We start from the raw sequence: 57,671 nt of genomic DNA on the forward strand, positions 1-57,671 counted from the left end.
ACTGGCGCACATTATATAGTGCCTATTCTGATTGCGCAAGCCGAAGCTTGCTTTATTTGGTGCCGAGAGCGGGACTTGAACCCGCACGTCCGAAGACACTACCCCCTCAAGATAGCGTGTCTACCAATTTCACCACCTCGGCTTGTAAAGCTTAGTTTCCTACCGGGATGTCGTTTACGTCATCTTGCTTGGCAGGTGCCTGTTCATTAAGGGCTGGAACAGTTTGGAAGAAATCAACACCGTCATCTGGCTTGCTTTGTTTTGCCGTTAAGTTACCCAATACGATACTTAATACGAAAAACAACACCGCAAGTACAGTAGTGCTTTTTGTTAAAAAGTTACCTGTACCACTGGAACCAAAAACTGTACCTGATGCACCGGCACCAAAGGCTGCGCCCATGCTGGCACCTTTACCGTGTTGAATAAGCACTAAACCTATCAGCGCTAAGGCAACCAGTAAGTAACAAACTACAAAAATCTCGTACATAATTATTCCTTTGCGTTTGCCTTGATACTTAGGCAAATTTGAGCAAATTCTTCAGGCTTTAAGCTAGCACCGCCAACTAAAGCCCCATCTATGTCTGGCTGTGTAAATAATGCAGCGCAATTCTCTGCATTTACACTACCACCATATAAAATTCTTACCTGCTGAGCTGCATCTTTATCGTAAGATGCCAGCGTGTTCCGGATAAAAGCATGCGTTTGCTGTGCCTGTTCCGGTGTCGCTGACTCGCCCGTACCTATTGCCCAAATGGGCTCATAAGCAATTACCGATTTCAGCAGCAATTTGGGGTGCGAAGCATACACCGCAGCCAATTGTTTCGCAATAACCTGTTGCGTTTTTTCTTGCTGCCGCTCAGTTAAACTTTCACCAATGCACAACACAGGTGTTAATCCCGCAGCAATGGCAGCCTTTACTTTAGCGGCAATCAATTCATCACTTTCAAATTGATACTGCCTACGCTCAGAGTGTCCTACCAGAGCGTAACTTGCGCCCGCTTCTTTTAACAAAGCGGCGCTTAATTGCCCGGTGTAAGCTCCAGATACTTCAGCACTAATGTCCTGAGCTCCCAACGCCAGCGTTGCTGTTTGCGGAAATAGCGGCAATAAGGTCGCAGGCGGACAAATTAATACTTCGGCATCAACCTGTATTTTTGCCAACGCACCACTAACAGAGTCAATCAACGCCTTAGCGCCATTCATTTTCCAATTAGCGGCAATCAGGGCTTTACGTGACATTAGGCTTTATCCTTTGCTAAAACGTGGTGATAGTACCCAAGCTTGTTGCTTAGAACAAGCTTTTCGGGCGCTATCTGAGTTAGTTGCACATTTTTTAGCTTACCTTAGCTGGCAATTTTCACTGCAGCTGCGATTTTCTCAGCATAAGCACGTACCAAGGCTTCATCTTCACCTTCAACCATCACCCGAATTAAAGGTTCGGTACCGGATTTGCGAATTAGCACCCGCCCTGTGCCAGCCAACGCTTGCTCAACTTCAGCAATGCTTTGCTTAACGTTCTGCTTTTCTAACGGCGCAGTACCTTTAGCAAACTTCACATTAACCAACACCTGCGGTAACTTGCGCATGTCGGCACACAGCTCTGCCAGACTTTTACTACTCGACAGCATCGCATTGAGCACTTGTAATGAGGCAATAATACCATCACCAGTACAGGTATAATCTAAGTTAAGCACATGCCCTGAATTCTCACCGCCAATCCGCCAGTTATTTTCACGTAGTAATTCCATCACATAGCGATCACCCACTGCACTGCGGGCAAAAGGTATATCTAACCGTACCAGTGCCAGCTCTAACCCCATATTGCTCATCAGGGTTCCTACTACGCCGCCTTGCAAAGTGCCCGCCTCTTTCGCTGCACGGGCAATGATGTAAACAATTTCATCACCATCTAACACCCGACCTTGCTGGTCAACCATCATTACGCGATCGCCATCACCGTCGTACGCAATACCTAAATCAGCCCCTTGAGCGATCACAGTTTGCTGCAATAAATCGGTGTGAGTAGCACCACATTGATCATTGATGTTTAAGCCGTCTGGTTCGCAACCAATGGCGATAACCTTGGCACCTAATTCTTTAAAAACTGCTGGCGCAATATGGTAGGTGGCGCCATGGGCACAATCTATGACAATTTTTAACCCATTTAACGATAAATGGTTCTTTAAATGACTTTTGCAAAATTCGATATAACGTCCGGCTGCATCGTTAATGCGTACCGCTTTACCTAAGTTTTCTGATGACTCACAAATCATCGGCTGCTCTAGCTCGTGCTCGATGGCCAGCTCGATATCATCCGGTAATTTGGTGCCGTCAGCCGAGAAAAACTTAATGCCGTTATCATAATAAGGATTATGTGATGCACTAATTACAATACCGGCTTCAGCCCGAAAAGTACGGGTTAAATAGGCCACAGCAGGGGTAGGCATAGGCCCAAGCAAGCGCACATCGATACCAGCAGCGATAAGCCCTGCCTCTAACGCTGTTTCTAACAAGTAACCTGAAATACGGGTATCTTTACCAATAAGCACTTTACGTGTGCCCCGCTGCGACAATACCCGCCCGGCAGCCCAACCTAGCTTCATGGCAAACTCAGGTGTTATCGGAAAATCACCAACACGACCACGTACACCATCTGTACCAAAATACTTTCTACTCATTTACTACACTCCAAAACGGGCGGCAGCGGCAACACGTACCGCCTGTACTGTTTCTTTTACATCATGTACCCGGATAATTTGAGCGCCAGCATAAGCTGCCAGCGTAGCACAGGCAAGACTGCCAGATAGCCGCTCTGTTACCGGAACATCTAATAATTGACCTATCATCGATTTACGTGACATCCCTGCTAACACCGGATAACCGCTGGCTACAAACTGCGTTAAGGCCGCTAATAGTTGGTAATTGTGCGCTAAGGTTTTACCAAAACCAAATCCTGGGTCTAAAATAATTTGTGATGCAGCAATACCTGCTTGCTGACATTGCTTTGCTTTATCCAACAAAAATTGGTAAACCTCTTGCACTACATCGTTGTATTGTGGCGCATGCTGCATAGTGCGAGGCGCGCCCTGCATATGCATAATACATACTGGCACCCCAAGGCCGGCAGCAACAGTAAGCGCATCAGGTTCCTGCAAGGCTCTAACATCATTAATAATATCGGCACCCGCCTGAACCGCGGCTGACATAACAGCCGCTTTGCTGGTATCAATAGAAATAACGCAATCAAAACGCTGGCGAATAGCGGTAATGAGCGGCACTACCCGTTGTAGTTCTTCGCTCAAACTTACTGCCGCCGCGCCAGGACGAGTCGACTCACCACCAATATCAATTATAGTAGCGCCATCTTGCAGCATTTGCTCTGCACTATATAACGCCTGATCTAAAAGGTGATGCTTGCCACCATCGGAAAATGAATCCGGTGTTACATTTAAAATGCCCATCACCTGAGGGCGGCGTAAATCTAGCAGGCGCTGCCGGGGTAACTGTAATTGCATAGGGTTTCCTATTGACTATACTCTACTTGGTCATTTTGCAGCGGTATTAACTGCAAAGACAATTGCTCCTGGCTAAAATAGTAAAACCCCGGACTGGCCGGGGTTTTGATTATATCAGCTAATAAGCGCTTAGTTTAAACTGCATTACCTTCAGAAGGTTTATCCGTTGCCGTAGTGGCTGGCTTTTCAGCTTTAGTCGTATCGTCACCATCGTCTTTTGAACCCTTGTCACGAGGCTCCCAGTTTTCTGGCTGACTAACCGGCTTACGCTCCATTAACTCTTTGATCTGACGTGAATCAATGGTTTCATACAGCATCAACGCATCTTTCATCGCATGCAGAATGTCCATGTTGTCAGTAAGCATCTGCTGCGCACGAGCATAGTTACGATCGATGATGGCTTTAATTTCACTATCAATAATCGCCGCTGTCTCATCAGACATATTCTTGGCCTTACCCATACTACGGCCTAAAAATACTTCGCCCTCTTCCTCTGCATAAAGCAGTGGACCTAATTTGTCTGAGAAGCCCCACTGCGTCACCATATTGCGGGCAATAGAGGTAGCATACTTAATATCTTGTGAGGCACCTGTTGATACCGCTTCAGTGCCGTAAATCATTTCTTCCGCTAAACGACCACCATAAGCTACTGAGATTTTACTCTCTAACTTACGGCGACTAACACTTATCGCGTCTTGTTCCGGTAAGAAGAACGTAACACCTAAAGCGCGACCTCGCGGAATAATAGTAACCTTGTGCACAGGATCATGCTCTGGTACTAAGCAGCCAACGATGGCATGGCCTGCTTCATGATACGCCGTCATCTCTTTTTCAGCGTCGGTCATTACCATAGAGCGGCGCTCAGCACCCATCATAATTTTGTCTTTAGCACGCTCAAATTCTTCCATGCTAACCACACGACGGTTACCACGGGCAGCAAATAACGCGGCTTCGTTTACCAGGTTAGCTAAGTCGGCACCTGAGAAACCTGGGGTACCACGAGCAATAACACTGGCTTTAACATCATCCGCCATCGGTACTTTGCGCATATGTACTTTTAAAATCTGCTCACGGCCACGCACATCAGGCAAACCAACAACGACCTGACGGTCAAAACGACCTGGGCGTAGCAAGGCAGCATCCAATACATCTGGGCGGTTAGTGGCAGCAATAATGATGATACCTTCGTTACCATCAAAACCGTCCATTTCAACCAGCATTTGGTTTAAGGTTTGCTCACGCTCATCATGACCACCACCTAAACCGGCACCACGCTGCCGGCCGACCGCATCAATTTCATCGATAAAGATGATACAAGGCGCCGCCTTTTTCGCCTGTTCGAACATGTCACGCACCCGTGAGGCACCGACACCAACAAACATTTCGACAAAATCTGAACCAGAAATCGTGAAGAATGGCACCTTAGCTTCACCCGCTATGGCTTTTGCCAGCAAGGTTTTACCCGTACCCGGTGGGCCAACCATTAAGATACCTTTGGGGATCTTACCGCCCAATTTTTGAAAGCGTGCAGGTTCTTTCAGGTAATCCACCAGCTCAGACACTTCTTCTTTAGCTTCGTCACAACCGGCAACATCGGCAAAAGTGGTTTTAATTTGATCTTCGCCCATCAAACGGGCTTTGCTCTTACCAAAAGACATGGCACCTTTACCGCCACCGCCTTGCATCTGGCGCATAAAGAAAATCCAGACGCCAATCAATAACAGCATAGGGAACCAAGAAATAAAGATGGTGGCTAACCAGCTAGTTTCTTCTGGTTTAGCACCCAGTACGCGAACGTCGTTGTGATACAGATCTTTCAATAAGTCAGGATCATTTACCGGCAACACGGTTTCAAAACGCTCACCGCTGCGCTTCACACCGGTAATAACGCCGCTGCGCTCAATCTTAACTTCGCGGATCAGCCCCTGGTTTATCTCTTTGACAAACTGGGTGTAGCTGGTCTGGCGATCGGTGTTTTCACTGGGGCCAAAGCTGTTAAATACCGACATCAGTACTACTGCGATGACTAACCAGACAATCAGATTTTTTGCCATGTCGCTCAAGGTGATAACCTCATCTTTACTCTAGAAATCATTAATTACGGCTTACTGTACTAAAATTTGAAGCCGGTAGCCACGATATATGTCTCGCGCGAACGGGCGCGTGACGAATCTGGCTTGCGAATTTTAACCGTGTTAAACGCGGTCCTAACCTCTTTCAGGTACTGCTCAAAGCCATCGCCCTGAAATACTTTGACCACAAAACTGCCATTTTGCTTCAACACTTTGTGGCACATTTCTAAAGCCAGTTCCACCAGATACATAGAACGTGCCTGATCGGTGGTATCATTGCCACTCATGTTGGGCGCCATATCCGATAATACCACATCTACGTTCTTACCGCCGATCCGGCTCAGTAATGCCTCTAAAACGGCATCTTCCCGAAAGTCGCCCTGTAAAAAGGCCACGCCAGCCAGCGGGTCCATAGGTAATATATCACAAGCAACCACAGTCCCCTGCTGACCAACCACACCAGCAACATATTGCGACCAACTGCCGGGGGCAGAGCCTAAGTCTACGACATTCATACCCGGCTTCAGCAACTTATCCTGTTGCTGAATTTCCTCTAATTTAAAAGAGGCTCTGGAGCGTAGCCCTAATTTTTGGGCCTTCTGTACAAATTGATCATCAAAATGCTCTTTTAACCAACGGGTTGAGCTGGCCGAGCGTTTTTTCTTCGTCATGTTACTACTCTTAAATAGTCTTATGCCTTAGATGGCGCTACAATAGGCATAATTCAAGCTTTTATCGGACATTTTAACCTTATGAGTTTAACCAATAAACAAAAACAATTCTTAAAAAGCAAAGCCCATGATTTAAAACCTGTTATTTTATTGGGTGGCAATGGCCTAACTGAAGGCGTAGTGGCGGAAATTGAGAACGCGCTAAACCATCATGAATTAATTAAAATTAAAGTACCAGGTGAAGATCGCGAGCAAAAAGTGCTGATTATGGATGCCATTATTCGTGAAACTAAAGCGGAGAAGGTTCAGGTAATTGGGAAAATTTTAGTGTTATTTCGCCAAACCCAAGACAAAAAAATTCAGTTACCGCGCGGCTAAGACGCTACAAAAAAACCTGCATCCGCTAGTGCCTGCTTGGCACTTTGCTCATCAGCGGCCAGCTGGCTAACTAAATACGCTGGTTTATCAGCCAGCGTAGCCTTTGCAAATTGCCACATTACCAGCGCATTGTCGGCACATATTGTTTCTACATGGCGTAAATTATGCTGATAACACCAGGTAGTATTATCAACTAACAGGTCAAACACCTCGGCCGGGCTCACTTGCCAGGCTCTAACATCCAACACTACTGCCCAAGGCTGTGCCACTATAGGTGTGACTAACGCGCGAAACTCTTTAACGTACGCCTGTGCTGTCGCAAGTGTCCAAAAACCATCTGCCACTACCCACAAAACCTTATCCTGAAGATTAAGCTGAAATGCCTTTTTTGCTTTCATTAATTTCCCCTTCAGTTGTTATACCTTTACCGGCAAGGCTATAAAGCATGGCCAACTTTGTGATAGTCTCTGCCCGACTTATACCACTACCGCTTCTTATGCAATTACGAGATTATCAACAACAGGCTGTTGACGCTACTATCCAATTTTTTCAAAAAAATACCGCAACCGCTGTTGTGGTGTTACCCACTGGTGCCGGTAAAAGCCTGGTGATTGCCGAATTAGCCCGCCAGGCTCGCGGCCGTGTTTTAGTATTAACCCATGTAAAAGAATTAGTTGCGCAAAATGCTGAAAAAGTGGCGGCGCTGACTGATAGAGCAAGTATTTTTGCTGCAGGTTTGCAGCAAAAAGACAGCAGCGCTAAAACCGTCGTTGCCAGTGTGCAATCAGCAGCAAACAATTTAACGGCTTTCACAGCCCCCTTTTCGTTACTGATTATCGACGAATGCCACCGAGTCAGTAACGATGCCAACAGCCAATATCAGCAATTATTCCAGCACTTACGCCAACTTAACCCCAGCCTAAAAGTGCTTGGGCTTACCGCCACGCCCTATCGGCTGGGTAGCGGCTGGATTTATCGTCAGCACTATCATGGCCGGATAGGGAATACCAATAACCCGGTTTTTGAGCACTGTATCTTTGAATTGCCGCTACGGCCACTCATTAAAAAAGGTTATCTTACCCCACCCAGGCTGTATGACGGCTTAACCGCACAGTACGATTTTAGCCAGCTTAGCCCAACCACAAATGGCGACTACGCGGAAAAAGAGGTTAATAGCTTACTTGGTAAAATGGGCCGCGCTACCCGCTTAATCATCCAGCAATTAATCGGCTTAGCGCAACAACGCAAGGGCATTATTATTTTCGCTGCCACGGTAAAGCACGCCGAGGAAGTAATGCAGTTATTGAGCTCTGAGTCGGCCGCACTGCTTACAGCCAATACGCCGGATCAAGAACGTGATGAACTTATCAGGCGTTTTAAAGCACAACAGCTGAAATTTTTGGTGAATGTTTCGGTGCTGACCACAGGCTTTGACGCTCCACATGTTGATTTAATTGCTATTTTACGCCCTACCGCCTCGGTGAGTTTGTTTCAGCAAATGGTGGGGCGCGGTTTACGCTTAGCGCCGGGTAAAACAGAATGCCTGATTATTGATTACGCCGCCAATGGTTACGATTTATACTTCCCAGAAATAGGCCAGCCTAAACCAAACAGCAAAGCCGTACCGGTACAGGTACCCTGCCCGCTCTGTGGCTTTGCTAATATTTTTTGGGGATTAACGGACAGCGATGGCGACATCATCGAACATTACGGCCGGCGCTGTCAGGGTTTACAGGCTGATCAGCACAGCCAATGCGACTTTCGTTTTCGTAGCCGCAGTTGCCCAGATTGCGGCGCAGAAAACGATATTGCCGCACGCAGCTGCCATAATTGCCAATCGGTATTGGTTGATCCAGACAAGCGCTTACGCGAAGTACTAAACCAGCAACATCATCATTTATTTCGCTGCCAGAGCATGCAACTGAGCGATGACAATGGCGACGTGAAAGTCAGCTATTACGATATTGACGGCAACCCCTTTTATCGCTGGTTTAAAGTGCAAACCCCGCAACAGTGCCGTGCTTTGTATGCGGCTTTTATTAAACCCCATAGCAAAGCCCCAGGCATACCGATACCGCCATTTAATAACGCCAGCGAGCTGGTAGCCTTAGCCGCATATTTTCGCCCGCCAGAGCTCATTTTGTTAAAAAAGCAAAAGCAGGGCTGGCAACACCTAGAAAGCTTTTTTGATTACCAGGGCCGTTACCAACATTTTACCGGCTAAGTACCTGCCTCCTTATCTGCCAGTCTACCCCGTTGTAGCCGAAGGAGAGCGACGCTGCAAGCGCTGAAACATAGCGCTTAATAACACTAGACTTAACCCAAGGCCAATAAAGGATGCCGCACGCAATAGCCCTTGCAGCTCATTTAAATCAAATACAAAGACCTTAACCACCACCAGGCTTAACAGCACAAAACCGCTTTTACGCAGCACCTGCCAATGCCTAAGCTCCGCAACCACGATAAGCAATACAGCCAGCAATAACAGCACCAGGGAGTAGCTATAATGCTCTGCATTGCTGGTTGCCAGGCTTAAACTAATTTGCCCTCCTTGCCAAAAGTGCCGCACGCTACTCAGTAAATACAAGCAGGCAAAACCTGCAGCAATATAGTAAGCCAATGGCCGATAGGAATTCGGCTGAGGCAACCTGGCCAAAGCAAAGCAACAAAGTGCAGGTATTGCCCAAAGTAATAGCAGCCAGTTTAATAACGGCCAGCTTCCCAGCAGCTGAGCGGAGAAATACGGATTGTAATAAAGATTTAGCACCAGCTGCGCCAGAGCTGCCAGTAATATTAAGCTTAATGCCCCGGCCCGATACAGCTGCTGCAGCGAGCCTGCTAAATAACTACGCCACTGATAAACCCAGGCTAATAGCAACCAATTGGCACTATGCAGAACCAAGCTGTAAAAATCTAGCTGGCCAAAGTTTAACGTTCTGTCGTTCAACCAGTACTGGCTTTGTACCGTAATAAACACGGCCAGTAGTTGCAAGCAGGCACCTTCTAACCACTTTTGCAGATCAGTGCCGCGCCACAGCCAGGTTGCGCCCATAAAACAGCCCAACACCAACGGATACACCAGCAAAGACCAATGCATGCCCAGCAGCGTAATGCCTTCATAACTCCCCAATAATGGTGCTGTCGTCAGTCGTAATAACACCAGAGCCACCAGCGCCTTAATAAACCAATGCGGTAGTGGAAAGCGTTGCTTTATACTGAGCAGTGTTAGCATAACCAGCTGCAGCGCAAATGCCACCGTTAACGCCGCTGCCGACAGGTATAAGGTAAAGCACCAGCTCAATGCCAGGTTAGCGCCAGCAGAGTGAATAAAGGCCTGGGTAGCTAATGCCGCACGTTTTGCCAACAATGCCTGAATAATCACCAACACAGCGGCGTAAAACATCCAGGCTTTTTGCAGCAGTATGTGTTGTGCTGTGGGTACAAGCTGATAAGTCAGTGCCAATAACAGTAAAGGGGCAATCGCTAAAAAAGCGGCCCAATGCACCCGCTGCGGCAACGTAAATACCACAAAAATAGCGGGCACAGTTAATAACAACCAGAGCATTTGCCACTGCAAGGCCACGCCACCAAATAAGCGAGTTGCGTCTGGCACAGTCGAGGTATTGATAGCTGCCCAGGCTAGTACCATGGCAGCGGCAGTCCACAGCCAACCTTCTGAGCGACCATCCGTTAAGGCCGCCACATATAATAGTGTGAGCAGGGCTAAGCAGGCATAAAAATGAACCGGACTGGCAAACTGTAACTGTATAAGCAAAGCCAAACACAGTAACCCCAAACCCAAAAGATGTTCACGCAGCGGTGGCCACCATAAACGCATGGGTACAGCCGTAAGCTGCCAGCGTAACCGATAATTCAGGCGAGGTAACCAGACCAAAGCAACGAAGCTTGCTAATACGGCCAACCACAGCAAAAGGGCGTCTGTTGCTCGCATATTGACGATAACCAACAATAACCAACCGCAATGCGCTACAACCGGTAAAAACCATAACCAATAACGCTGTACCCGCCGCTCTACCAGCACCGATGATGTGGTAATAAGCGCTAAATAGAGCAATAAGGCCCACAGATTATTACTGTCTGTATTCACTAACAGCGGCACAGCATAGGCGCCAATAATACCAATAACGGCCAAAATAGGCCCCTGACGCAAGGAGAACCAGGACGCTGTTACCGCCACCAGCGCTAACAAGCTAAAGGTGAGCGGCGCACTAATTAACTGATACATTTGCTGCGCCATCAACAGCGCGGCATAGAGGGTAATAAAACCCGCACTGGCCAGAGCCGCCGGAATGTAGTTTTCCAACTGCTGACCCAATAGTTTTTTCTGATGCAACCACTCGCTGGCAGCCAAAAGGCCCAGCCCTAATAGTACGCCGCTGGCAATTCTAAGTACCGGCGAAAACCAACCCGCGTCTAACGAGTGTTTCACCAAAAAGATACCACCAAACGCCAGCGCTAATGCCCCCAACCACACCATGCCGCGATCGATCAATTGCCGTTCCAGCCAGCTTAACCAGCCCAGTTGCTCACTAGCGCGTGCCGTGTTGTTATGCTTAGCATTAGCCGAGGTAACCTTATGCTCAGCGCTACTCTGGTTTGCTATCGCCGCTGCAATGGCTGCAGCTCTGGCCTCTTTAGGCGCCTGCAAAATGCTGTATTCTGCAGGCGATAACACCGTTGTAGCAGTAAGGTTATTCGTAGTAGCAAGGGCTACTGACTCAGCATCTGATAATGTACTCGGGGTATGACTAGAGTCACTTTTAAAGGTAGCGGCAAGATCTGCCGCAGCAGAGGTGATTGTATTTTTATCACTAGTGGTTGCCAAACCCTGTAATTGTTTAAGTTGTTGTTGCAACTGCAGTAATTGTGCTCGCAAGCCGCTGATTTGTGAAATAGCGATCAAGCCACAAAGCGCTCCAACTAACACAGCCAACAGCAATAACACTGCTAAAAACTCAAACATGGCGATCCTTCCCAAGGTTTTTATCGCAGCATAAAGCAGTTTTATAGAATTGCAAACAGAGGTTACTTCGACATTTAGATTAATTATGCAAGCAAATAGACTGTTATTGTAAACAAGATGGCAAGACAGCCGTAAAGAATCTTACAGTCCCAAACAATACGTTATCTCTATTTTCTTTTAAATTTTAGGTGAGGGTCACTTGCAGCTTTTTGCCGTTTCCTTTAATGTAGCCACGCTAATCAGGCGGGTGTAGTTCAGTGGTAGAATGCCAGCTTCCCAAGCTCGAGATACGGGTTCGATTCCCGTCACCCGCTCCAATCTATGTAGTTTCCCCCGCTATTTTACGCTTAACTTTTGCTCAAAATTTGTTACACTGTTTGCACTATTTACTATTTATCAACATTTACTATGCAAACCTTGTTTGAGTTTTATCACGACCAAGTGTTTTATCAGCTCAAAGCCAATAACTTGGGTAAAGAAATGTTATTTCGCAACGGCGAATTGGTGTCGCAAGGGCGGGCGTTTTTTAGCACCAGCAATGATCACCGTTTTTTATGCCCTAAGCATGGGCCTATGCGGCTGTACTTTAAAGTCTCGTTAAAAAATGCCGATGTCAGTTACCGGTTGGAAGCAGGAAGTACGCTGCTTTGTGAAGGAATAACGGCAGCTAAACCACCAAAATGGCTAAGCAAGTTAGAGCAAAAGCTATCGCCTGAGGCAGAGCCTGTCCAAACCGCGTCCCCTGCACAGCAGGATACCGAAATGCTAAATCAGCCGCAGCTTTCACAGCAAGCACCCTATACGGCGGCCGCTTCGGCCCCCTCCCCGTTAAAACAATGGTTTAAACCTTTATTGGTACTGGGTGTGATCGCCTTAAAACTGTCGAAAAGCGCTGGTGCCATTAAAGCCGCGCTGGCAGGCACCGCCTTGGCAGGTTGGGCCTGGTTATTTAACCTGGAGTTTGCTATCAGCTTAATTGCCGCCATTCTGATCCACGAATATGGCCATGTCTATGCCATGAAACGCGCTGGCCTTAAAGTGAAAGGCGTTTACTTATTGCCTTTTATTGGCGGCGTCGCAGTCAGTGAGTGCGCTACCAGCCGCTGGCAGGATTTTAAAATAGCCATAGCTGGCCCAGCCTTTGGTACTTTAGGGGCTATTATTGCCTATCTACTGTGGTTGGAAACCCAGCATTCCGCACTGGCGCTATTTGCCGCCATAAGCTTGCTACTAAACCTGTTTAATTTACTGCCGATGGTGCCACTAGACGGTGGCAGGGTAATGCAAGCAGCGGCTTTTAGCCGCAAAGGCAAAGCGGCTAAAACGGCATTGTTGTTGGTAACGGGTAGCCTGACTTTTGCCGCCTGGTATTTTGGTTTTTATCTGTTAATGCTGTTTGGCATTTTAGGCACTTTTGATCTGCTCTCTGACAGTGAAGAGCGGGATAAAGATATCGCCCCAATGACCGATACCGGTATATTAGTTACCCTGTTAAGCTACATTGGTTTAATGGCCATTTTGCTTTGGTTGTCAGTCATTATGGCCGACAGCGGTATTCCCGGTACTAACCTGCCACTTATTTTTATCTCCAGTTAAAGCCCCACCTAGGCGCGCTGCTAAAGTCCTCGAATTCGAGGGCTTTAGCCTGCAAAACGCGGCAAGCTTAACCCCATCGAATTCGATGGGGTTAAAAGTAATATACTGTTTCTATTGGCAATACTTAAGAAGTCACGTCAAGTACTTTCACTTGCAAAACGTTGTTACTTTAATCCCGTTGAAATCGACGGGATTAACAGGAATACGCATTTATTAACTGCGATTTCTTAGACACCATTTTATTTTCAAAAAAATGAGAATTTTTGTCACACTAAGGCCAGCTGCGGCGACTTGGTAAGGTAACCCATACTTAACTAAGGATATCGCCATGCAAAACACCACTCAACACACCCATAATACCCAAGTAAACAATCAACCCGCTAAAGCAAAACCAGGGTTTTGGACCTATTTCGCCATTATTATGACTATTATCGGCGGCGTCATAGTTCCCCAATTGAAAGCCGCTGAAGTGGCAGCGGTGCCCAGTTTTCAGGTAACGGTAATTGGCGAGGGTAAACCGGTATTACTTATTCCAGGCTTAATGTCGGATAGCCGCATTTGGCAAGACACCGTAAAAAGCTTAAAAAGTGATTACCAATTACACCTGATTAGCCTGGCAGGCTTTGCCGGCACGCCAGCTATAGCAGGCGAGTTCTTACCCCAAGTACAGCACGATTTATTAGCCTATATCGAACAGCAGCAACTGGTTAAACCGGCAGTAATAGGCCATAGCCTGGGCGCCTTTTTGGCCTTTGCGCTAGCAAGTAGCGCACCGGAACAAATTGGCACCGTGGTAGCAGTAGATGGCTTACCCTATATTGCGCCTATTTTTAGCCGCAACCCCGCTACTCAGGTTACCGATATGCAAGCACAAGCCTCGCAAATTAAAGGCTACTATCAAAATATGACTGTCGAACAGTTAACTGCCGGCGCAAAGCAGGGCTTGTTTATTCAGGCTCGGTCAGCAGCACATCAACAGCTGGTGTTAGAGATGGCCAGCACGTCCGACAGCCGCACTGTTGGTCAGGCCATGTATGAGTTACTTACCACCGATTTACGGCCAAAAGTAAGTGCTATCCAAAGTAAAGTATGGCTGCTGGGTGCCAGTGGTGCGCTACCAGAAGCACAACAAGCACAGGCCACCGCTATTTATCAGCAGCAACTTGCCACTATTGCTAACGCGACTTTACTGATGAATACTAACAGTCGCCATTTTATGATGCTGGATGAGCCTGAGTGGTTTATTGCCCAGCTCCGTTTGGCCTTACAGGAGTAAACTCAGCATGCCAAACGCCAACCTTAGCGCACCACTTACTATGCCACTGCCCCTAGAACAGCAATTGCAGCCCGACGTTACCGCGGCTATTGCTGGCGATATGCAAGCCTTTGGCCGCTTGATCCGCCGCTGCCAAAATAGTGTTAGCAGCATTGCGCTGGCCATTGTGAAAGACTTAGATGCCAGCGAAGAGGTTTGCCAGCAGGTCTTTATTGCCGCCTGGCAGCAACTTAGTAGCCTGCAAAACCCGGCCAGCTTTCTGCCCTGGGTACGACAAATTACCCGTTATCGCGCCTATAGCTATCTGCGTGAACAACGGGATGCAAAAACCGAGCGCGGTGCTGACGCTGAAGCCTTGCTGGAGACTTTTGCCAGCGACAGCAACCCGCCCGACGAATTACTGCGCAGCGAGCAGGCTACGCTGATCCGTAACCTGTTGGATGAGCTGCCGCCGGAGAGCCGGGAAATCGTCCTGCTGTTTTACCGTGAAGAACAAAACAGTAATCAGGTCGCTAGTTTATTAGGGTTGACTGAAGCGAATGTACGGAAAAAACTGCAGCGGGTCAGGGAATTGCTCAAAGAACAGCTATTAGCCAGATACGGCAAGCTGATTTTAAGTACTGCGCCGGGTGTGGGCCTTAGCAGTGCAGTGCTTAGCGCCTTACTGATCGGTAGCCCATCCGCCGCTGCCGCGACTGCCAGTGCCATGGCAGCACATAGCAGCGGACTGGCAAAATTCGGCTGGTTATTGAGTGGGGCGCTACTTGGCGCGCTCGGCGGCATGCTCGGTGTAGTGCTGGGGATGCGCGGCCCGCTGAAAAATGCGACCAGTGATAACGAGCGCAGTCGCTTATTGCGTTATCGCAATCAGGCTTTGGTTTGGGTTGGCCTCTCAGGCTTACTACTCGCTGCAGCATACGAATTTACCGCAGGTGCGATAGCTCCACTAATGGCCTTTGGCCTTTTTATGGCGGGCGTGACTTATCTGCAAGTTAGGGTATGGCAAACGATCAAACCGCGCTTGTTGGCAAAAGCCGCACAGAGTGCAGAAACAAAACGGCAGTATCGAAATAATCTGTTCTGGTGTTGGTTTGGTATGCTCGGTGGTGCGACTGCCGGCTTTGCCGGCTTGATTGCTGGCCTGATCAAAAATGGCCGCTGGTTTTTGGGCTAGTGTTCCCTCCTGGCTATATACAGCCTGGTGTTTTTCGGTCTGCTACACACTTCTATAGTTTGCTACTAACCACGTGCGCTCTCTACTAAAGCTTGGTTTATTGAAATTGTTAAACCAAGCTGTTCATTTGCGCCCAAAATAGATGATTTAATTTCATCGTTTCATGAAAAAACATCATTTTTACTCATCGAAAATTCGGCGTATAACTACATCACAACCCAAATAGACGTCTAGATGTTTATTTTTTCTTGCGCAGTAGCCATCTTGACAAGTAATGGTTTGCCCCTTCGCACAAAGTCAAACCTGATTATTGCGACTGCAACATGGCAATCAAATAACAATTGGAAATCTCGATGATGAAAAACAATGACTTCACTTTTACCGTTAAACGTATTCGCTTTGATGAACACTACCAACCCGCGGACAGCACCCGCCTGACCACTAATTTCGCGAACCTGGCACGCGGTGAGCGGCGCCAGCAGAATTTGCACAATGCCTTAACCATGATTAACAACCGATTTAATGCCTTAGCTAATTGGGATAATCCTAAAGGTGATCGCTATAGCCTTGAGCTGGACATTATCTCGGTGGATGTTGATGTTGCTGGCAATGGTGCAAGCTTCCCCTCTATTGAAGTGTTACAAACGCATATTGTTGATAACGCTACTGGGCAACGCTTTGAGGGTATTGTTGGTAATAACTTTTCGTCCTACGTGCGGGACTATGATTTTAGCGTCTTACTGCCCGAACATAACAAACAGCAAGCAGGATTCAGTATTCCAGATAATTTTGGCGAGCTGCACGGCAAATTGTTTCAGTCCTTTGTGAGCTCAGCTACCTACAAAGCGCACTTTAAAAAACCACCGGTAATTTGTTTAAGTGTGTCTGATAACAAAATCTATTACCGCACCGAAAACCGCCATCCGGTGCTAGGGGTGGAATACCAACCGAATGAAGCTTCGCTAACCGAGCAATATTTTAAAAAGATGGGCCTGGCGGTGCGCTATTTTATGCCGGCCAACAGTACCGCCCCTTTGGCATTTTACTTTTTTGGTGATCTGCTAAACGACTATAACAATCTGGAGCTGATTAGCACCATCAGCACCATGGAGACCTTTCAGAAGATTTACCGGCCAGAGATCTACAATGCCAATGTGGTTGCCGGTCACTGCTATCAGCCGAATTTACACAATACCGATCATTCCGTGACGCAAATTGTCTATGACCGGGAAGAGCGCAGCAGGCTGGCCAAAGCCCAGGGTAAATTTGCAGAAGAGCATTTTATTAAGCCCTATCAAGCCGTGTTAGCACAGTGGTCGGCTAAGGTTACACAGTCAGCCTAAGTGTTTAATTTTTTCTAATAACCCGGATAACTGAATTTATGAAACAGACTTTATTACCAACCTCAACCGCTGGCAGCTTACCCAAACCAAGCTGGCTAGCTGAGCCAGAGACCCTGTGGTCAGCCTGGAAGCTACAAGACGAGGAACTCAAAAGCGGCAAGCAGGACGCGCTGCGGCTGGCACTACAAGAACAACAGCACTGCGGTATTGATATTGTGAGCGATGGCGAGCAAAGCCGCCAACACTTTGTCACCACCTTTATTGAGCATTTAAATGGCGTCGATTTTATCCATCGTAAAACGGTGAGAATTCGTGATCGTTATGATGCCAGTGTACCGACGGTGGTTGGCCCAGTCTCGCGGCAAAAACCGGTATTTGTTGATGACGCGAAATTTTTGCGTAAGCAGACCAAGCAGCCAATAAAATGGGCCTTGCCAGGGCCAATGACCATGATCGATACGCTGTATGATGATTACTATAAAAGCCGAGAACAACTGGCCTGGGAATTTGCCATTATCCTAAACCAGGAAGCGAAAGAGTTAGAGGCTGCAGGTGTGAATATTATTCAATTTGATGAGCCGGCTTTTAATGTGTTCTTTGATGAGGTTAACGACTGGGGTATTAAGTGCTTAGAGCGCGCCATCGAAGGGCTGAAATGCGAAACCGCTGTGCATATTTGTTATGGCTATGGTATTAAAGCCAATACCGAGTGGAAAAAAACCTTAGGTAGCGAGTGGCGGCAATACGAAGCAATCTTCCCCAAATTACAACAGTCTAATATCGATATTATTTCCTTAGAGTGCCATAACTCACGAGTGCCCATTGAACTACTTGGACTATTGCGCGGTAAAAAAGTGATGGTCGGAGCTATTGATGTAGCAACCGATACCATTGAGACGCCAGAAGAAGTAGCAGCTACGCTTAGAGAAGCGCTGCAATATGTGGATGCCGATAAGCTTTATCCCTGCACTAATTGTGGTATGGCACCGTTATCCCGTAAGGTTGCTACTGGTAAGCTTAATGCCTTGGCAGCAGGTGCAGCTATTGTGCGCAGTGAATTACAGGGCAAAAACTAAAGCCATTGCCTTTCAACATACAGAGTGGCGGGCTGCGTCCCTGCTTATCGAAAGCCATTAGGTATAAACTTGCCGCAAGATTAAAAAAGGTTGCTTGGACATAAAAAAACGCCGACGAGCTGTCGGCGTTTTTAGGTAACTGCAACAACGTTCAGTTACTTATACTGCACTGCCGTGATCTCAAACTCTACCACGCCTTTTGGTGTAGTAATGTTGACAACGTCATCGGCTTCTTTACCAATTAAGCCACGCGCTATCGGTGAGTTAACCGAAATCAGGTTATTTTTAATATCGGCTTCATCGTCACCCACAATACGGTAAGTCACTTCTTCTTCTGTATCCAGATTAAGAATGGTTACCGTAGCACCAAAAATCACTTTACCGTTATTCGGCAGTTTAGTGATATCGATGATCTGGGCATTGGATAATTTGCCTTCAATATCCTGAATACGCCCTTCAATAAACCCCTGCTGCTCGCGAGCGGCATGGTATTCGGCGTTTTCTTTTAAGTCACCATGCGCACGCGCTTCAGCGATGGCTTGGATCACCGCTGGGCGTTTCACACTTTTTAACTCATTCAATTCAAGGCGCAGCGCTTCTGCGCCCTGAACGGTCATTGGGATTAAACTCATCCGTTAACTCTCTTATGCAATTCCTGTACTGAATTCACGTTAACAAAAGCACTGGCTGCATTGGCTTTTACCGTAGCAAAAGCGGCATTTAAGGTAGTGGTATAATTGACCTTATGTTGCAAGGCACTGCGGCGCAACATTTTAGAGTCTTCAATGGCTTGCCGCCCTTCGGTGGTGTTTACAATATAACTGTATTCACCATTTTTGATGCGGTCTAGCATATTAGGACGGCCTTCAAATACTTTGTTCACCACCCGGCATTCAATACCGGCGGCTTTTAAGGCTGCTGCGGTACCGCCACTGGCGTCTAACTCAAAACCTGTTTCCACCATGCGTTTCGCTAACTCAACAACGCGCACTTTATCGCTGTCACGTACAGAAAGCAAGGCACGGCCACCGGTAGGAATTAAAATGCCACAACCCAGTTCTGCTTTAGCAAAGGCTTCTTCAAAGGTATCACCCACGCCCATCACTTCACCGGTTGAACGCATTTCTGGGCCGAGGATCGGATCCACGCCAGGGAACTTGTTAAACGGGATCACCACTTCTTTTACTGAGAAGTACGGCGGGATAATTTCTTTGGTAATACCCTGGTCCGCTAGCGAGCGACCCGCCATACAGCGCGCGCCCACTTTCGCTACAGCAACACCGGTGGCTTTTGATACAAAAGGCACGGTACGGGCAGCGCGCGGGTTCACTTCAATCAGGTACACTTCGCCATCTTTTACCGCAAACTGGGTATTCATTAAGCCAACAACGCCCAGCTCTAGTGCCAGTTTTTTCACCTGATCGCGCATTACATCTTGGATCTGCTGCGACAAGCTATGCGGTGGCAAGGTACAGGCAGAATCACCCGAGTGGACACCCGCCTGCTCAATGTGTTCCATAATGCCGCCGATCACGACTTCTTTGCCATCACAGATCGCATCGATATCGACTTCAATAGCGTCATCTAAGAAGTTGTCCAGCAATACTGGTGAATCGTTTGACACACTTACCGCTTCGTTCATATAACGACGTAAATCTTGCTCGTCGTAAACGATTTCCATGGCCCGGCCACCCAATACATAAGACGGGCGTACCACCATCGGGTAACCAATTTCTGGCGCTTTGGCAATGGCTTCATCAAAGCTGGTTACGGTAACGTTTTTCGGCTGCTTTAAGCCTAAACGGGTAACTGCTTGTTGGAAACGCTCACGATCTTCAGCGCGGTCAATGGCATCTGGCGAGGTACCAATAATTGGCACGCCGTTCGCTTCTAAGGCACGGGCTAATTTTAATGGCGTTTGACCACCGTATTGTACGATAACGCCTTTTGGCTGCTCTTTACGTACAATTTCCAGCACGTCTTCTAGCGTAATCGGCTCGAAATACAAACGGTCGGAGGTGTCGTAATCAGTTGAAACGGTCTCTGGGTTACAATTAACCATAATGGTTTCATAACCATCTTCTCGCAGAGCTAAAGCCGCATGCACACAACAATAGTCGAACTCGATACCCTGACCAATGCGGTTCGGGCCGCCACCGATAATCATAATCTTATCGCGGTTAGTCGGTGCCGCTTCGCATTCTTCATCGTAGGTGCTGTACATATAGGCGGTGTTGGAAGCAAACTCAGCAGCACAGGTATCTACCCGCTTATATACCGGGTGAATATTGTAGCTGTAGCGCTTTTTACGTACTTCAGTTTCACTTACACCCAGTACATCGGCGATACGGGCATCGGCAAAACCTTTACGCTTTAAGCGGGCAATGCGTGCTTCATCCAGTGCAGCAAAGCCATCAACGCTTAATGCTTGTTCTTCTTTGACCAGATCTTCAATTTGCACCAGGAACCAAGGATCAACCTTAGTCAGCTTGAAAATATCGTCCATGCTCATGCCAAAGCGGAAGGCATCGGCGATATACCAAATACGGTGTGCGCCTGGCTCGCGCAGCTCACGAATCAGCTTTTCTTTGGTTTCTGGCGCTTTGATGTCAAGGATAGGGTCTAAACCCGATACGCCAATTTCTAAACCACGTAAGGCCTTTTGCAAAGATTCTTGCTGGTTACGACCAATGGCCATCACCTCACCCACCGATTTCATCTGGGTGGTTAAGCGATCATTAGCACCAGCAAATTTTTCAAAGTTAAAGCGTGGCACCTTGGTAACCACGTAATCGATGCTTGGCTCGAATGACGCAGGCGTCACACCGCCCGTAATATCGTTGGCTAACTCGTCAAGCGTGTAACCTACGGCCAATTTGGCAGCGACCTTGGCAATCGGGAAACCCGTTGCTTTCGAGGCCAGCGCGGATGAGCGTGATACCCGCGGGTTCATCTCGATAATGACCATACGGCCATCTTCTGGGTTAATACCAAACTGCACGTTTGAACCACCCGTCTCAACCCCAATTTCGCGCAGTACGGCCAAAGAGGCGTTACGCATAATCTGGTATTCTTTGTCGGTCAGGGTTTGCGCCGGTGCTACGGTGATTGAGTCGCCGGTATGTACGCCCATAGGATCAAAGTTTTCAATGGCACAGACGATAATACAGTTATCGTTTTTGTCGCGTACCACTTCCATTTCATACTCTTTCCAACCAATTAACGATTCGTCAATTAATAGCTCTTTGGTTGGCGACAGATCTAAACCACGGGTACAGATCTCTTCAAATTCTTCGCGGTTATACGCAATACCACCGCCCGAGCCACCCATAGTAAACGACGGACGAATAATACAAGGGAAGCCAATGCTTTCTAAAACCTGATAGGCTTCTTCCATCGAGTGGGCTAAGCCCGCGCGTGGACAGGCTAAACCAATGGAACGCATGGCTTTATCAAAGCGGCTGCGATCTTCAGCTTTATCAATGGCATCGGCGGTCGCACCAATCATTTCTACATTGTACTTTGCCAAGACACCATGGCGTTCCAGCTCTAGCGCACAGTTCAGTGCTGTCTGGCCACCCATAGTCGGTAGCACAGCGCACGGGCGCTCTTTTTCAATAATCTTTTCTACGACCTGCCAGTGAATTGGCTCGATATAGGTAGCATCGGCCATTTCTGGATCGGTCATAATGGTCGCTGGATTAGAGTTCACCAGAATAACCCGGTAGCCTTCTTCTTTTAAGGCTTTACAGGCTTGGGCGCCTGAGTAGTCAAATTCACAGGCTTGGCCGATAACGATGGGGCCAGCGCCCAGGATCAGAATACTTTTTAGGTCGGTACGTTTTGGCATTGCAGTAAATCTCCGTAATTCAGTCTTTGCGTCCGCTTAAGCTCAGGCTTTGGCTTGTTGCATTAATCCGATAAAGTGGTCAAACAGCTCAGAGGCTTCGTGCGGGCCAGGGCTCGCTTCCGGGTGGCCTTGAAAACTGAATGCCGGTTTATCAGTACGGTGGATCCCTTGCAGGGTGCCGTCGAATAACGATTTATGAGTTGCACGTAAATTAGCCGGTAAGCTCGCTTCTTCTACCGCAAAACCATGGTTTTGCGCAGTGATAAGTACGCGTTTGGTATCAAGGTTTTGCACCGGGTGGTTACCACCGTGATGGCCTAACGCCATTTTTACGGTTTTAGCGCCACTGGCTAGCGCCAATAATTGGTGACCTAAACAAATACCGAAGATAGGAATATCGGTTTCTAAAAAGGCTTTAATGGCTTCGATAGCATAGGTACAAGGAGCTGGATCGCCAGGGCCATTGGATAAGAAAATACCATCTGGATTTAGCGCTAATACTTCGGCAGCCGACGTTTGCGCGGGCACTACCGTGAGTTTGCAGCCGCGGTCGGCTAACATGCGTAAGATATTACGCTTTACACCGAAATCGTAAGCAACAACGTGAAACTGCGCTGCAGGCGCGGCTTTATGTCCTTCGCCTAACTGCCAGCTACCTTCTGTCCACTGATAGGCTTCAGTTACCGTGACTTCCTTGGCTAAATCCATACCTGACAGTCCTGGGAAGCCTTTGGCTAATTCTAGCGCTTTTGCTTCGTCCAGGTTGTCACCCGCTATTAGGCAGCCATTTTGGGCGCCTTTTTCACGAAGAATACGGGTTAATTTGCGGGTATCGATATCGGCGATGCCGAGAATATTGTTGTTTTTTAAATATTGACTAAGGGAGAGTTGATTACGGAAATTGCTGGCTAATAGCGGGAGGTCACGGATAATTAGGCCTTTCGCCCAAATCTTGCCGGATTCCTCATCTTCCTCATTGGTCCCGGTGTTACCAATATGAGGATAGGTAAGTGTTACAATTTGTTCTGCATAAGAGGGATCAGTTAATATTTCCTGATACCCGGTCATTGAGGTATTAAATACTACCTCACCTACAGAAACTCCCTCGGCGCCAATGGCTGTACCGCGAAATACGGTGCCGTCTTCCAGTACGAGCAGGGCGGACTTAGTCAAAATAACCTCCAAACAGCAAAAAACGGGTGAAAACCTGACGCGTTTTACGACCCGTTTTGACCTAAAATTCTGATACCCGTATTTACCGCGCACCTGCAGTTCCCGAGTTTTCAAGCAAAAACTCAGGAAATTTACAGCGTACGGGCAAACCTGCTTATTTTAGGTGAAAAGCGTAATTTTGGCTATGACTTTTTTCTTATTTTATAAAAATAGCGGCTTTAGCACGTTTTTATGCTAAGTGCCGCAAAAGTTTAATCTAACTTTGGCAAACCCAGCACTTGTTGCATGGTATAAAGTCCTGGTTGTTTATTTTGCAACCATAAAGCAGCGCGCAGAGCGCCTTGGGCAAAGGTATTACGGCTTGAAGCTTTATGGCTAATTTCCAACCTTTCGCCTATATCAGCAAAGAGTGCAGTATGATCGCCAATAATGTCGCCACCACGCACTGTAGCAAAACCAATGGTTTGCTGCGGCCGCTCGCCAATCATGCCCTCACGACCATACACAGCAACTTCAGTTAAGTCACGGTTTAAGCTACGGGCAATGCTGGCACCTATTGCCATCGCGGTGCCAGAGGGTGAATCTTTTTTAAAGCGGTGATGTGCTTCAATGATTTCAATATCGGCGGTATTGCCCATCACTTTGGCGGCGGTTTGCGCCAGGTGCAGCATAAGGTTAACCCCTACACTCATATTCGGTGCCCAAACAATGGGGATCACTTTACTCGCTGCCTGGATTTCAGCGTACTGCGCGTCGGTTAAGCCGGTTACGCCGATAATCATCGCCTTGCGCTCGGCAACACAGAGCTTTAGATGCGCCAGCATCGGTTCCGGCATAGTAAAGTCAATCCAAACATCGGCCTGTTGCACCGCCTTAGCGCAGGTCGCGGCTAAGGCAAGTCCGATCTTGCCACAGCCAGCCAGCTCACCGGCATCGATGCCTATTAAGTCAGAGCCACTACGCACCGTTGCGGCAGCTAGACTTAACTGCTGCTCTTTTGCCACCGTGATTAAGGCGCGACCCATCCGACCGTTAGCACCGAAGATCCCAATACTCGTCATAATTTACTCTGCTAAATTTAATTTGCGTTATTAAAACAAAAGCTCGGCGGATAAAAAAGCAAAACAGCCGTAATTTCACCAAACAACATCAAGTTGCAGACTTAACTGCAGCTCGATGTTATTTGGATAAAAGCTAAACGGCTGATTTAATGGTGTTATGGCATTATTGCCAGAGACGAAAATAATCTCTGGCTTTGTTGCTGTAGGCTTTTCTGCTGCTTGCGCCTTAGTATGTAAAGAGCAGTTATAACGCCTGTTGCAGAATACTGCGGCTAACCTCTGGCGTAATATCACCATGCTCACCCAGCTTCACCATCTTATGCTGCACCAGTTTTTCAACCAGTTTATCCACCACCTCAGCGTTAAGGCCATAATCGGTTAGGCGGGTCGGTACCCCCATCCGCTCAAAGAAATGGCGGGTATGGCTAATGGCTTCGTCAATTAAGCGCTCTTCATCCTGATGCTGTAATTGCCACACGCGCTGACCATACTGTAACAGCTTGGCACGCTTTTGCTGGCGTTGCTGCTGCATTAGTGCCGGTAACACGATAGCTAGCGTTTGTGCATGATCTAAGCCATATAAAGCGGTGATCTCATGCCCTATCATATGGGTAGCCCAATCTTGCGGTACGCCCTGACCAATTAAGCCATTTAGCGCCATGGTGGCAGCCCACATCACATTAGCACGCACCTCGTAGTTTTCCGGATCGGCGATAACTTTCGGGCCTTCCTCAATCAAGGTCAGTAGTAAGCCCTCAGCAAAGCGATCCTGCACCGGTGCATTAACCGGATAAGTCAGGTATTGCTCCATCACATGCACAAAGGCATCCACCACACCATTGGCCGCTTGCTTGGGGGGTAAACTGTAGGTAACTGTAGGATCAAGAATAGCAAATTGCGGGTAGACTAAAGGGCTAGAGAAAGCCAGCTTTTCCTGAGTTTCATAACGCGTCACCACGGAGTTACCATTACTCTCTGTGCCTGTGGCGGGCAGGGTTAACACACAGCCCAGCGGCACCGCTTCAGTAATTTTGGCACCCTTGGCTAAGATATCCCAGGCATCACCATTAAATAACGCTGCGGCAGCGACAAACTTGGCGCCATCGATCACACTGCCGCCACCAACCGCTAGAATAAAGTCAATTTTTTCGCGCCGCACTATATCGGCAGCACGCATCAGGGTTTCAAAACTAGGATTTGGCTCTACACCCGAGAATTCAATAAAACTGCTCTCGGTTAGCGCAGCAGTGACTTGCTGGTAAACGCCGTTATTTTTTATCGAGCCACCGCCATAAATCAGCAACACTTTTTGAAAAGGCTTTACTAAGTTGCTGAGCTGCGTCATTTGCTCACGGCCAAAAATAATACGGGTAGGATTATGAAAAGAAAAATTAAACATGAAGTGGTTCCACCTTCTGATAGTGCTTAAACCCAGATACCCTTCACCCTTAAAGTTGTCTCAGTATTTGCGAGGTTCTTGCACTAAAACGCCAGCCCAGCAAAATGCTATTAGCCAGCAGGCTAATAGCAAGGACTATCATTTTCGTACTTGCCGCTTGCCTGCAACCTTAATTGTTTTGGGTACAAATGCAAAAAAGGGTTTCAACGCATTTGGACTTAAGCGTTTAAGTACGCCTTGCACATCTATGGGGCCAACCACAGTTTGGATCAAGCTTTAGCCCAGAGGCGCTTACTAAAAAGCGACCTCTGGCCATTTTTTAGCGATGATCACCCCGCAGTTGTCGCACTTGCTGCTCTAACCTAGCAGCACTCACCTCTGTTGGCGCCACGGCGGTGGTCGCCGTTAAGGTCACCTTTGACCAAAAGCGGCCTTTAAATTTGAACGCGCCCTTGCCATGGTGGCTAAAAAACGAGCCCCACAAACCTTGCAACGCCATAGGGACTACCGGCACGCTACTTTCACTAATAATACGCTCGATACCTGGCCGAAAACTGTCTATCTCGCCATCTTTGGTTAAACGCCCCTCCGGGAAAATACAAATTAAATTACCCTCTTCCAGCTCGCGTTTTATTGCAGCGAAGGCCGCTTCATAAATCGCTTCATCTTGTTGCTTACTACAGATGGGAATGGTTCTGGCGGCGCGAAATAGCCAATTAGCCACCGGTAAATCATAGATACCTTTATACATCACAAAGCGTACTGGCCTTCTCACCGCGCCGGCAATGAGTAAGGCGTCGACATAACTCACGTGATTCGCCACCAACACCGCCGCACCCTCGTCCGGGATATTGTCCAATCCTTCAGCCTTCACCCGATACATGGTATGGCTTAGCAGGTAAATGACAAAACGCAGCACAAACTCCGGCACCCGCGTATAGACGTAGATAGCCACTACCGCATTCATTAACGCCAATATTAAAAAGTACTGTGGTATGGTTAGCTTAAATACGGCTAAAAATAAAATGCCCGCGGCGGCACTCACCACCATAAATAAGGCATTAAAAATATTGTTGGCCGCGATCATCCTTGCCCGCTGCTCGGGCTGCGCCCGTTGTTGCAGCATGGCATATAAAGGCACAATAAAAAGCCCGCCAAACACCCCTATTAGCGTCAGGTCCAGTAATACCCACCAGCCAAAAGCCGAACTTAAAAACGTCCCTAACGAGACCAATTCCGTTACCGCCAGCTCGGGAGTACTAAAATACAGGCTGATGCCGCAAATCGTTAAGCCTGCCGAGCCAATAGGGACTATACCCAGCTCAACTTTTTCTCCCGACAAGCGCTCACAGAGCATAGAGCCCAACCCCACCCCAACAGAAAAAGCAACCAGCAAGGCAGTAACCACGGTGTTGTCACCACCCAATACCGTTTTGGCAAAGTTTGGAAACTGCGTTAAATAACTGGCGCCTAAAAACCAAAACCAGCTAATGGCCATAATAGCTAGGTACAGCGTGCGGTTTTGATAACTAATTTTTACGGTTTCGACGCTTTGTTGCCAGGGGGCAAAGCGAAACTTAGGGCCACCAGCCACGACACCTACGGCCGGGATCATTAAACTCACTAAGTAACCCATGATCGCAAAGACAATAACCATAACGCCTATCCATAACAGCGCATTGGCAAAACCGACTAATAAACCACCAACAATGGTACCAAGCAAAATAGCGACAAAGGTGCCCATCTCTACCCAGGCATTGCCTGCCAAGAGTTGGCGGTCGGTTAACAGTTGCGGCAAGATGGCATATTTCACCGGCCCAAAAAATGCCGACTGAGCTCCCATTAAAAATAACAGTGCCAGCAACGCCAGATATTGTTCAAACATAAAGGCAGCAGCGGCCAATAACATCAAACCAATTTCCAGCAGCTTTAACCGCTGAATCAACCTGGTTTTGCAGACGCTATCCGCTAGGGTGCCGGCAGTGGCCGAGAATAATAAGAAAGGCAAAATAAACAAACCCGCTGCCAGATTCATACTAACATCGACACTCCAGGGCATTGCACTGGCGGCAGTAAACGTAAGCAACAGCATCAGTGAGTTTTTAAACACATTGTCGTTAAACGCCCCCAGGGCCTGGGTTAGAAAAAACGGAATAAAACGTTTCGACGACAATCTTGTTGATTTAGCCATACCTATTCCTTGTAATGCAGCATGATATGTTATGGGCTTTTGATTTTCTGGTTCTAAGTAAGAACGCAATATCATTTGTGTTTTAACACGATATTACACTAACGTAGCCTAAGTCACCTTTTCAGCATTAAATTTTCCTGGCATAGGCAGCGCCTTTTTTACACGCTGGTATGCCTGGTAAATTAGCTGAAAGTGTCATGCTCCAAAATTTGACAAGACGTCTGGACATCTATATATTGCGCTGCCATTTTATGAGGTTGCTAACGTGAATACTGCTATCCCAGTTGGAGCAAAACGCTCGCTCTTCCCTTTGCTGTTTTTTGTCCTGCTATTTTTAGGTAGCGGCCTGTATTTTCAGAGCCAGAATGTGGACTATGCTTTTTATCAGTTACCCGGTCATGTCGCGATTTTACCAGCCTTGATGTTAGCAGTATGGCTGCATCGTGCGCCCTTAACCCAGTCTATTGAGGTGATTGTTAAAGGCGCTGGTAATAGCAATATTATTACTATGTGTCTGATTTACCTGCTGGCCGGTGCCTTTGCCAGTGTGGCCACCGCAACCGGCGGTGTCGATGCAGTGGTCAATGCCGGTTTAAGCATTATCCCAGCTCAGTTTATCTTACCCGGCTTATTTGTTATTGCGGCCCTGGTATCGACCGCCATGGGCACCTCTATGGGGACTATTGGCGCACTGGCCCCTATTGCGGTAGGTTTGGCTAATCAAGCCGACTTAAACCCGGCAGTAGTGGCCGGTGTGCTATTAAGCGGCGCTATGTTTGGGGATAACTTATCTATTATTTCCGATACCACCATTGCCGCCACCCGCACCCAGGGTGCCAATATGGCCGATAAATTTAAAGAGAATATTAAAATTGCCTTGCCAGCGGCAGTGTTAACCTTACTGGCATATGGCCTGCTGACTACCAATGCCAGCCCAGTTGTTACTGATGCGTTTAATTGGACGGGTGTACTGCCTTATGCCGCTATTTTAATTTTGGCTGTGCTGGGCCTGAACGTTTTTGTGGTTTTACTGCTGGGCATTTTGCTGGCGGCTTTACAAGGCAGTCTCTTTGCAGACTATGCGATTCAGAACCTGGGCCAGGATATCGCAACCGGCTTTGCCAATGTACAAGAGATCTTTTTATTAGCCATGCTAGTAAGTGCGTTAAGCGAATTTATTAAGCAGCAAGGTGGCCTGCAATGGATCTCAAAGCAAATTCAGAGCTTTACTAATAAACTGCAATTGGCTGGCAATAAAGCACAGCAACTGGCAATCGCCGCGCTGGCGTTTGTCAGTAACCTTTGTATTGCTAACAATACCGTAGCTATAGTACTGACCGGTGAAGTGAGCCGTAACTTAGCCACTGAGCATCAGATCAGCCCAAAGCGCAGTGCCAGCTTACTGGATATTTTTGCCTGTATTAGTCAGGGTTTAGTGCCTTATGGCGCTCAGGCGTTGTTGCTTGGCGCCAGCTTTGGTTTGTCTCCCTGGCAAGTCATTACCCACAATTATTATTGCCTGATTTTACTGGCCGTGGCCTTAGCAGTGGTATTGCTAAGAAGCACCAACACTAAGCTTGCTAGCGACGTTTAACCGCCCTCCTCAAGCCCCTAAAAAGAATAATGCCAGCTTTCGCTGGCATTATTCTTTGTATCCGAGCTGCTATCTTAGGGCTTTCTACAATTAGGTAAGGCACCCTGCGCCCGCCGCTGAGTATATTGGCTGCTGGCCTCTGGCATATTTTGTTGTAAGGTACGGATACGGGTATCCGGCACTGGGTGGCTGGACAAAAACTGTGGGCCACTGCCGCCACTTGCTGCGGCCATATTGCGCCACAGCGCTACCGCGTCTTCCGGATTAAAACCGGCTTTGGCCATTAAATCCAAACCAATAATATCCGCTTCGGTTTCATGGGTGCGGCTAAAAGGCAAGGCAACCCCAAGTTGAGCGCCCAAGCCTAAAGCTGCCATCATTTGTTGTTGATATTGCACATTGTAAGCTCTGGAACCGGCATCTGCTATTGCCAGGCCCGCTTGTAAAAACTGATTTGTTGATAAGCGTTCATTACTATGGCCTGCCATCACATGGCCAATTTCATGCCCGACTACGGCAGCTAATTGCGCCGGTGTCTCGGCCACTTTTAACAAACCGGTATAAACACCAATTTTGCCGCCCGGCAAAGCGAAGGCATTGACCTGCTCGCTGTCGAATACCACGATTTCCCATTGTTGCTGGCGATATTCATCGGGCGTTACCTTTAATAAGGCATTGGCAACACATTGTACGTAAGTATTTATCGCTTTATTGCTGCTGATTTTCTCATCGGCTTTCATTTGCTCAAAGGTTTGCGCACCCATGGTATTCAGCTGGTTATTATCAAACAACATCACCTGGCGGCGGCCAGTGGGTGACTCGGCACAAGAAGCAATTAACAGCGCACAAACTGCAGTAGTAAGAAGCTTTTTTAACATACTAGATCCTTAGATTGGGAAATCCTATCCGCTTAGTTTAACCCTCTGCCATAAAAAAACCACCCATAGCGGGTGGTTTCTCAAGTCGCGGGCAAGCTTAGCCAGTTAAATCATCAAAGAATTTCTTTACACCATCAAAGAAACCCTTGGATTTAGGCCGATGTTTCGCTTCGCTTTCACCGGTCATGCTGTCATCCAACTGCCGCAGCAACTCTTTTTGCCGATCGGACAAGTTAACGGGTGTTTCAATCACCACCTTACACACCAGATCGCCAACACCACCACCGCGCACCGATTGCACACCTTTGCCGCGTAAGCGGAACATCTTATCAGTTTGCGTTTCAGCCGGGATTTTCAGCTTAACGCGGCCATCCAATGTCGGTACGTCAATCTCACCACCTAAGGCAGCAATAGCAAAACTCATCGGCACTTCACAGTAAAGGTTATTACCGTCGCGCTGGAAGATAGGATGCGCTTTTACACTCACCTGCACATATAGATCACCTGCAGGGGCGCCATGCATGCCCGCTTCGCCTTCGCCGGTTAAGCGAATACGATCGCCGGTATCCACGCCAGCAGGAATTTTCACTGCTAACGTTTTGGTTTTCTCGATGCGGCCTTCACCATGACACTTAGTACAAGGATCCGGGATAATCTTACCGCGACCAGAACAAGTAGGACAGGTTTGCTGCACAGCAAAAAAGCCCTGACGCATCGTTACCTGACCGGCACCATGACAGGTTGGACAGCTCTTAGCTGAAGTGCCTTTTTTGGCACCTGAGCCATCGCAGCTATCACAGCTGACCATCGTTGGCACTTTGATATCAACCGACTTACCCTTAACCGCCTCTTCCAGCGTTAGCTCGAGGTTGTAACGTAAGTCTGAACCACGTTGCGCCCGCGATTGGCCACGACGACCGCCGCCACCAAAGATATCGCCAAACACATCACCGAAAATATCACCAAAATCGGCGCTGCCACCACCGCCGAAGCCACCGGCTCCACGGTTGGGATCTACTCCGGCATGGCCGAAACGATCGTAGGCAGCACGCTTTTGCTCGTCAGACAAAACCTCATAGGCTTCCTGTACTTCTTTAAACTTCTCTTCCATGGCTTTATCGCCCTGAGTACGATCAGGGTGAAACTTCATGGCGAGGCGTTTATAAGCCTTTTTGATGTCTTTATCGTCGGCGCCTTTAGCGACACCTAACACTTCATAATAGTCACGCTTGGACATAGATCTGTGCTTATTTCTCAGTAAAAGGGCTGCAGTATAACCCTGCAGCCCGTATTAGCGTTAATTACTTCTTGTCGTCTTGTACTTCTTCAAACTCAGCATCAACCACGTCGTCAGCACCACCAGCTTGCTGGGCACCTTCGGCACCACCTTGCTGGCCTTTCGCTTGTGCTGCTTCCATCAGTTTTTGTGAAGCTTGAATCAGCGCCTGGGTTTTGGCTTCGATCTCTGCTTTGTCACTGCCTTTGATGGCTTTTTCTAAGTCAGCAATGGCTGTTTCAACCGCTTCTTTATCATTCGCGGCTAAAGCAGAGCCCACTTCTTCCAGTTGTTTACGGGTAGCATGTACCATAGCATCGGCCTGGTTACGTGCTTGCACCATTTCTTCAAACTTTTTATCTTCTTCTGCGTTGGCTTCAGCATCACGCACCATTTTTTGGATTTCTTCTTCTGTTAAACCAGAAGAGGCCTTAATGGTGATCTTTTGCTCTTTACCGGTGTCTTTATCTTTGGCCGACACATGTAAAATACCATCCGCATCTAAATCGAAGGTGACTTCAATTTGTGGCTCGCCACGGCGACCAGCACGAATACCTTCTAAGTTAAACTGACCTAAAGACTTGTTGTCAGAAGCACGCTTCCGCTCACCCTGCAGCACATGAATGGTTACCGCAGACTGGTTGTCATCGGCTGTTGAGAACACTTGCGACTTTTTAGTCGGGATAGTGGTGTTTTTCTCAATCAGCGCAGTCATGACGCTACCCATGGTTTCAATACCCAGCGACAACGGCGTTACGTCTAACAATAATACGTCTTTTACATCGCCCGACAGCACCGCGCCTTGAATAGCTGCACCTACTGCAACCGCTTCATCCGGGTTCACGTCTTTACGTGGCTCTTTACCAAAGAAAGCCGTTACCGCTTCCTGTACTTTTGGCATACGGGTTTGACCGCCTACCAGGATAATTTCATCTACATCGCTTACGCTTAGATCGGCATCCGCTAAGGCTTTTTTCAGTGGCTCTAAAGTACGTTGTACTAAATCGTCCACCAAAGACTCCAGCTTAGCGCGGGTTACCTTGATGTTCAGGTGTTTCGGACCTGAGGCATCTGCCGTGATATACGGCAGGTTAACTTCGGTTTGCGAGGCTGAAGATAATTCAATCTTGGCTTTTTCACCGGCTTCTTTTAAGCGCTGCATGGCCAGAGGATCGTTACGCAGATCCATGCCCTGCTCTTTTTTGAACTCATCAACCAGGTAGTTGATAACGCGGTTGTCAAAGTCTTCACCACCTAAGTGGGTATCACCGTTGGTCGCTAATACTTCAAAGGTTTGCTCGCCGTCTACGTCATCAATTTCAATGATAGAGATATCGAAAGTACCACCACCTAAGTCATATACTGCAACCTTGGTGTCGCCTTTCTTCTTATCCATACCATAAGCCAGGGCCGCAGCGGTTGGCTCGTTGATAATACGTTTAACGTCTAAGCCTGCAATACGGCCAGCATCTTTCGTTGCCTGACGCTGTGCATCGTTAAAGTAAGCCGGTACTGTGATAACCGCAGCAGTTACTGGCTCGCCCAGATAATCTTCTGCCGTTTTCTTCATCTTTTTCAGTACTTCCGCAGAAATTTGCGGCGCAGCTAATTTTTTGCCTTTAACTTCTACCCAGGCATCGCCATTGTCTGCTTTAACAATTTGGAATGGCATGATTTTGATATCACGCTGTACTTCTTCGTCTTCAAAACGACGACCAATTAAACGCTTGATAGCGAACAGGGTGTTTTTCGGGTTGGTAACAGCCTGACGTTTTGCCGGTTGACCAACCAACACTTCACCATCTTCTGCATAAGCGATGATAGAAGGCGTGGTACGCGTGCCTTCAGCGTTTTCTAATACTCTTGGCTTGTCACCATCTAAAATGGCCACACATGAGTTGGTTGTACCTAAGTCAATACCAATGATTCTACCCATAACTACTCTCCACCTAATATTCTGAACAATGAAACATTGCGATGACCGATTAGTGGGGATTAGCCCTGATCTATTCAAGGTTATAAAGAGTAATTTTTTAGGTTAAGTGGCGAAAAAATGTTTAAATGCCGCTAAAAAGCAAAAGCCATTAACTTCTGAGCCTGGCAGGCGCTATAATCGGAAGATGATTTTTTATTACTTACAGGATTGGTTATGCCATTACTAGATAGTTTTACCGTAGACCACACCATTATGAAAGCACCCGCGGTGCGTATTGCCAAAAAGATGAATACGCCAAAAGGTGATGCTATTACCGTATACGATTTACGTTTTTGCGTGCCTAACGAAGAAATCTTATCGGAAAAAGGTATTCATACGCTGGAGCATTTATTTGCCGGCTTTATGCGCGATCATTTAAACGCCAGTGATGTTGAGATTATTGATATTTCGCCTATGGGCTGTCGTACCGGTTTTTATATGAGCTTAATTGGCACGCCAGACGAGCAGCGTGTAGCCAGCGCCTGGCAAGCGGCGATGGACGATGTGTTAAAAGTCGCCAGTCAGCAGGATATTCCAGAGCTGAATATCTATCAGTGTGGTACGGCACAAATGCACTCGCTGGAAGAAGCTAAGCAAATTGCCCAAAACATTTTAAGCCGCGGCGTGGGTGTGAACCGCAATGACGAGTTAGCACTGCCAGCAGAAGTGTTGAATAAGCTTTAACCGCTGTTTCTTTGACTAAGATAAAAGGGTCTTAACTGGCCCTTTTCTTTTACTTTAGCATACTTGATTACGTCCGGCATGTTTGGCCTGGTAAAGGGCACTGTCTGCCACTTCAATCAACTCTGCTGCGTTACTAAAACTATTGTCACTGGTTGAGGCGACACCGGCCGAGAAGGTGCAATTAAAATAGTCGCCATGATAAGAGAATTGCAGCTGACTAAACGTATCCAAAATACCCCGGACTAAGGCTCTAGCCTGTTCACCAGCGCAATCGGGCAATACCAGCATAAACTCTTCACCACCGTAACGCCCGGCTCGATCGGTTTTTCGGATCCGTTTTCTCAGTAACGTAGCCAAGGCGGTAATTACCACATCACCGGTCGCGTGGCCGTAACTGTCGTTCACTTTTTTAAAGTAGTCGATATCCAGCATGACGATACTTAGCGGTTTTTGTAAGCGCTCAGAGCGTTCAAATTCTAAATCTGCCGCGTCCTTTATTGCACTGTGTTTGATCAAATGTGTCAGGCTGTCTTTTTCAATCAAATTTTTAATTTCAAAACTGCGGGCTAAACGGACTTTCACCGACTGCACCAATAGCACATCATCTATCGGCTTGGTTAAAAAGTCGTCGCCGCCATGCGATAAGGCATGAATTTGTAGCGTTTTATTAAGCTCTGACGATAAAAATACGATAGGTAAACGCTTAAAATTCCGGTATTGGCGTAACAAGCCTGCAATTTCAGGGCCTGAAAACTCAGGCATGTATAAATCCATTAGCAATAAGTCAGGCTGGAATTTCATCAATTCGCTAACGATGTTAGGCACATGTTTTACCTGATGAGTTTGAATGCCGGCCGCATTTAACACCAGCTCGTAGTGCTCTGCTAACAGGCCATCATCTTCAACAATAGCAACGCGGCCAGCGTATTTACTTTCTTGTTCAATCAGCTCTGTTACTGTGGTAATGATATTAGGAATATCTAACGGCGAGATAAAAAATGCTTCGGCACGTTGTTGCGCTGCTTTTATCCGCAATGAAAAACTGTCTACTTCTGAGTAAGCAACTAAGCGTACCTGGTGTTTAGATAACAGTTTTAGCAAAGCGTCCTGCTGAAAAAGAGCCAAATCTGCGCTAAGGCTAACGGCGGCAAACAAGACTGTGGGAGTTTGCCGCTGCAATTGTTCAAAACATTCCAGATAACTACTTAGTTTGAGGATCTGATGACCAAAAGCTTCTAACTGCGCACTTAGTTCATCCAAAAGTCTGCCTGCAGGTAACAATAACCAAATTGTGCGGGGCTGAGTAGTGCTGCAAGCAATAGTGTCTCTCTCGGGTGTTTGTTTTGCTAACGCAGCGCTAACCGCTAACCGAAAATCAAGCACCGCTTGCTTTAATAAAGGAAATGCTTGTAGTTGCTCATCAGCCGGCTTTACAGCAATCGTTTTAACTAATTGTTCAATTTGTCTGGCGGAAAAGCCCAGCTCGTTATAGCCGAAGGTACCGCAAGCACCGGCTAACTTATGCGCTTCTGCCAACAGGCTTTTTAGTTGGCTCGTCTCAGACTCTGTGACAAACATCAACATGGTTTCAGCACGCTCTGGCAAACCTTGTTCAAAGCGCAGCCTCAGTGCTGCAAAGGCAGCGGACAGATCGGCGTGGTTATTTTTTTTCACAGCGTCTCCTCTACTGGCTGGTCACTAAAATCAGTGTGTGCCGGTAAATAAAAATAGAAGGTGGTACCTTTCCCTGTTTCCGTTTCAAAACTTATATCTCCATGCATCTGCTGTACCAGCTCTTTACAAATAGCCAAACCTAAACCGGTACCACCACTTTGCCTAAGGTTCGAGCCGTCTGCCTGCGCAAAACGTTCAAATACCCGCGAGCGAAATTCCGGAGCGATACCATCGCCGTGGTCTTTTATCGCAAACTGAATCGTATCGCCGACTTGCTTAGCACTCAGCCATACTTGGCTATCTAACGGTGAGAATTTAATTGCGTTAGAGAGCAAGTTGGTTAGCACTTGCTGCAGCCTCAAAGCATCTGCAGCAACGGATAGAGTGGCATCTGGACACTGATAGTTTATGTTCACTTTTTGCTGATGCGCAAAAGGTTGGATATTTTCAGCTGCTTGCAGTAGTTCATTTTCTACCCGTAACGGCCGGATAGCAAATGGCATTTTACCCGCTGTCAACTTTTCAATATCCAATAAATCGTTTATTAACTGGCTCAGTCGCTTGCTGTTTCGCTCTGCCACCGCCAATAATTTTTGCATAAATGCTGGCACCTCACCGAGCTTACCCGAATTTAGTAAGGTGATAGCGCCACTAATGGCCGTCACAGGAGTACGTAACTCGTGGCTCACGGTAGAAATAAAGGCGTCTTTCATCTGCTGTAATAGCATGCGATCTGTCACATCTTGTACTGACCCTACTAAAATTTGTTCAGGGTTATCCTGTAACGGCAATAATTTCGCCAGCTCGTGTACCCAGCGTATCGTGCCGTCAGGACGAATAATACGATGTACTACATCATGTAATCCGGTCGTTAAAGCACGTTGTTCACTCTCTGCCACCCGCTGACGATCATCTGGATGTAGCAGACTTTTAAACAAGGCAACACTGGGGGTGATGGCTTCATCAACACCAAAGATCTGATAGATCACCGCCGACCACCAGACTTCTCCGGTAATCAATGAGGCTTGCCAAAATCCCATTAATGCCGTTTCGCTTGCCATATCTAGTCGTTGCTGACTTAAGTTTAACTGAGTGTTAATTTGCTCTAAGGTCAGATAATGCTGTTTGATTGCAGTGATATCCTCGATATAGCCATGCCACAGTGTGCTGCCATCCGGCATCAGCTCCGGTGTGGCTCGACCAGACATCCAGCTGAGCGCACCAGAAGCATCATATACCCGGTATTGATGCTGCCATAAAGACAAGGATTTTGCTGATTGCTCAATACTCTGTGCCAGCCCGGCTAGATCATCCTGATGGATTTTTTTAAAAACAGCGGTTGCATCGTCTTTTACCTGCTCAGGTAAAACGCCGTAAATTTTTTGGATATTATCACTAGCATAAGGAAAGGCAGCCCGTCCATCAGGCCATTGCTGGTATTGATAGACGACACCAGGCAATTGCGATGTTAATTTTAACAGTTGCTGCTTCAGATTTTTTTCCTCGGTGATGTCTAAAATAAAACCATCAAGGTAAATCACCTCTCCTAGCTGGTTGTACTCGGCTCTGCCACGCTCTTCTACCCAACGTAGCTCCCCTGACTTATTCATAACACGATACTGTAATAACCAAGGTTGCTTATCGGTTACCGCTCTGGCTAATGCCAACTCTAAACGTGGCTGATCAGCCGGATGAATAACACTGGCATAGCTACGCACACTATTGTTAATAAAATCGCTGGCAGGATACCCTGAGAGGGGATCAATGCTGCCGCTCATATACAGCATAGTCCAGTTATTATCGGCTCTACAGCGGTAGGTTATCCCCGGAATATTTGTCACTAAGGCCTGGAACTGATCACGGCTGGCTTTAAGCGCGGCTTCGGCCTCTTTTTGCTCGGTAATATCAGCATGAGTACCATACATCATTAAAGGCTCACCATCGGCCGTTTTGCTTACCACCCGGCCACGATCATGCACCCAAATCCAGTGACCAGCTTTATGCTTCATACGACACTTGCAATCATAGAATGGCAACTCACCAGCAAAATGTTGTGCTAACAACTTGGCCGACTGCGCCAGATCCTCAGGATGCGCCAGTGATAACCAGGTGTTGATATCAACCGGACTAAGTTCAGCTAAGGTGTAACCGCATATTTCAGCCCAACGTTCGTTAAAAACGGTTTCACCACTTTGCACGTTCCATTGCCAGGTACCAATGCGGGTTCCTTCCAGTACTGAGCGATAAAGCAGCTCACTGGATACCAGCTTCTGATGCGCCTGCTCTTGCAATCTATCAATGATTTCTTGCTCAACCGCTGCCGCAAAATCACGCAAAATTTGCCGTTCACGGCTATCTAGCTGCCGCGGTTTAGAATCAATGATACAGAGGGTTCCAAGTCGCTGGCCGTCTATCGTTAACGGCGCACCCGCATAAAAGCGGATATAGGGCGCTGCCGTTACCAGCGGATTATCATAAAAACGTGGATCAGTTTGCGCGTCTGTCACCTCAAAAATATCTGGCTCCAAAATGGCATGGCCGCAAAAAGATATCTCTCGTGCAGTTTCGCAAACGGCTAACCCTTGTTTAGATTTAAACCATTGCCGCTTGCTATCAACAAGCGAAACTAACACAATTTCGGTTCCCAAACACTGCTGCACCAGCAAAGTTAAGCGGTCAAAACGCTGTTCGCTGCTGGTATCAAGTAAGCAGGTATTCAGTAACGCTTTTAGGCGCAGCGCCTCATCAGCCGGCTGTTCAGGTGGTTTCATTAGGGGCGATCTCGGGTTGATTACATCGATTAGCTAGCATCTAAATATCCTCTTTAGGCAACACCCGCGGAAAGGTAATCCAAAAGCTGGAGCCTTTAGCAACTTCAGAAGAAAAGCCGATTACCCCGCCCATTTGCTCAGTTAACTCTTTGCTGATCGCTAAACCTAAACCAGTCCCCCCATATTTTCGGGTACTGGCGGCATCACCTTGCGAGAAGCGTTCAAAAATATGGGCTTTGAACACGTCGGTAATACCAGCACCCTGATCAACAACCACGATCTTGACCTCGGATGGCATCGTTAAAAGCCTGACCTGCACCGTCGCCTCTGCCGCAGAAAACTTAATGGCATTGGATAATAAATTAATCAATACCTGCACCAGCTTTGTGGCATCGACTTTGGCGTAACAGTTTTCTGACGGTAGCAAGGTATGCAACTTAACCTGATACTGTTCAGCATAACTTGTCACCGCAACTACGGCTTCTTCTACCAGTTCAAGCAGAGGCTGAATTTTAAGATCTAGCTGCATTTTGCCAGCCAATAACTTCTCAATATCTAATAAATCATTAATTAAGTTTGTTAAACGCTTACTGTTTACTTCAGCCACCCGCAACAAAGAGGCCACTTTAGGGGGGAGCTCGGCTAAAGTGCCAGAGTTGACTACTCTTAACGCGCCGTAAATGGAGGTTAGCGGTGTGCGCAGTTCATGGCTAACAGTAGAAATAAATTCATTTTTAAGCTTTTCATTGCGATGACGCTCAGAAATATCTTTGGCAATCCCAAGATAACCACGGGTCACACCGGTTGCATCGATGATAGGGGTTACCGTGAGCAAAACCGGGATAGTCTGCCCATCTTTGCGTACATACTGCCACTCGCGACTTTCAGATCCCGTTTGCTCAGCAATAATAACAAAAGCCTGAAATGGCGTAACCTGCTGGTTCAGCTCAGCAGACAGCGCCGCAGCTCGCTGTTGTACTTCGCTTTCTAGATGGAATACTGCTGGAGTTTGGCTATTCACCAACTCTTCTGCCCGATAACCCAGTAAACGCTCAGCGCCACGGCTGAAGTAGGTAATAACACCATCAAGATCAGTGGCAATAATAGAAAAATCTGCGGCAGCGGCCAGTATGGCTTCAAGTTGGCTATTACTTTGCTGTAACTGTTTAGTTTGCTCTGCAACCTGCTGCGTTAAGGTTAACTGTGTTGCATGGTTAACAGTAAAGGTTCTTGCCAGCTCAGTGCTCATGACCTGTAAAGTCTGACTAAGTTTATGGTATTCAGCTACATGGCTTGGCGGTATCTCGCTTAGATTACCGCGGGCAATATCCCCGGTCAGGCGGCTGCTGACTAATACCAAACGTTTAACTGGCGCACTAATCGCTTTGCTTAATAGGCTGCTTACCAGCACAGTTAACAACATAAAGCTAACCATCAGCACCAGTTGCCGGGCACTGGCTTGCTCCAACTGCATGACTACAGTGGTAGCGCCTTGCTCTGCAACAATATAGTTAACCTCTCCCAATGTTTCTGTGTGCAGTATGTATCGATAACGGCTTTTACGCCAACGCTGCAACCGCAAATTGACATCTGTCGGCAACCATTTCGAGAATCCCACTACCGGTATAGTTCCTGCTTCGGTATTAAGGCTCTGTAGTAAACCCACTTCATAGCGTCGCTGCGCTTTGCTGTCCAGTAACGCCAAGCCAACGTCATTGTAAGGCAATAAATCACGCATTAGCGCGGCTACTGCGCGGGGATCATTGCGTTGTTCAGTCCCGAGGGTTTGCAGTTGTTGCTGCAAAATCGTTGTTAATAATTTTAAACGCTGCGCAACACTCGATTCGTATTCTGCGTTTAACTTCCGGGCATCGAGTAGTAACGGAACACTGCCTGAAAATAACGTCAGCCCCATCAGCGTATGAAATAATAATTGCCGTAAACTGACCAGGGGTAACTTAAAACGTTTAGAGAGCACGGGCTGTAACTGCATAAGTAACAGCAATGTACTGGCGAGAAGGGTATTAAAAACACCATTGGTCATTTGCTTAAGCCCAACTAACGCTGCCGTTTGCCAGGACGCATCTAACGCAAAAACATAACAGACGATAATAAGTGGCAAACCGAACAGCACCCAAAACACCAGATCTTGCAACACCAGATGCATGCCCTGTCGAGATTGCCGCTGCCAGCACAACCAGAGGATCTCTAAACTAAAAATAAGCCAGGCGTATGGATGTCCCCAGATAACAAAGGTCACCGCTGCGCCCAAGCAGCCGACAATAACGGCAGCCTTCACACCGAGCAACACTATTGCCAATACCGCGACGACTGAACCAAAGATAAATTCGATACCAAAAAACAACGGTAATCGCACTAAGTTAAGCGTGGCGGCTAAGGCAGTAAACAGCAGTACAGCAAGGAGCCAAAACTTAAAAGGCAGTACAAACCAGGCATCGCTATGGGAGGCTTTAGCCATCAATGATTAGCTCAAGTGCTGAATGCTATCAGCTTGATAGGCTTGATATAAAGTCGTTAAGGTTTCACCCAGCAACATAGGGTCAAAAGGTTTATCGATAACAGCGATAGCGCCAGCATCAAGGTATTGTTGCTTTTCAACTTGTTGAATTTTTGCAGTCATAAATACCACTGGTACTTGCGCTAACTTGGGTAATTGTCGCAAGGCTGCCAATGTTTGCAGCCCATCCATTTGCGGCATCATTACATCTAATAGGATCAGCTGCGGCGAAAAAGCCTCTACTTGCGCTAAAGCACTTTGTCCGCTGTCGCAACTTAATAAGTCAAAACCTGCGACATCAATTAACGCAATTTCTGCTACAGCGCGAATGGACTCATCATCTTCTACATGCATAACCCGCTGTAACGCCATAGCCTTGCCTCTTTAAATTATCTATGTTTTGTGTTGGGTACTTTTGATAAAGCTAGCCTGAAATTGACTTAATTTAAAGTGGCGTTACATTATTTAGTACATATTCGCCAACAGCATTGTTTATCTGCCCCATTATTGCAAGCAGTGTTTACCTCCATAAACTGTTGCATCTAATTTTTAACTCTGTGACTTCGCCAAACTCTGTTGCTCCAGTAAATACACCAGATGTTGATACTCAATACCACTATGCCTGCTTAACCCAATTTCGCAGGTACGGCTGCTGGATACCCCTTGTGAGCACTGACTTACCTGCTCAGCCAAGTTTGACAATGCCGAGGCATTGAGCTCTGGCATAAAAAAGCCTTTATCACCGGCAAAACCGCAACAACTGATGCCGTCAGGGATCACCAACTGCTCAGTACAGGCTGCCACTATTTGCTTAAGTTTTTCAGCCTGGCCCAACTGCGTTGCACTGCAGCTAATATGCAGCGCTATGGGGGTTGATTGTTTGTTTAAGGTCAGTTTGGGTAGCACAAAGTCGCTGATAAAATCGATACTGTCATACAGTTTGATGCGTGAGTCCAGTTTGCCTTTTAACGTTAGGCTGCAGGGGCTGGTATCAGAAAAAACCGGGATTTCGCCATTTTTGGTATGCGTTAATAGCCAGTCATTCAGTTGCTGTTGCTTGGTGGCTTGCGAGGCAAACTGGCCTTTTGATTGAAACGGCATACCGCAGCATTGGCTCGCTAGTCCCTCTGGCATAATAAGTTGGTAACCCGCTTTCGCCAGTAAGTCAGCACTTACCTGCTGTAAACTGCGCGTATCTTTGCTGCCTGCCATCGGCGCCATCACCCTATTACTGCAGCTGCTTAAATAAATCACTGGTTTAAGCGCCGCATCATTTGGCGCTGCAACATCCCTGGCTTTGGCGCTATTGGCTGTAGGCATCGCCTTGTGCCAAAACGGTGTCGCTTTACCAAGTAGCTTGTTGCTAAAGTGCCCTAAGCGCAAGCCAACTCTTGCTAGCCTGGTGATGCCGCCAAAATGGCGGGCGGCAAAACCGGCGAGCGCCTGATAGCCCTGATTATCTGCAGCCCGCAATTGTCGGGTTAAATCGCCGGTGTTAATACCAACCGGACAGGCAGTACTGCACATACCACAGGCGGCACAACTGGCGTTGCCCTGGTATTGATAGTCCTTTGTTAGCGCAGCAAGCTGTTCGCTGTTTTCACCACTAACCGTCAAACGGCTTATTTCGCGCTGTGCCACAATACGCTGGCGTGGCGTTAGGGTCAGCTTGCGCGATGGGCACACCGGTTCGCAAAAACCACATTCAATGCATTTATCTACCAGCGGATTAGTCGCGGGTAAGGCTTTAAGATGCTTTAGATGGATGTTTTTATCCTGGCTTAACACCACATCGGGGTTAAGAATATGCTTGGGATCGAACAGTTTTTTTAACTGCCACATTAATTGATAAGCATCCGTTCCCCACTCCAGCTCAACAAAGGGCGCCATATTACGGCCGGTGCCGTGCTCTGCTTTTAGCGCACCACCAAACTCAACCGCCACTAACTGCGCCACCTCTTGCATAAAGGCTTCGTAACGGGCGACTTGTGTCCGATCGTCAAAGCCCTGGGTAAAGACAAAATGCAGGTTACCCTCTAAGGCATGGCCGAAAATAATGGCTTCATGATAGTGATAGCGATCAAACAATTGCTGCAGCGCCTGCACCCCTTCGGCTAAACGCGCTAATGGAAAGGTGACATCTTCAATAATCACCGTGGTACCGGTTTGTCGCACGGCGCCCACTGCCGGGAAAGTGCCTTTGCGAATAGCCCATAACTGCTCATAGACTTTGGGATCGCTACTAAAATCCACCCGCTGCTCGGTAGGAAAATCGCTTAATAATGCGCTAATGTCGCTAAGCTGCGCTGCCAATGCAGCGGCTGTGGCCGCCCGGCTTTCAATCAATAACGCTGCCGCGCCGTCTGATAAACTGGCGACCCAAGCAGGCAAACCGGGTTTAGCTTGCACCGAACGTAAACTGCGCCGGTCCAGCAGCTCTACTGCCGACACAGGCGCGCTTTTTAATAAGGTCACTGCCTGACAGCAACTAACGATATCAGGAAACACCCAAAGCGCCGACGCTTTGTGTGGATGCTCTGGCACCGTATGATAGGTCACGCTGCTAATAAAGCCGAGGCAGCCTTCTGAGCCCACCATCAGGTGGATCAGAATATCGATGGGATCAGTAAATTCCGTCAGGGCATTGAGCGAAAATCCCATGGTATTTTTTAAACGGTATTTGTGGCGGATTTTTTCACTAAGCTCTGGATTAGCGCGGCATTGTTCGGCCAAGGTTGTAAGCTGCTGCAATAACGCAGCATGGCTTTGCCGGAATGCCGCCACATTTTCGGCATCTTCGGTGTCCAGCACAGTGCCATCGAATAGCACCACCCGCATTCCGGCCAGGGTATTAAAACTGTTTTGCGCCGTGCCGCAGCACATACCGCTGGCATTATTGGCAACGATACCGCCTATTTTGCAGGTGTTAATAGATGCCGGATCTGGGCCTATTTTCCGGCCATAGGGTAACAGCCATTTATTAGCCTGGGCGCCAATCACGCCAGGGCCTAAACGAATTTGCTCACCCAAGCCGCGAATTTGCCGCTGTTGCCAGTTCTCACCCAGTACCAGCAGCACCGAATCGGTGACCGCCTGCCCGGATAAACTGGTACCGGCAGCCCGAAACGTCAGCGCTACTTGATAGCTATTGGCTAACTTCAGCAATTGCGCCACTTCCGCTTCACTTTCCACCCGCAATACCAATTTGGGAATAAGCCGGTAAAAGCTGGCATCAGTACCAAAGGCCAGCGTAGCCAGAGGATCATCAAAATAGCGATCAGTGGGAATAAGCTGCTTAACGGCCTGAATAAACTGCGGGTGCATGCAAACCTCTGGCGACAAATAACCTTAACTTAGATTACCCGATAATAAGACATTAGCGCTGCTTTTGCATAAAATTTTTTAGAAAAAGCCCCTGATTTGGAATAATTTATTCAAAACTAAGGGCTAAAATAACAATATTAAATCAATGTTTTGAATAAGTTTGATCCCAAAAGCATCAAAGCTAGAACATCGACAGCAATAATTAAAACAAAAAATCCGTCGCCAAAAAGTGCGAAGCACGCTCACTGATCATCTGTTTCACAAAGGCAACATCGCCATCCTGATATTTAGTGGCTACCAGCGTCGGGATAGAAAACTGCCGCAGCGCATCGACCACCGAAAGGGTGCCTTCGGCAGAATCTTTGCGGCCATTAAACGGAAAGCTATCTGGTCCGCGTTGGCACTGTGCATTAATATTGATGCGGCCTACCTGATTGGCAAAAATATCCACCAGTTCACCGACCTGCCTGGCATTTTGGCCAAAGATACTGAGCTGCTGCCCAAAATTGGAATTCACCACGTAATCGATTACCTCATCGATATGATCAAAAGGCACTACCGGTACCAGTGGCCCAAATTGCTCTTCGTTATAGAGCCGCATTTGGCTGTTTACCGGATACAGCACCGCCGGGCGAAATAGCGGTCCCGCCGTTTCACCGCCATTGGGGTTTTGCACCGCTGCGCCTTTAGCCAGAGCATCTTGCAGTAATTCGGTTAAAAAAACGGTTTTACCCGGCTCAGGCAAAGGGGTAATGGCTACATCTTTATCCCAAGGCATACCCAGCGGGAGTTTAGCAACGGCAGCTGACAGCTCGGTAACAAAGCGATCGGCAATGCTACGCTCAACAAACAGAATTTTTAATGCCGTGCAGCGCTGACCATTAAAGGATAAGGCACCTGACACTACCTCACTGAGCGTACGCTTAAAATCAGCATCAGCAAAAATAATACCGGGGTTTTTCGCGTCTAAGCCCAGAACAGCACGCAAACGGTGTGGCTTGGGGTGCATCCGTTTTAAATCACTGGCGCCTTTGTTGGTACCGATAAAGGCAAAGAGGTCTATCTTGCCGCTTTCCATTAACACGCCTACGGTTTCCCGGCCACGGCCGTAGATAATATTAATAACGCCAGCTGGAAAGCTTTGCTGAAAGGCTCTTAATAGTGGCTGAATTAATAACACACCGTATTTGGCCGGCTTAAAGATCACGGTATTGCCCATAATCAGCGCTGGGATCAAGGTGGTAAAGGTTTCGTTTAACGGATAGTTAAAAGGCCCCATACAAAGCGCTACGCCCACCGGCACGCGGCGGATTTTGCCCAAGGCACCCTGTTCAATAATAAAATGGCTGGCCGCACGATCTTGCTGTTTTAAAGCGGCAATAGTATCGCGGATATAATCGCAGGTACGGTCAAACTCTTTGGCGGCATCGGTATAGTTTTTACCAATTTCCCACATCAGCAGACGCACCACTTCGCGGCGTTGCTGCTGCATCAACCCTAAAAACTTTTCGACATGACCAATGCGCTGTAATACCGGCATACTTGGCCAATCGCCACGGCCAAGATCATAGGCTTTTACTGCACCGTCTAAGGCCTGCAAGGCGGCGTTGGCATCCAATAAAGGTGTATAACCCAGCAGTACCGGAGACAACTGTGCAGAGGCCCCGGCACCCGAGCGAAATTGCACTGGGCTAATCACCGGGCTCAGTTCACCCGGCCAACTGGCCAGTTCGCCGTTCAGCAAATACTCGCGCTGTTCTATCACCTGTTGCTGTAAAAACTCAGCCGGGATCTCAGCGGCTTGCGGAAACACTGTTGCTATACTCATACCTTACTCCCATTCATATTGTTGATTGCCTGGTTGTAGGGGTACTGTCTGATTCGTCAGATCTCGTTATATCCCCATCATCCTGCAAGCTGCAGCCTGGCTGGCTAGGACTTGCAGAGTTTAGGGTACGGGCTGGGGCTTAGGCCCCGATCCGCAGATATTTGTTGTTACTTTTAATAACTATTGCTAGAACTACTTTTGAAATTGCGAGGGGCGGTTTTTCGTCCAAAAGCCATTAAACTGCTCTTTTGCCACGATAGCGCCGGTATGCTCAACCACAAAACCCGCTAGCCGTGCCGCAAACTTAACCGCGTACTGCGGTGCTATACCGCCTAGCCTGGCGGCTAAATACCCGCCGTTAAAGGAATCACCGGCAGCAGTGGTATCTACTACTTTTTTCACCGGATGCGCCAGCGCAGTAAATTCCTCGCCCTGATAACGACCGCTAATACCGTCTTTGCCATTTTTCACAATAATTTCGCCCACACCCAGTGCCACCAGTTGCGCCACCACCTGCTCGGTAGATTCAGCATCAAACAGCACTTTGTGATCGTCCAAACCCGGCATGGCGACATCCGCCAGCTGATAGGCACGGATAAAGGCCGTTTTCGCCGCATCGGCATTTGGCCACAGCGCAGGCCGGTAGTTAGGATCAAAGATAATTTGGCTACCGGCGGCCTTTAAGCGGCTCACTAACGCGAACAAGTCTTCGCGGTCTTGTTCACTTAAAATTGCCAGCGTAATACCAGAGAAGAAAAACATGTCTGCGCCAGCAAGTTGCTCGTAGGCATGCTGCGCAGCGGCCAGTTGCAGCACCTGCTTGGCCGCTGAGGTATCGCGCCAATACACAAAACTGCGCTCACCAAAAGCATCGGTATTGATCATATAAAGGCCAGGGCGGGCGGTTTTGGTACGAAAAATCAAACTGGTATCAATTTTTTCCCGCTCTACCGCTCGCACTAACTTATCACTAATCAAGTCAGTGCCAACGGCGGTAAAAAATTGCACCTCTACCGGTTGCTCACAGCAGCGTTTTAAATACACCGCGGTGTTAAACACATCGCCGGCAAAAGCCTGGTGATAAACGTTTTCGACCAGCTGAAACAGCTCGACCATGCACTCGCCCATTATGACAATACGTTTGCTCATCGTGTTACTCCTCAGGCTGCTTGCTTTAACTGCAATGCCAGGGCAGTTGCCTGGCGCGATAGTTCAGTGATCAACGTCCAGTCTTGTTCAGCGACGGCTTTTGCTGGTGATACCCAGGAGCCGCCAACCACAAACACATTTTTTAGTGCCAGGTATTCCGATAAATTCTGTTGGCTAATACCGCCCGTAGGGCAAAAGCGCACTTGCTGAAAAATACTACTTAAGGCTTTTAACATCGGTGAGCCACCCGAAAGGTTTGCCGGGAAAAATTTCAGTTCAGTCAGCCCCATTTCCAGCGCCATGGCAATTTCCGAGGGTGTAGAGACGCCCGGTGCTAACGGCAAACCGGTATCCAACATCGCTTGCAGCAAGTTAGGCGTGCTGGCTGGACTTACTAAAAACTGTGAGCCGGCGTTTTTAGCGGCTTGCGCATCTGCCTTGGATAAAATAGTCCCTGCGCCCACTAACAACTGGGGGATTTGTGTGCGAATAGCACTAATACAATCTAAGGCTTTGGTGGTACGTAACACCACTTCGACCGAGCAAATACCACCTTGATACATGGCGTTGGCGATAGCCACTGCTTCGCTCGGCGTTTCTGCCTGAATAATAGGTAATAAGGCAGGGCCTTGCAGTACTTTAGATAACGCCGACATTAAATAGCTCCACTTTTTTTGGCTGGATTTTGGCTAATTGTGTGTTGTGCAACAAACACCGATACGTGTTGATAGGCCGCCATTACGGCTGCTAAAAACTCGCTGTTCAAACTTAACTCTGCAGGAAATACTGCATCTACTGCCAAAAATAATGGCACATCGTGGCTGGCTTTGCCGGTGCACTGCGCAGTGACTGCCAGTAAGGTCTCGGCCAAGGGATCAATCAGCTTTTCTCCTTCGCTGGCGCGGCGGCGGATAAATAAAAACCAAGCAGCTAAACAGCTGCACAGACGCTCAATAGATCGCCCTGCCGTCAGGTTGTCTTTAATGGCTGGTAAAATACGCATTGGTATTTTTTGCGAGCCATCCCAGGCAATTTGCGCTAATAAATGCCGAATAGCCGGGTTACGGAAACGGGCAAATATCTCGGCGCTATATTGCTGTACATCCAGCTCTGCCGGGGCGATAAAGGATGGGATAATCTCTGCGCTAACCATCTGCTGGATTTGTGCTACCAGTTGCTCGTCCTGCATCGCATCAAAAACCGTTTCATAGCCCAGCAAGTAACCGGTATAGGCCAAAGTAGAATGCGGCGCATTTAACAGCCGCAACTTGGCTTTTTCAAAGGCGCTAACGTCGGCGGCATAGATCACGCCAGCTTGCTGCCAGGCTGGCCGCTCGCTGGGTAAAATATCTTCAATCACCCATTGTACAAAAGCTTCACGCTTAATCGGCCAGTTATCAGTTAAGTCGATCTCTGCGGTAACGTTGGTACGCAGTGCATCATCTGTTGCCGGGGTAATGCTATCGACCATAGTGCAAGGGCTAATCAACTGTTGCTCCAGCCAGTTCGCCAGCGCCGGGTCGTTTTGTGCGGCATAGCTAATTAAGGCCCGGCGCAGTTTATGGCCGTTGTCGGTCAGGTTGTCGCAGCTAATCACACAAAAGGGTGCCACATTGGCCTGATAGCGAGCGGCTAAAGCACTGGCTAATAAGCCTATGGCGGTAACAGCCTGGCTATTGCCGCTTAAATCCTGCTGAATTTGCGGATGGTTTAAATCCAATTCACCGGCGGCATTTAAGCAATAGCCTTTTTCAGTAATGGTCATGGTGACATAGCGGGTACTGGAGGCCGTTAAGCGGGCAAACACCGCAGCATATTGCTCGCTGGCAATTAATATTTCCTGCACGCTACCAATAATTTGATAACTGGTTTGGCTATCGAGCACGGCAAGTGTATATAAACCATCTTGCGGCATTAGCGCCTGACTGACATCGGCTGAACGCATCGATACCGCGCTGATGGCCCAATCGCCGCCATATTGCAGCGCTTGATCGGTATAAAAGGCTTGATGGCCGCGGAAAAAAGCGCCGGGGCCTAAATGCACTATGCCAATTTGTGGTTTAACCTCAGCCAGGCGATATGCCGGAACCGGTAATTTGCCGTTTAGGCTGGCGAGTGTGCTATTGCTTAAATGTTCCATAATTTGCCTGCTGTTCACGTTAAGCTTTGTGGCTTCACTCAATAAAGGCATACAAAGACGCCGTAAACCCTTCCATGGGGGCTCCTCTTTGGCATCCATACCAAAGACGCTTTGTTTAGCCTTTACTGAGCTTCGCTGTCGAGGATCCTAGTATCCCCTGACACCCTTTTAACTATTGCAACTGATACGCTTTTTTCACCAAGCCATAAGTCAGCTCATAAGCTAACTCGCCAGCTTCGGCTTCGGTTAGGCGATGCTCTGCTACCAGACCGGCCAGGAAGCGGCAATCAATACGGCGCGCGACGTCGTGCCGTGCCGGAATAGATAAGAAAGCACGAGTGTCGTCGTTAAAGCCTACGGTATTGTAGAAACCGGCAGTTTCCGTGACTTGATGGCGGAAGCGCAGCATACCTTCCGGACTGTCGTGGAACCACCAGGCCGGGCCGAGTTTTAAAGCCGGGTAATGGCCTGCTAATGGCGCCAGTTCACGGGCATAGGTGGTTTCATCCAGCGTAAACAGAATAATGTTCAAGGCGGCTTCGTTACCGTACTTTTGTAATAGCGGCTTTAAGTTGCTAACAAATTCGGTTGGGCTTGGGATGTCTGCACCTTTATCCGGGCCAAAGCGCTCGAAGATCACCTGGTTATGGTTACGGTGCGCACCGGGGTGAATTTGCATAGTCATGCCATCTTGCAGGCTCATCCCTGCCATTTCGGTCAGCATTTGACCACGGAATAATTCTGTTTCAGTTGGCGTTGCAGTACCCGCTAAGCAGCGTTGAAATAGCGCGGCAGCCTCTGCTTCAGGCAAATCGGCGGTAATGGCAGACGGATGACCGTGATCGGTAGCGGTGGCGCCATGTTCACGGAAATAAGCGCGGCGCACCCGTAACGCTTCTAAGTAACCCTGCCAGCTTTGGGTATCTTGCCCGGTTAATTCGCCCAGCTTGGCCACGTTTTGTGCAAAGTCGGCGCGGTCGGCATCAACCACATCATCTGGCCGAAAGGTAGTAATCACCCGCTGCTCAAAGCCAGTGCCTTTTAATTTGGCGTGATGCCGTAAATCATTTAATGCCCCTTCGGTGGTAGCAATTAATTCGATATTAAAGCGATCGAGCAAGGCGCGCGGTTTAAATTCAGGCTTTGCCAGCTGTTCGTTGATGGTGTTGTAGTACAGACCCGCAGTTTCTTCGGTCAGCGTAACGGTTAAACCAAAGACATCATGGAAGACGCTGTCTAACCAAATACGCGAAGGCGTGCCACGGAACAAATAATAATGCTTAGCAAAAATATGGAAAATTTTGCGGTAATCGCTCTCTACCACTGTGCCGTCTTTACGGCGAATACCTAGTTCTTCCAACTTAATACCCTGGCTGTAGAGCATGCGAAAGACATAGTGATCGGGTAATAACAGTAAGGCAGTGGCATTTTCAAAGTTGGCATCATCGGCAAACCAACGCGGATCGGTATGACCGTGCGGGCTAACAATGGGTAAGTCTTTAATTTGCGCGTACAGACGCTGCGCAATAGCACGAACCACCGGATCAGAGGGGAACAACCGATCTGGGTGCAGTTCTAAAGGAAGTGTTTGAGCCATAATATCTTGTCCTGTTTCATATTCAGTAAGCTGTCGCGCCCGCGCTCAGCCGTATTAATGCGTCGTATTGGCTTTAACGTTAAAGCGTTACGCCGTTTTTCCAGATTGCAATTTCCCGGTTGTCCGAGATTTCATTGCGCGTCCGCTGCCCGGACGCCACAGCCACCAGATAACGGAAGAATTCATAAGTAAAATCGGTGGCATCTTGCCCGACGCGCAGCAAGCCACCGGCGTCATAGTCAATCCACTGTGGCTTGCGCCCTGCCAGATTAGAATTGGATGAAATTTTTACTGTTGGCGCCGGAAAACCCAACGGCGTGCCGCGCCCGGTAGTAAATAAAATCAGGGTGGCGCCGGCCGCGGTCAGGGCAGTCGAAGAAACGGCATCGTTACCCGGCCCTTCTAACAGCGTTAACCCCGGTAAGGTGGCTTGTTTGCCATAGCGAATAATTTGATTTACCACTGCCGAGCCGCCTTTTTGAATGGCACCCAGCGATTTTTCTTCCAACGTGGTTAGGCCGCCATCTTTATTGCCCGGGCTAGGGTTTTCATACACAGGCTGCTGGTTGTCGATAAAGTACTGCTTAAAATCATTAACCAGCTGCACTAGATCATGAAATACCTGTTCATTCTGCGCCCGTGCCATAAAGACTTGCTCAGCACCAAACATCTCCGGCGTTTCGGTTAGTAGCACTTTACCGTTAGCGGCCGCCACTAAATCGGCGATACGGCCCACTAGGGCGTTGGCGGTCAGGCCGCTTAAACCATCAGATCCACCGCATTTCATGCCCATTACCAGTTCCGACACCGGACAAGCACTGCGCTGGTCCTGCGCCATCATCGCCAATAACTCGCCAACCGCGGCTAAGCCTTGCTCGACTTCATCTTCCACCTGCTGCGCATTAAAAGCACGAATGCGCTGCGGCTCAACATCCGGGCTGGCCTGCAGCAGCTTTGCCAGCTGATTGTTCTCACAGCCCAAGCCCAAAATCAGCACAGCACCGGCATTGGGATGCTGAATCAGCCCGGCCAGTAACTCCCGGGTATTGCTAAGATCATCGCCGAGCTGCGAGCAACCAAAGGGGTGGGTAAAGGCATGAATACCATCAATATTGGGTAAGTCCAGCAGCTCAGCGAATTCCTTGCGGGCCAATTCGGCCACCCGCATCGCCGCGCGATTGACACAGCCGACCGTATTAATAATCCATAGCTCGTTGCGGGTTCCCACCTTGCCATTGGCACGGCGATAGCCCTGAAATTTGTGTGGCAAGCCAGCAGGAAACGACAGCGGCTGCGCCTGACAACCGGCATATTGATAATCAATAGTGCCGCTTAATGCCGTGGCCAGATTGTGCGAGTGCACCTGGGCACCGGCAGCAATGTCCGCCGTGGCCTTACCAATCGCAAAACCATATTTCACCACGGCCTCGCCTGCGACAATAGGCTTAAGCGCGACCTTGTGGCCAGCCGGAATATCACTGGCAGCGGTGAGCATAGCGTAAGGTTCTGGCAACGACTGCCCAGCTACCAAGGGCTGCAAGGCAACCAAGACATTATCACGCGGATGCACCTGTAACACCTTAAGTTGCTCTGTTACGGTTGCCTCTGGTAAATGAATACTGCAACCGGGTTTCTGCTCTGCTGTCATCTTCTGCTACCTGTTTTGCTGCCTGCTGTCATTCAAGATCGCCCTGCCATTGTCTAGCGGTGGCATTTTTAGTGTAAAAACCGTGCTGCATTTAATGTCGCTCAGCTATATTGTTGCGCAGTTAACGCCGCGCCACGTCCATATTGCGCCATAATTAAATGCTAAAGGGTTTGCCGTTTAAGCTAAGATCCAGCTGGTCTATACCGGCAATATTTTCCAGTACGCCCACCGATGCCACCTGCTTAAAATGCACATGGTGCAAGGTTACACCACTAATCGGCGCCCGCTCAAAACCACGTAATTCAAAAGCACGCTGGGCTTTTTGTACTGTCAGGTTACTGATATGCAGGTTGCGTACTTCTGGCATAAAGTTACCGGCATCGCCTTCTTCGTAATAAAAGTTAATGACGATAGCATCCCGCACTTCGCCAATGTCGATGTCGCGGATATAGACATTCTCAATTAAGCCACCGCGCACTGAGTTGGTTTTAATCCGAATACCGCGGGCTAAATTAGGGCTACTCATGCGGCAACGACGAGCAAAAATATTGCTGGCACCGCCAGAGATTTCGCTACCCAGTACCACACCACCATGGCCTGAGCGCATAATACAATCCTGGATCACCACATTTTGCACCGGCGTCGCCAGGCGGCGACCGTCGTTATTGCGGCCTGATTTTAAGGCAATACAATCATCCCCTGTGTCGAATAAGCAATTCTCAATCAGCACCCGGTTAGAGGACTCTGGGTTGCAGCCATCAGAATTAGGACCATGACTCACACAGTTAACACTGCGGATAATCACATCTTCTGATAGCACCGGGTTAATTAACCAAAAGGGTGAATTACGAATCGTCACCCCTTCAATCAGTACCCGCTTACAGGCATAAGGCTGGATAAAGGGAGGGCGCAGATAATTTTCAGTAAAACTACGTTCTGCAATCGGCGCACCTTGCTCGGCCATTACAAATAATGGCGTGCGGGTTTTCTCCTGGTCAACACTGGCGTCATAGTCCCAGTTACGGCGTTCCCAATTGCCTTTCCAGGGCCACCACGCATCGACTGCGCCATTGCCCTCTAAAATACCTTTACCGGTAACTGCAATATTCTCTTGCTGATAGGCATAAATTAAAGGCGAATAGCCCATCAGTTCCACGCCTTCCCAGCGGGTCACCACATAAGGCAGATAATGCTCGCGATCCGTGTAGAAAGATAAAACTGCATCATCATGCAAATGCAGGTTTACGTTAGATTTAAGATGAATGGCGCCGGTTTCAAAACGTCCGGCCGGTACCACTACCCTACCACCACCAGCGGCAGCACAGGCAGCGATAGCCGCTTTAATAGCGCTAGTATTATCCGCACCCTGTTCAGCCTTAGCACCATAAGCGGTAATTAAAAAATCTTGGGCGGCAAAGCGGGTTGGCTTAATCGCAGCAATAATGTCATCAGCTTGCTGCCACTGCGCTAAATCTGCTGCATCTTTGGCGTGGGTGGCTGTGTTATTCTGGCTCAACGCGGGTAAAGTCTGGCAACCGCTAACCGATAACAGGCCAAGCCCTGCGGAGAATAATCCAAGGGTTTTTACACTGTTTCGTTTTATCAGATCTGTCATCTTGTTTCCTTTGTTGCTGTACAGCGGGAAAAACCGTCACTGTCATCTGTCTTAAGTTCTATAATAACCAATTTGCCACCGGTGGCAAGCATTTCACTAAAAAAATTGCCACCGCTGGCAACTTTTTTAGTGCAGCTTAATTAGTTTTCGGTGTCACTGCTTTGACAACGGCCGGTAGACTCACGCACCACCAAGGTTGGCGCCACTTTTGCTGCCACATTTGCCGCAGCTTTGTGGTTTTGCTCTATCGACATAATCATCTTAGTGGTTGCCAACAACGCCATTTGCCTGACCGGGCGGCGAATAGTGGTTAAGGAGGGCGTTACCCTTGAGGCCAGCATGTTGTCATCAAAACCGGCAACCGACAGTTGCTCAGGCACCTTAATGCCCAGGCTATAGGCGACCTTTAACACTGCGGCGGCCATTTGGTCATTATTCGCAAAGATCGCAGTTGGCCGCTTTATCCGTTGCAATAGTTGTTTGGCACATTCAATACCGGTTTCAAAAGTATTATTGCCTTCTAAAATCATCTCAGCCGGGATCTTTACTCCATATGCCGACAGTCCAAGCTGAAAGCCTTCCATCCGCTCTGTAGAAGACTTGTAGCGCTGCGGCCCACTAATAAAAGCAATTTTTTCATGCCCTAGCTGCGCAAAATAGCGGGCCATTTCTGCTGCGGCCGCGCGATCGTCTGAGACCACTATATGCTCTTGCGTGTCTAATGCCACAGAGCTTAACCGCACATAAGGGCTGCCCGATTCTTTTAAGGCCAAAGCCAGGGTTTCCGACTCTGACACCGGCGGCAATACAATAACGCCATCCAGTTTAGAGCGCCGCATAAAACGCAGACAATCATTCACCAAAGACTCGCTTTGATAGCGGCACGGATGCACTACCAGCTCGTAGCCAAGCGTTGAGCAAACCTCCAGCACCCCACGTTGCACATCATCCAAATACAAGGCATCGGGGTTATCGTAAATAAGGCCCAATAAATAAGAACGGCTGGACGCTAAGCCACGCGCCTGGGCGTTAGGAGCATACTTTAACTCGTTAATCACCTTTTCAACTTTCAGGCGGGTACTTTCGCCCACGCTTAACGAGCCGTTGATCACGCGCGATACGGTTCTTTTTGAGACCCCGGCAATGCGGGCGACATCATTAATGGTTGATTGCTTTTGCATCAATTCGTTTCCGCCTTAATGGCTATTTCTGATTGGCCGCAAGCTGCGGCCGATACACCGTTAACCCAATATCAATGGCTGCTTTTTTTACTTTTTGCGCCACATCAGCAAACTGGTTTCGGGCAAAAATACTGCTGGGTGCGGTGACGGTAATAGCTGCGACCACTGCACCCCGTTCATCGCGAATGGGCGCTGCTAAACAGCGCACATCCTGATGGTATTCTTGATCATCTGTGGCATAACCACGACCTAATATTCGTTGTAATTCTAATTTAAGTTCATCCGGCTCGGCCAGGCTTTGTGCCGTCATGCTTTTAAACAAACCCTGTTCGGCGAGTAGCAGCAAGGCATCAAAATGCAAAAACGCCAAAAACACTTTGCCGGCAGCCGAACAATTAAAGTGCGCTATAGTGCCGGGGCGAGCGGCGATCCGCAAGGGGTTAGGGCTATCACAGACCTCAATGATCAATGCGCCCTCGGCATGCGGCAAACTGAGCTGCGCCGTCATACCGGTACTTAACGCCAATTTTTGTAAGTAAGGCAAGGCCTGTCGGCTCAGTTTACTGGAGCTGACCAAGTTAAAACTCATTTTAAATAGCGAAGCACCCACCTGATAGCGCTTCCCCTGCTTTTCCAGCAATTGCTGCTGGCAAAGCGTTTGCAAAATTCGAAAGGTGGTCGTGCGGGGCACCGACAAGCGCTGCTCCAGCTCGGTCAGGCTTAGTCCCTGTTCCGATTCCGACACCAAAGATAAAATGCGACAGGCATTTGCCAAATTAGGGATCACATAACTTACCATGAGCGCGCTCCTCTGTCTTAGGTTATAAACCAAACAACGCCGGTAAAAACTCGCTGATTGCCGGAATATAAGTCACCAGCATCAGTACCACGAACATCGCCAGATAAAGCGGCATCATAGGTTTAATAATGGCTTCAATGCGGGTTTTGGCGATGGCACAGCTAACGAAAAGCACACTCCCTACCGGAGGGGACACCAAACCAATCGACAGATTCAGCACCATCATAATACCAAAGTGCAACGGACTCATACCGAGCTCGACTGCCACCGGCAAAAAGATTGGGGTAAAAATTAATACTGCCGGTGTCATATCCATAAAGGCACCCACCAACAGTAAAATCAGGTTAATCATTAGCAAAATCAGCAAAGGGTTTTCGCTTAGGGTCAACATAGCCGCACTAATGGTTTGCGGTATTTGCTCGTAAGACAAAATCCACGACATGGCGGATGAGGTGGCAATGAGCGCCAGCACTATCGCCGTGGTTTCAGCCGCTTTCATCATAATGCCGGAAAGCTCAGTCACTTTAACTTCGCGATAAATGCCCACCGCCAGGATCAGCGAATAGACCACAGCGATCGCGCCAGCCTCCGTTGCCGTAAAAATGCCGCCAATAATGCCGCCAATCACTAAAAAAATCATAAACAGGCTGGGTAGTGCCGCCGCCACTTTTTGCACCACCAGTTTCAATGGCAAACGGGCGCCAACCGGATAGCCTTTGATTTTGGCATAACCGGCACACACGGTCATTAAGGCCACGCCCAGCAGAATACCGGGTAAATAACCGGCCACAAAGAGCGCAGCGATAGAGACACCACCACTGGCAATGGCATAGACAATTAAAATATTACTCGGTGGTATTAACATGCCGGTAGTGGCAGCGGCAGCCGTTACCGCTGCGCTGTAATTGACATCGTAGCCCTGCTTTTTCATTTCGGGCAGCATAAAGCTACCAATGGCGGAGGTCGCGGCAACGGCAGAGCCGGAGATGGCGCCAAAAAACATACAGGAGACCACATTCACCAGTGCCAAACCACCCGGCAACATGCCAATTAACGCCATAGCACATTCAATTAGCCGTTTGGCAATACCGCCCCGCCCCATAATCAGCCCGGATAAAATAAAGAACGGAATAGCCAGCAAAGCGAAACTATTGATGCCCCCCGCCATGCGCTGCGCCATAGTGGTCACTGCCGGCACAAAGTCGATGCTAACTAACATGGTGGCCAAGGTCGCTAAACCAATAGAAAAAGTGATAGGGAC

General features: G+C 48.2%; 41 protein-coding genes and 2 tRNA genes (1 of these 43 only partly in view). 10 read left to right on the forward strand and 33 right to left on the reverse strand.

Features of this window, described 5'->3' with window-relative positions:
• Window positions 1–57: 57 nt before the first annotated feature.
• The 7 genes from IE163_RS13525 to rlmE all read right to left on the reverse strand — a co-directional run bounded on the left by IE163_RS13525 (window position 58) and on the right by rlmE (window position 6,258).
• Window positions 58–142, reverse strand: a tRNA-Leu gene (locus IE163_RS13525).
• Between the two features lie 9 nt (window positions 143–151).
• Complete coding sequence (secG, locus tag IE163_RS13530; protein ID WP_189433514.1) at window positions 152–487, reverse strand: preprotein translocase subunit SecG; 336 nt, start codon at window positions 485–487, stop codon at window positions 152–154.
• Between the two features lie 2 nt (window positions 488–489).
• A complete protein-coding gene (tpiA, locus tag IE163_RS13535; protein WP_189433515.1) occupies window positions 490–1,239 on the reverse strand; it encodes a triose-phosphate isomerase in 750 nt (249 codons plus the stop codon).
• A gap of 104 nt (window positions 1,240–1,343) precedes the next feature.
• Window positions 1,344–2,678, reverse strand: a complete 1,335-nt coding sequence (glmM, locus tag IE163_RS13540; protein WP_189433516.1) for a phosphoglucosamine mutase — start codon at window positions 2,676–2,678, stop codon at window positions 1,344–1,346.
• 3 nt (window positions 2,679–2,681) lie between these two features.
• A complete protein-coding gene (folP, locus tag IE163_RS13545; protein ID WP_189433517.1) occupies window positions 2,682–3,515 on the reverse strand; it encodes a dihydropteroate synthase in 834 nt (277 codons plus the stop codon).
• A gap of 134 nt (window positions 3,516–3,649) precedes the next feature.
• Window positions 3,650–5,578, reverse strand: a complete 1,929-nt coding sequence (ftsH, locus tag IE163_RS13550) for an ATP-dependent zinc metalloprotease FtsH (RefSeq protein ID WP_308430902.1) — start codon at window positions 5,576–5,578, stop codon at window positions 3,650–3,652.
• A gap of 50 nt (window positions 5,579–5,628) precedes the next feature.
• Window positions 5,629–6,258 carry a 23S rRNA (uridine(2552)-2'-O)-methyltransferase RlmE gene (rlmE, locus tag IE163_RS13555; protein WP_189433519.1) on the reverse strand — a complete coding sequence of 210 codons (630 nt, stop codon included), beginning with the start codon at window positions 6,256–6,258 and terminating at the stop codon, window positions 5,629–5,631.
• 81 nt (window positions 6,259–6,339) lie between these two features.
• Here rlmE and yhbY point away from each other — a divergent pair, with 81 nt between their 5' ends.
• Window positions 6,340–6,636: a ribosome assembly RNA-binding protein YhbY gene (yhbY, locus tag IE163_RS13560; RefSeq protein ID WP_189433520.1), complete on the forward strand. Its 297-nt coding sequence runs from the start codon at window positions 6,340–6,342 to the stop codon at window positions 6,634–6,636.
• Here the strand turns inward: yhbY and IE163_RS13565 are convergent.
• Window positions 6,633–7,034, reverse strand: a complete 402-nt coding sequence (locus tag IE163_RS13565; protein ID WP_189433521.1) for a hypothetical protein — start codon at window positions 7,032–7,034, stop codon at window positions 6,633–6,635. The two genes, yhbY and IE163_RS13565, sit on opposite strands and share 4 nt — an antisense overlap.
• Window positions 7,035–7,132: 98 nt before the next feature.
• Between IE163_RS13565 and radD the strand changes: the two genes are divergently transcribed.
• Window positions 7,133–8,860 carry a DNA repair helicase RadD gene (gene radD / locus IE163_RS13570; protein ID WP_189433610.1) on the forward strand — a complete coding sequence of 576 codons (1,728 nt, stop codon included), beginning with the start codon at window positions 7,133–7,135 and terminating at the stop codon, window positions 8,858–8,860.
• Window positions 8,861–8,884: 24 nt separating this feature from the next.
• On the opposite strand, the gene IE163_RS13575 is transcribed toward radD, so the two are convergent.
• Window positions 8,885–11,620 (reverse strand): DUF2339 domain-containing protein, encoded by a 2,736-nt coding sequence (locus IE163_RS13575; RefSeq protein ID WP_189433522.1) that lies wholly within the window; start codon window positions 11,618–11,620, stop codon window positions 8,885–8,887.
• A gap of 243 nt (window positions 11,621–11,863) precedes the next feature.
• Here IE163_RS13575 and IE163_RS13580 point away from each other — a divergent pair.
• The 6 genes from IE163_RS13580 to IE163_RS13605 all read left to right on the forward strand — a co-directional run bounded on the left by IE163_RS13580 (window position 11,864) and on the right by IE163_RS13605 (window position 18,085).
• Window positions 11,864–11,937 (forward strand) — tRNA-Gly (locus tag IE163_RS13580).
• A 91-nt stretch (window positions 11,938–12,028) separates the two neighbouring features.
• Complete coding sequence (locus IE163_RS13585; RefSeq protein WP_189433523.1) at window positions 12,029–13,216, forward strand: metalloprotease; 1,188 nt, start codon at window positions 12,029–12,031, stop codon at window positions 13,214–13,216.
• Between the two features lie 328 nt (window positions 13,217–13,544).
• The gene (locus tag IE163_RS13590; protein ID WP_189433524.1) at window positions 13,545–14,492 is read left to right on the forward strand and encodes an alpha/beta fold hydrolase; all 948 of its coding nucleotides are present in this window, start codon (window positions 13,545–13,547) and stop codon (window positions 14,490–14,492) included.
• A gap of 7 nt (window positions 14,493–14,499) precedes the next feature.
• A complete protein-coding gene (locus tag IE163_RS13595) occupies window positions 14,500–15,666 on the forward strand; it encodes an RNA polymerase sigma factor (protein ID WP_229833573.1) in 1,167 nt (388 codons plus the stop codon).
• A 356-nt stretch (window positions 15,667–16,022) separates the two neighbouring features.
• On the forward strand, window positions 16,023–17,009 hold the full coding sequence (locus IE163_RS13600) for a DUF1852 domain-containing protein (protein ID WP_189433612.1): 987 nt from the start codon (window positions 16,023–16,025) through the stop codon (window positions 17,007–17,009).
• 38 nt (window positions 17,010–17,047) lie between these two features.
• Window positions 17,048–18,085: a methionine synthase gene (locus IE163_RS13605; protein ID WP_189433525.1), complete on the forward strand. Its 1,038-nt coding sequence runs from the start codon at window positions 17,048–17,050 to the stop codon at window positions 18,083–18,085.
• 155 nt (window positions 18,086–18,240) lie between these two features.
• Here IE163_RS13605 and greA read toward each other — a convergent pair whose 3' ends face one another.
• The 6 genes from greA to IE163_RS13635 form a co-directional block, all read right to left on the reverse strand.
• Complete coding sequence (gene greA, locus IE163_RS13610; protein ID WP_189433526.1) at window positions 18,241–18,717, reverse strand: transcription elongation factor GreA; 477 nt, start codon at window positions 18,715–18,717, stop codon at window positions 18,241–18,243.
• Window positions 18,714–21,935, reverse strand: a complete 3,222-nt coding sequence (carB, locus tag IE163_RS13615; protein ID WP_189433527.1) for a carbamoyl-phosphate synthase large subunit — start codon at window positions 21,933–21,935, stop codon at window positions 18,714–18,716. The genes greA and carB overlap by 4 nt, the downstream gene beginning before the upstream one ends.
• A 42-nt stretch (window positions 21,936–21,977) precedes the next feature.
• Complete coding sequence (carA, locus tag IE163_RS13620; RefSeq protein WP_189433528.1) at window positions 21,978–23,108, reverse strand: glutamine-hydrolyzing carbamoyl-phosphate synthase small subunit; 1,131 nt, start codon at window positions 23,106–23,108, stop codon at window positions 21,978–21,980.
• 251 nt (window positions 23,109–23,359) lie between these two features.
• Complete coding sequence (dapB, locus tag IE163_RS13625) at window positions 23,360–24,169, reverse strand: 4-hydroxy-tetrahydrodipicolinate reductase (RefSeq protein WP_189433529.1); 810 nt, start codon at window positions 24,167–24,169, stop codon at window positions 23,360–23,362.
• A 244-nt stretch (window positions 24,170–24,413) separates the two neighbouring features.
• Window positions 24,414–25,568 carry an iron-containing alcohol dehydrogenase gene (locus IE163_RS13630; RefSeq protein WP_189433530.1) on the reverse strand — a complete coding sequence of 385 codons (1,155 nt, stop codon included), beginning with the start codon at window positions 25,566–25,568 and terminating at the stop codon, window positions 24,414–24,416.
• A gap of 319 nt (window positions 25,569–25,887) precedes the next feature.
• Window positions 25,888–27,759 (reverse strand): MFS transporter, encoded by a 1,872-nt coding sequence (locus IE163_RS13635; RefSeq protein ID WP_189433531.1) that lies wholly within the window; start codon window positions 27,757–27,759, stop codon window positions 25,888–25,890.
• A 265-nt stretch (window positions 27,760–28,024) separates the two neighbouring features.
• Here IE163_RS13635 and IE163_RS13640 point away from each other — a divergent pair, with 265 nt between their 5' ends.
• Window positions 28,025–29,353 (forward strand): Na+/H+ antiporter NhaC family protein, encoded by a 1,329-nt coding sequence (locus IE163_RS13640; RefSeq protein ID WP_189433532.1) that lies wholly within the window; start codon window positions 28,025–28,027, stop codon window positions 29,351–29,353.
• Window positions 29,354–29,427: 74 nt separating this feature from the next.
• On the opposite strand, the gene IE163_RS13645 is transcribed toward IE163_RS13640, so the two are convergent.
• The 3 genes from IE163_RS13645 to dnaK form a co-directional block, all read right to left on the reverse strand.
• On the reverse strand, window positions 29,428–30,231 hold the full coding sequence (locus IE163_RS13645; protein ID WP_189433533.1) for a M48 family metallopeptidase: 804 nt from the start codon (window positions 30,229–30,231) through the stop codon (window positions 29,428–29,430).
• 97 nt (window positions 30,232–30,328) lie between these two features.
• Complete coding sequence (dnaJ, locus tag IE163_RS13650; protein ID WP_189433534.1) at window positions 30,329–31,468, reverse strand: molecular chaperone DnaJ; 1,140 nt, start codon at window positions 31,466–31,468, stop codon at window positions 30,329–30,331.
• Between the two features lie 64 nt (window positions 31,469–31,532).
• Entirely contained in the window at window positions 31,533–33,443 is a 1,911-nt protein-coding gene (dnaK, locus tag IE163_RS13655) for a molecular chaperone DnaK (protein WP_189433535.1), read from the reverse strand.
• 213 nt (window positions 33,444–33,656) lie between these two features.
• Between dnaK and luxS the strand changes: the two genes are divergently transcribed.
• The gene (gene luxS / locus IE163_RS13660; protein ID WP_189433536.1) at window positions 33,657–34,166 is read left to right on the forward strand and encodes an S-ribosylhomocysteine lyase; all 510 of its coding nucleotides are present in this window, start codon (window positions 33,657–33,659) and stop codon (window positions 34,164–34,166) included.
• A 54-nt stretch (window positions 34,167–34,220) separates the two neighbouring features.
• Here luxS and IE163_RS13665 read toward each other — a convergent pair whose 3' ends face one another.
• The 15 genes from IE163_RS13665 to IE163_RS13735 form a co-directional block, all read right to left on the reverse strand.
• The gene (locus IE163_RS13665; RefSeq protein WP_229833574.1) at window positions 34,221–35,840 is read right to left on the reverse strand and encodes a diguanylate cyclase; all 1,620 of its coding nucleotides are present in this window, start codon (window positions 35,838–35,840) and stop codon (window positions 34,221–34,223) included.
• On the reverse strand, window positions 35,837–38,611 hold the full coding sequence (locus IE163_RS13670; RefSeq protein WP_189433537.1) for a PAS domain-containing protein: 2,775 nt from the start codon (window positions 38,609–38,611) through the stop codon (window positions 35,837–35,839). The genes IE163_RS13665 and IE163_RS13670 overlap by 4 nt, the downstream gene beginning before the upstream one ends.
• A 40-nt stretch (window positions 38,612–38,651) precedes the next feature.
• Complete coding sequence (locus tag IE163_RS13675) at window positions 38,652–41,090, reverse strand: sensor histidine kinase (RefSeq protein WP_189433538.1); 2,439 nt, start codon at window positions 41,088–41,090, stop codon at window positions 38,652–38,654.
• A 6-nt stretch (window positions 41,091–41,096) separates the two neighbouring features.
• Window positions 41,097–41,501: a response regulator gene (locus tag IE163_RS13680; RefSeq protein ID WP_189433539.1), complete on the reverse strand. Its 405-nt coding sequence runs from the start codon at window positions 41,499–41,501 to the stop codon at window positions 41,097–41,099.
• Between the two features lie 177 nt (window positions 41,502–41,678).
• Window positions 41,679–44,453, reverse strand: a complete 2,775-nt coding sequence (locus tag IE163_RS13685; RefSeq protein ID WP_189433540.1) for an FAD-binding and (Fe-S)-binding domain-containing protein — start codon at window positions 44,451–44,453, stop codon at window positions 41,679–41,681.
• A gap of 202 nt (window positions 44,454–44,655) precedes the next feature.
• On the reverse strand, window positions 44,656–46,281 hold the full coding sequence (locus IE163_RS13690; RefSeq protein ID WP_189433541.1) for an NADP-dependent glyceraldehyde-3-phosphate dehydrogenase: 1,626 nt from the start codon (window positions 46,279–46,281) through the stop codon (window positions 44,656–44,658).
• A 192-nt stretch (window positions 46,282–46,473) separates the two neighbouring features.
• Window positions 46,474–47,430 carry a sugar kinase gene (locus IE163_RS13695; RefSeq protein ID WP_189433542.1) on the reverse strand — a complete coding sequence of 319 codons (957 nt, stop codon included), beginning with the start codon at window positions 47,428–47,430 and terminating at the stop codon, window positions 46,474–46,476.
• A gap of 11 nt (window positions 47,431–47,441) precedes the next feature.
• On the reverse strand, window positions 47,442–48,086 hold the full coding sequence (eda, locus tag IE163_RS13700; RefSeq protein WP_189433543.1) for a bifunctional 4-hydroxy-2-oxoglutarate aldolase/2-dehydro-3-deoxy-phosphogluconate aldolase: 645 nt from the start codon (window positions 48,084–48,086) through the stop codon (window positions 47,442–47,444).
• A complete protein-coding gene (locus IE163_RS13705; protein WP_189433544.1) occupies window positions 48,086–49,570 on the reverse strand; it encodes a mannitol dehydrogenase family protein in 1,485 nt (494 codons plus the stop codon). The genes eda and IE163_RS13705 overlap by 1 nt, the downstream gene beginning before the upstream one ends.
• A 172-nt stretch (window positions 49,571–49,742) precedes the next feature.
• Window positions 49,743–51,167 carry a glucuronate isomerase gene (uxaC, locus tag IE163_RS13710; protein WP_189433545.1) on the reverse strand — a complete coding sequence of 475 codons (1,425 nt, stop codon included), beginning with the start codon at window positions 51,165–51,167 and terminating at the stop codon, window positions 49,743–49,745.
• Between the two features lie 79 nt (window positions 51,168–51,246).
• Window positions 51,247–52,815, reverse strand: coding sequence for a UxaA family hydrolase (locus IE163_RS13715; RefSeq protein ID WP_189433546.1), 1,569 nt, complete (start codon window positions 52,813–52,815; stop codon window positions 51,247–51,249).
• Between the two features lie 154 nt (window positions 52,816–52,969).
• Window positions 52,970–54,430: a glycoside hydrolase family 28 protein gene (locus IE163_RS13720; protein ID WP_189433547.1), complete on the reverse strand. Its 1,461-nt coding sequence runs from the start codon at window positions 54,428–54,430 to the stop codon at window positions 52,970–52,972.
• Window positions 54,431–54,570: 140 nt separating this feature from the next.
• The gene (locus tag IE163_RS13725; RefSeq protein ID WP_189433548.1) at window positions 54,571–55,611 is read right to left on the reverse strand and encodes a LacI family DNA-binding transcriptional regulator; all 1,041 of its coding nucleotides are present in this window, start codon (window positions 55,609–55,611) and stop codon (window positions 54,571–54,573) included.
• A gap of 22 nt (window positions 55,612–55,633) precedes the next feature.
• Complete coding sequence (locus IE163_RS13730; protein WP_189433549.1) at window positions 55,634–56,410, reverse strand: IclR family transcriptional regulator; 777 nt, start codon at window positions 56,408–56,410, stop codon at window positions 55,634–55,636.
• 22 nt (window positions 56,411–56,432) lie between these two features.
• Window positions 56,433–57,671, reverse strand: partial view of a TRAP transporter large permease gene (locus IE163_RS13735; protein ID WP_189433550.1) — the 3' portion only. Its footprint extends 57 nt past the window's final position; only the last 1,239 of its 1,296 coding nucleotides appear in the window; its start codon lies beyond the right edge, outside the window; the stop codon is at window positions 56,433–56,435.

The organism is Alishewanella longhuensis (genome assembly GCF_014653435.1).
Lineage (GTDB): Bacteria > Pseudomonadota > Gammaproteobacteria > Enterobacterales > Alteromonadaceae > Alishewanella > Alishewanella longhuensis.

Bases quoted from the DNA above. Each gene is read 5' to 3' on its own strand.
- greA (WP_189433526.1), bottom strand. From the start codon at position 18,717: ATGAGTTTAATCCCAATGACCGTTCAGGGCGCAGAAGCGCTGCGCCTT.
- secG (WP_189433514.1), bottom strand. From the start codon at position 487: ATGTACGAGATTTTTGTAGTTTGTTACTTACTGGTTGCCTTAGCGCTG.
- rlmE (WP_189433519.1), bottom strand. From the start codon at position 6,258: ATGACGAAGAAAAAACGCTCGGCCAGCTCAACCCGTTGGTTAAAAGAG.
- dapB (WP_189433529.1), bottom strand. From the start codon at position 24,169: ATGACGAGTATTGGGATCTTCGGTGCTAACGGTCGGATGGGTCGCGCC.
- IE163_RS13590 (WP_189433524.1), top strand. From the start codon at position 13,545: ATGCAAAACACCACTCAACACACCCATAATACCCAAGTAAACAATCAA.
- IE163_RS13685 (WP_189433540.1), bottom strand. From the start codon at position 44,453: ATGCACCCGCAGTTTATTCAGGCCGTTAAGCAGCTTATTCCCACTGAT.
- radD (WP_189433610.1), top strand. From the start codon at position 7,133: ATGCAATTACGAGATTATCAACAACAGGCTGTTGACGCTACTATCCAA.
- folP (WP_189433517.1), bottom strand. From the start codon at position 3,515: ATGCAATTACAGTTACCCCGGCAGCGCCTGCTAGATTTACGCCGCCCT.
- IE163_RS13670 (WP_189433537.1), bottom strand. From the start codon at position 38,611: ATGAAACCACCTGAACAGCCGGCTGATGAGGCGCTGCGCCTAAAAGCG.
- IE163_RS13675 (WP_189433538.1), bottom strand. From the start codon at position 41,090: ATGGCTAAAGCCTCCCATAGCGATGCCTGGTTTGTACTGCCTTTTAAG.
- IE163_RS13605 (WP_189433525.1), top strand. From the start codon at position 17,048: ATGAAACAGACTTTATTACCAACCTCAACCGCTGGCAGCTTACCCAAA.
- IE163_RS13645 (WP_189433533.1), bottom strand. From the start codon at position 30,231: ATGTTAAAAAAGCTTCTTACTACTGCAGTTTGTGCGCTGTTAATTGCT.
- dnaJ (WP_189433534.1), bottom strand. From the start codon at position 31,468: ATGTCCAAGCGTGACTATTATGAAGTGTTAGGTGTCGCTAAAGGCGCC.
- IE163_RS13600 (WP_189433612.1), top strand. From the start codon at position 16,023: ATGAAAAACAATGACTTCACTTTTACCGTTAAACGTATTCGCTTTGAT.
- IE163_RS13575 (WP_189433522.1), bottom strand. From the start codon at position 11,620: ATGTTTGAGTTTTTAGCAGTGTTATTGCTGTTGGCTGTGTTAGTTGGA.
- uxaC (WP_189433545.1), bottom strand. From the start codon at position 51,167: ATGGCTCAAACACTTCCTTTAGAACTGCACCCAGATCGGTTGTTCCCC.
- IE163_RS13630 (WP_189433530.1), bottom strand. From the start codon at position 25,568: ATGTTTAATTTTTCTTTTCATAATCCTACCCGTATTATTTTTGGCCGT.
- IE163_RS13690 (WP_189433541.1), bottom strand. From the start codon at position 46,281: ATGAGTATAGCAACAGTGTTTCCGCAAGCCGCTGAGATCCCGGCTGAG.
- yhbY (WP_189433520.1), top strand. From the start codon at position 6,340: ATGAGTTTAACCAATAAACAAAAACAATTCTTAAAAAGCAAAGCCCAT.
- IE163_RS13680 (WP_189433539.1), bottom strand. From the start codon at position 41,501: ATGGCGTTACAGCGGGTTATGCATGTAGAAGATGATGAGTCCATTCGC.
- carB (WP_189433527.1), bottom strand. From the start codon at position 21,935: ATGCCAAAACGTACCGACCTAAAAAGTATTCTGATCCTGGGCGCTGGC.
- dnaK (WP_189433535.1), bottom strand. From the start codon at position 33,443: ATGGGTAGAATCATTGGTATTGACTTAGGTACAACCAACTCATGTGTG.
- IE163_RS13725 (WP_189433548.1), bottom strand. From the start codon at position 55,611: ATGCAAAAGCAATCAACCATTAATGATGTCGCCCGCATTGCCGGGGTC.
- eda (WP_189433543.1), bottom strand. From the start codon at position 48,086: ATGTCGGCGTTATCTAAAGTACTGCAAGGCCCTGCCTTATTACCTATT.
- glmM (WP_189433516.1), bottom strand. From the start codon at position 2,678: ATGAGTAGAAAGTATTTTGGTACAGATGGTGTACGTGGTCGTGTTGGT.
- IE163_RS13565 (WP_189433521.1), bottom strand. From the start codon at position 7,034: ATGAAAGCAAAAAAGGCATTTCAGCTTAATCTTCAGGATAAGGTTTTG.
- IE163_RS13715 (WP_189433546.1), bottom strand. From the start codon at position 52,815: ATGACAGCAGAGCAGAAACCCGGTTGCAGTATTCATTTACCAGAGGCA.
- IE163_RS13705 (WP_189433544.1), bottom strand. From the start codon at position 49,570: ATGGAACATTTAAGCAATAGCACACTCGCCAGCCTAAACGGCAAATTA.
- IE163_RS13635 (WP_189433531.1), bottom strand. From the start codon at position 27,759: ATGGCTAAATCAACAAGATTGTCGTCGAAACGTTTTATTCCGTTTTTT.
- IE163_RS13585 (WP_189433523.1), top strand. From the start codon at position 12,029: ATGCAAACCTTGTTTGAGTTTTATCACGACCAAGTGTTTTATCAGCTC.
- IE163_RS13695 (WP_189433542.1), bottom strand. From the start codon at position 47,430: ATGAGCAAACGTATTGTCATAATGGGCGAGTGCATGGTCGAGCTGTTT.
- IE163_RS13595 (WP_229833573.1), top strand. From the start codon at position 14,500: ATGCCAAACGCCAACCTTAGCGCACCACTTACTATGCCACTGCCCCTA.
- tpiA (WP_189433515.1), bottom strand. From the start codon at position 1,239: ATGTCACGTAAAGCCCTGATTGCCGCTAATTGGAAAATGAATGGCGCT.
- IE163_RS13730 (WP_189433549.1), bottom strand. From the start codon at position 56,410: ATGGTAAGTTATGTGATCCCTAATTTGGCAAATGCCTGTCGCATTTTA.
- IE163_RS13720 (WP_189433547.1), bottom strand. From the start codon at position 54,430: ATGACAGATCTGATAAAACGAAACAGTGTAAAAACCCTTGGATTATTC.
- luxS (WP_189433536.1), top strand. From the start codon at position 33,657: ATGCCATTACTAGATAGTTTTACCGTAGACCACACCATTATGAAAGCA.